Genomic DNA, 57,671 nt, shown 5'->3' with positions numbered 1-57,671 from the left:
GGTCGGTAAATGCCTAGCCGCACCTATCTGGCAAACCATCGTACTGGATGAAGCTCAACTCATCAAAAATCCGGCAACCAAGCGTTCCCAGCAAGCCATGGCTCTCCAGGGCCTGTTCAAGATCATCACCACTGGAACACCAATGGAAAACCATCTGGGCGAACTTTGGAATCTATTCCGATTCATCAATCCCGGCCTGCTCGGTTCTCTGGAAAGCTTCAACCGCCGCTTTGCGGGGCCTATCGAACGCAACCAGGATCGGGAAGCGCGCCAGCGGCTAAAACGCATGATTCAACCTTTTATCTTGCGGCGAACTAAGACACAAGTGCTGGATGAGCTGCCGCCACGCACCGAGATCGAGCTGCAAGTGGAACTGAGTGAGCAAGAAGCAGTATTTTACGAAGCCTTGCGCCGCAATCTGTTGAATGAGCTGAATGAAACTCAGGCAGCCGAGGAAGATAAACGCTTCAAAGTATTAGCAGCCATCACAAAGCTGCGTCGGGCTTGCTGCAATGTGCAGCTTGTTGCACCGGAGCTGGGCCTTTCAAGTAGCAAGCTGGCGTTGTTTGGCGAGGTTATGGATGAGCTTCTCGATAATCGCCATAAAGCCTTGGTGTTCAGCCAGTTCGTCGATCATCTCAACCTCATTCGCCGCTATCTGGACGAAAAAGGCATCGACTATCAATACCTGGACGGCCAAACCCAACCAGCGGAACGCAAGCAGCGGGTAGACGCCTTCCAGGCAGGACAGGGCGATGTCTTTCTCATCAGTCTTAAAGCCGGTGGCGTAGGACTCAATTTAACGGCTGCGGACTATGTCATCCACATGGATCCTTGGTGGAACCCGGCTGTCGAGGATCAAGCCTCCGACCGCGCCCACCGCATCGGTCAGCAACGCCCTGTCACCGTATACCGGCTGGTGACAAAAAACACCATCGAGCAGCAAATCGTGTCGCTGCACAAGCACAAGCGTGATCTTGCCGATAGCGTCCTGGAAGGTGGTGAAATCAGCGGCAAGATCAGCACGCAGGAATTGTTGAGCTTGATCCAACTTGGATAAGTTTGGTAGCTCAGGAGAAATGGCTGGAGTTCCTGCTTCTGAGTTTTCTCAAGAGGGACCAATCTGCCAGATACGTGTTTTCCGGAAGAACGATACTGTGAATCTAGGCCTGCTCCTGCGTCCACAGTGTGACAATTTTTATGAGTTATTTTTCGATTCGGTGGAATTAATACCATTTCCAAATCAAAAATGACACGAATGCAATTCACAAGCAGTATCAATAATACGGCAAGGTGAAGCCGACAAAGTCAGTTTTGATTTAGAAATAGAATAAAGCATCTGCAATTGTAAGACCGCTAAGAACAGACCATGGACAAATTTGGGTTGCATCACTCCACTATTAGTCGGATTGTTAAAAAAAGCATGAAAAAGTTAGATGTTATATAGCAAGACTTGGCCCCACTATTTGTTCACTCCACCTTGTTCCAAGGCTTCTTCACTAATATGGCTTCTGCTGACTTCCCTATGTGTCAGGATACCTTTCGCCTCAATTAAAACCTAGAAACTTGAAGGGTGAAGCGAGAGGGGAAGATGCAAAAGAGTTATTCGAAAGAATTTAAGGAATCAGTCATCAAGAAGATGATGCCACCCAATGCAGTATCTGTTCCACAATTGTGTCAGGAGACAGGCGTATCTGATGTTACGCTGTACAAATGGAGAAAAGAATACAGGAACAGGGGAATCGCAGTGCCGGGAGATAACAGTAAAGCAGATGACTGGACAGCAGAAGATAAGCTGGCGGTTGTAATAGAAGCAGCTGGTTTTAATAGCGCACAACTGAGTGAGTATTGCCGCAGTAGGGGACTATACCCAGAACAGGTTGATCAATGGAAAACGGCAGCACTGTCAGGGTATCAACGCCATGCCCAGGCTGAGAAAGAAAAGAATCGCTATCGTCAGGAAGAGCGGAAGCAGATAAAGCGTCTGGAAGCTGAACTCAGACGCAAGGAAAAGGCACTGGCAGAAACAGCCGCGCTGCTGGTGCTGCCAAAAAAGTGCGAAGCCATCTGGGGGGTGAGCGAGGAAGATTGATATCCGCGCAGGATCGTCAGATGGCCATAAAATTAATAACAGAGGCAGTAAATCAAGGTGTACGGCAACGATTGGCCTGTGAGGTTATCGGCATCAACAGCCGCACGCTACAATACTGGCATAGCATTGGCCTGACAGATCGTCGGCAAACAGTCAAGAAAACCCCCGCCAATAAACTCAGTGCCCAGGAAAGAAAGCATATTCTCGATGTTTGTAACAGTAAAGAATTCTGCAGCCAGACACCCAAACAGATTGTCCCTGCCTTAGCGGACAAAGCTATTTATCTGGCGTCAGAAAGCAGTTTCTATCGTATTTTACGTGATGCCGGTCAATTACATCACCGAGGTCGTACAGCCAATCCAGCCACGATAAAGAAGCCGACAGCTTATATTGCGGATGGGCCCAATCAAGTATGGTCATGGGATATTAGGATATTACTTATCTGGCCAGCACGCTTAAAGGCGTATTTTTTTACCTCTATCTGTTCATGGATATTTATAGCCGTAAAATTGTAGGCTGGGAAATCCATGAAAATGAATCATCGGAACAAGCTGCTGATGTCTTGCGAAAAACTCGGCTGACAGAGGTATTACCTGTAAAACATAAGGTGGTATTACAGCAAGACTAATGGCAGTCCGATGAAAGGAGCCACTATGCTGGCAACAATGCAGAAGCTGGGTGTTGTTCCATCATTCAGCCGCCCTTCGGTGAGTAACGATAATCCGTATTCAGAAGCATTGTTCAAAACTTTGAAATATGCACCGGCTTATCCATTCAAACTCTTTGAAAGTCTTGACGAGGCACGCCAATGGGTGTTGCATTTTGTTGACTGGTATAACAACTGTCATCGCCATAGCGGCATAAAATATGTGACGCCGGCACAGCGTCATCATGGTGATGATGTAACTATTCTTGAGCAGCGCAAACGCCTCTATGATGAAGCAAAAAAGAAACATCCGGAACGTTGGTCGGGAAAAACCAGAAACTGGTTGCACGAATCAACAGTCAGTCTTAATCCCGGTAATACGCAACCAGAAACTATGATGGAAAAAGTGGCCTAAATAATGTATTCAGGCGAAAAGTATGTTGACACCTACCGACTTCTCCCTAAACCTCGTTCGGTAGATCTCCCCGGATAAGGTGCTAAAACTTTCTGCCCGTGCCGCCAAGTTCTATCTCGTACGTCTTTCGGTAACGGTCGGATTTTGTGTTCCCTACACACTCATCGCCCGCACTCGGCCTCACTGCTTGTTCGTGTTCCTACGGTCGTGCTTTTGCTACGCGCTTCTTTCAGGATGACCTTGCGGTTTCCCCCTTGCATTTCACTACGGTTGTCGCTACTAACTCCGGTTATCTCCTCTCAGATAACAAGTTTTAGCCCATGCCGGGCACACTAGCCCCAATATTGCACGAAGGGAAGTGGCAATTCCCTTATAGTTCTTTATCATTCAGTTACCTATGCTGAATAAAGAAAGGAATTGCCAGTGACAAAGTGTACCCAGGAATCATTTAATTTTCCAGAGGTAAAAAAGCGTACTGTTGAAGTGAATTTCCAGGGTGGCGATATTACTTCAGATGGTGGCGTCATGTTATTGCGCCAGGTGGATAAACGCATTGGGTTGAGTAAAGCGGTTGCTCAAGTACTGGAAGACAACCGTCGGCAGGCAAGTTGCAGGCATGATAGTTTGACGCTATTGCGCCAACGGGTTTATGCGTTGGCATGTGGCTATGAAGACCTGAATGATCATCAGCAATTACGCCATGATTTGGCGATTCAATCAGCGGTTGAACGCGAAGAGGTATTAGCGAGCAGCTCTACCTTATGCCGCTGGGAGAACCGGGCGAATCGGCAAACGGCCTGGCATGTTCATCAAGTGATGATAGACCAGTTTGTGACTTCATTTAAATAAGCGCCTAAAGAACTGATGCTGGATTTTGATGCCACTGATGATGCGGTTCATGGCAAACAGGAAGGCCGCTTCTTTCATGGTTATTATGACCACTACTGCTTTTTGCCATTGTATGTGTTCTGCCAGGATCAACTGCTGGTAAGCTACCTGCGGCCAGGCAATATTGATGGGGCAAAACATGCCTGGGCCATTCTGTCATTGCTGGTAAAACGGTTCAGGCAGAGCTGGCCTGCAGTTCGTATCATTTTTCGAGGTGACAGTGGTTTCTGCCGCCGCAGAATGCTGGCATGGTGTGAGCGACATGAGGTGGGCTACCTCGTGGGTATCGCCCAGAACAAGCGACTGAATGAGATCACTGCGCAATGGCAGCAAGCGGCAGAGAAGCAATATGCCACATCAGGTGAGAAAGTACGCTGGTTTGACGAGTTTCAATATGCTGCAAAAAGCTGGCAGCGGACACGGCGCATCATCGTTAAAATCGAACATACTGAGAAAGGCAGTAATCCGCGTTATGTCGTCACCAATCTGACAGGCAAACCTCAGTCTCTCTATGATAAGCTCTATTGCGCACGCGGTGAAATGGAAAACCGCATCAAGGAACAACAGCTTGATTTATTTGCAGATCGCACCAGTTGCCACCGGTGGTGGTCAAATCAATTTCGTCTACTCCTGTCCTCCCTGGCTTACATCCTGCTGGAAACCATCCGGCGCCTTGCTCTGCAAGGCACTGAACTGGCTCAAGCCTATGTGAGCACATTGCGCCTTAAGCTGATCAAAATAGGTGCCGTTATGCTACGTAATACCCGCCGTATTCGCTTTTTACTGGCAAGTAGCTACCCTTATCAGAAACTATTCTTCCAAATGGCAGAAAGACTTACTTCTGGATAACTCATTTCCAGGATTATGAACTACCGTTTACCGCATAAAGTAGCTATGGGGTGGATGTGCTACGCCTCACAATAGAAAAAAATCTCTTTTCTGTCATAATTCCCCCAAAATACACAGAAAAACACATTCCATAGCAACAAATTCTGGATAGAAATCCGATTTATCCACTTGAAAAACGAATCTCCGGTAAATTCGCTCTTATTTTTGATGCTCGTGCAATATTCGGGCTAGGGTGCAATAAGTGCAACGCATTGCACCAGATGGTAAGGTAGCACATACGGCGCAATGCCCGATGGTTATTGCGCCTTACGCGGGTTGGTCAAATCAGATCGACTGGTCTGGCTTGGACTGCAAGGGAGCCCACCAGTCTCTCTCGTACCATCCTCTTGCACCATTTCGCAACAGAAACGAGCCAGGGGATATTCCGTCCGGTAAGATCATGTCAAGAAGCACGAAGATCACCCGCTCCAGCAGAATCGCTAAGTGCCACTCGGCAACCGCAACAACATCCAGCGATACGAAAGAGCTGCTCCCGTGTGCCAGTGCATGGCGGGCCTCTCTCAAGCCGCGCTTTTTGTTCGACCCTAGAACAGGCCAGAGGTCTGTGCAGTAATGATTCATCGCTGGGTACACGCGGAGGAATGCTTCGAACTTGTCTCGAACACTGGGCCGATTCACGACACCGATAAGCCCTCCCAGTCGCGCTGAGATTTCAGAAGCGTTCTCGCCACCTTCCACGACCACGGCTTCTTTCAGCTGTTCGAGATGCTGAATCACCGCGTGGGTTGTGACAGCAGGACTGTTTGGCGTTTGGTCACGCGTCCAAGCGGATTCGATCACCCTTTCCAGTGCGGAGAACATGAACAGAAAGCGATCTTTGGTTCTCGAGTTAGTATGGGGATTGACTGCCACTGAAAGGTGCCGCACCAGCGAGCGGGTTTTCGCATCGACTTTTCCATACGCGTGGGCCAAGCGCGTAGCGCACTCCACGAAGTCTTGAGGCCTAGCGACAAACTCGCCGCGATCCTCACGCGCGGACTGCGTCACATTCGGTTCAAGGAGATTGATCCAGGTGGAGATGGTCTGACCGTCGGTGTACATCCAGCCGTGCAGGATAACGGCTTGCCGAAACAGAACCGATAGAATCTCGAGCGAGTTCCTAAACTTCACAACCATTTGGTCGACGTCAATTGGATTGTTCGGTGGCAAACCTGCTACCGCACTAAAACCAGCAATCACCGTCGCACCTGGAATCTCTGCGTCTCGGTGGTAAATCGTTCCCCACTCCGCAACGAACCTCGTCGCGCCAAGGTCCGGTAGATCCAGCATGAAAAGATCCTCTGTGTGGGATCTGTCGCCGAAGGAAACACAGCTTGATTCCGATCGCAGGTAGGAAATGGGGCTAGATAGAAGCGAATCTCTCTCCTAGCGTTCATCGGAGGATGCCGGATTATCAGCCTTTCGACGTGGAGCAGCTCTATGGCTTCCAGTCCGAGGGTACTTTGCGAAGAAGTGGGGAAGCGGCGCCAATGAATTTCCTGCATACTGATCGTGAATGCACCCCTTTTTCCCAACAGCGTGCATGGATTAGCAGGTGGCTTTTTAGTGATGTGCTGGGCAGGCACTGCAACGTGGATCAGCGACTTTTGGCCACCTACGTTAGGCGGCTGGACTTCGCAATAGACAGGAAGCACAGCCCCGTCATCGCCTCTCAATTCGGCATCGAAATTGAACTTCATCATCCACATCCTCAGAACCAGTTTTGCAAACAAAAGGAGTCAGCTACAGAATCAAGAATTCTTGTTCTTGCGAACAACAGCCTCAATCGTCGTTGATTGCAATTAATAAAACTCTTCAATTTCTCGCTGGCTGTGTATCTATTTTATAAGCAACAATAATCACCCCGTGTTGCGGTTTTTGTATTACGCCGCAATTTCCGACAGAGGCTTTGCAATAAGCCGTTTGTACTGGTTTGATATATTTAAACCGCCTCTTTCTTTCCCAATTCTCTTCTGCTTATTTTTCTTGATTCGCAACCTATCCCCAATTCTGAGCAAGAAGTGTTGCCTTTTTTCATGAGGGCTATTCTGAACCCGTCGGCATTGTAACTACGATCCGTGAGTAGTCCTTTTGCTTTCGTCAAAGACGGCAACAGCATAGCCGGGTCCTTGCAACCGTTCATCTATCCTTCAGACAGCAGCAGATCATTTGGCTTGCCGTTGTCATCACACACGACATGAAATTTTGAGTTCAAGCAGTCTTTTGTACAGCCGATATAGTAGGGAGCACTCCCTTTTTTAGCAAGCTGGCTGCTGTGCAGTGCGCCTTGAGGTGCGTAGCGTTAATTATCAGCCGATCCGGTGCTTCAGCCTTATCCACCAGCTCTGCAAAGATATGGTTGAAGACAACCACCCAGCTCCAGCGCACAAAGCAGTTATACCACGTGTTGTACGGCCCGTACTCTTAGAGCTCATTCTCTCATTGCAGGCCATTCCTAATGACATAAATGGTCCCAATAATCACGCGCAGATCATCCCCACGTGCAGTGCCGCGGGGATAGTCAGAAATAAGGCCTTATGCTTTCTCACCTAAAGTGCATAAAAGAATTGCCGATAGCATTTATTAATTGAATAAATCATCAAAATACTTCAATTTGATTTTATAAATTCCAATGCGAGAGGGAGTAATCAATGGCCGGACTTAAGACGTTCAACGTCTCTAATTTTTCTTTTATCTACGCTCTTAACTAATAAAAGATTTTCAGCTTAGGAAATATTTATCGCAAAAAATAAAAAGCCAGCGTTTCTTTGAAAGTCGCTTTACGCATCAATTTCTACCAACCGAAAAACTGGAGCTTCACTTATGTCACAAGCTAATGCCTACGAACAATACATGCTACAACTCATCAATGCTGAACGGGCTAAGGTTGGCGCTCAACCGCTCGCTTTCGATGACAATCTAAATACAGCAGCAGAGCATCATAGTAGCTGGATGATTGATACAGACACATTTTCTCATACTGGCATGAATGGATCAGATCCAGGCGATCGCATGGAGGCAGCAAATTATGATTTTTCCGGCTCCTGGGCCTGGGGAGAAAATATTGCCTGGAGGAGCGCCCGCTCACCATCCGGTTTTGCAGACGAAGTAGAGCAAATGCACATTTCATTGATGAACTCACCAGGTCATAAAGCCAATATCTTAAATGACAATTTTCGTGAAATTGGGATTGGCCTGGAAGTCGGCCCATACAGTAGATTCGACGACGCTGCTTTTATTACCCAAGATTTTGCCAAAACATCAACCAATCCTTTTTTGGTGGGGGTCGCCTTCGATGATCTGGATGGTGATAAGTTCTATGATATCAATGAAGGATTAGGTAACCTCACCGTCACTGCCAAAAACAATACCACCGGCGCCATCACAACGACGCAGACAAGCCCCGCTGGTGGCTACCAATTGGAGCTTGCTGCCGGTAATTATACTGTCAGTTTTACTGGTAGTGAGATAACCGCAACGACCTATCAAGTTAGCATTAACAGCAAGAATGTGGAACAGGATCTGGTTGATCCAGTCTTGACTGGCGGCACTTCCACTCCTCAGCCTACGTTGGGTTCTCAACTCAATACAATCACTGGCACATCGAGTTCAGATGAACTGGAAGGAACATCTGGCGCTGATGCCATCTCAGGTTTGCGCGGTTCAGATCAACTTCATGGCCACGAGGGCAAAGATACCCTTGATGGCGGCAGCGGCAATGACATTCTATGGGGCGGAGCAGATGCTGACACCTTAACAGGTGGAACGGGCAGAGATATTTTTGTTTTTGATACGAAATTGGACGGTACTGTCGACAAAATTACGGACTTTATCCCAGGGAACGATATTATCTATTTGGAGAACAATGTTTTTACCAATCTGACCAGCGGAGACTTTCTCAACGCTAGAGCTTTCTACATCGGTACTCAAGCACACGATAGCACGGATCGAATTATTTATAACACACAAACTGGCGCTCTCAGCTATGACGCGGACGGTATTGGTGGTGCTAGCGCCCAGCAATTTGCCCAACTAACGGGTGGGCTTGCGCTGACTAATGAAGATTTTTATGTTGGCTGATTAAGTTGAACCTTTAAATAAAACTGTCGGAGGATACATACTTAAAGCGAAGCGGGTGCGATTTTGAATCAGATAGTTCAATACACGAGTGGAACTGCACCCGCTTTTTTGATGCTAAGATGAGATAACGCTGAGAGGCAGATGAAATCCAGCAGCAATTGTTTTTACTTATAATAAATACTGGTCAAAGAGCGAATGGTACACCCGCTAAATCTGGTCCAGATGGGTTTATTCATCTCATTGGCACTCATTCTTTGATCTCTGATCCCTGAGCTAAAAATTAACATGTGATACTCCTCCGTAAACAGACCGCAATCTAATAGAAACGAGATTGCGATCTGTGCTTTTCTAGAATAAGCTCAAACTCTGAATCATAGGCAGCTTGAGCTTGCCACGTAGCTTGTGAAACTCACGATTGCCAATTGGCCTCACTATTTCAACAAAATCAATCAGGCAGCGTCCCACCCTGCTTCAAGCTGGCCTCGATAAAATCATCCAAATCGCCATCCAGTACTGCTTGCGTATTGCCAATTTCAACGTTAGTCCGTAAATCCTTAATACGCGACTGATCCAGCACATAAGAACGAATCTGATGGCCCCATGCGATATCAGTTTTAGCGTCCTCAACAGCTTGCTTGGTCTCATTACGTTTGCGCAATTCCGCTTCATAGAGGCGTGATTTCAGCATGGCCATGGCATCGGCCCTATTCCGATGCTGAGAGCGACCACTTTGGCATTGCACTACGATATTGGTAGGAAGATGAGTGATCCGGACAGCCGAGTCGGTCTTATTGATGTGCTGGCCACCTGCCCCCGATGCTCGAAAAGTATCGACACGTAAATCTGCCGGATTGATGTCAATCTCGATACTATCATCGACTTCCGGATAGACGAATACACTGGCGAAAGAGGTATGGCGGCGGTTGCCTGAATCAAACGGCGATTTACGCACCAGGCGATGTACCCCTGTTTCGGTTCGTAAATAGCCATAGGCATAATCACCCGTTACCTTGAGCGTAGCACTTTTAATCCCTGCAACGTCACCCACAGACTCTTCAAGCACCTCTACCCCAAAGCCGCTGCGCTCACAATAGCGCAAATACATTCTTTCCAGCATGGCTGCCCAATCTTGGGCCTCTGTGCCCCCTGAACCAGATTGAATATCGACAAAACAATTGCTGGGATCCATAGGATTTGAGAACATACGGCGGAACTCCATATCCGCTACTTCCTTCTCAAGTTGTGCTACATCCAATAAGATGCTTTGCAAGGTTGCTTCGTCATTTTCTTCTTTCGCAATTTGCAGTAATTCATCGGCATCCTGTAATTGCCTGTTGATCGCCTCAAGTGTCAATACCACACCTTCCAGTGTCTTCTTCTCGCGCCCTAGCTCCTGAGCGCGCTGCGCATCGCTCCAGACTGCGGGATCTTCTGCCTGCCGCGTGACTTCAGTCAGACGTAACCTCTTATTATCGAAGTCAAAGATACCTCCGCAATGCTTTTTCTCGATCATTGAGACCCGTAAGTTGGTGAATCAGGCTATTAAGTTGTTCTGCTTCCATACGTTTACAATCCGAAATAAATAATCAAAGGAATATTGTAGCGTTTATTCGGTTAAATTGCCTGATTACGGTGAGCTCAGTTCCTGACGGGATTAAGCAGACTAGAATGATACTATTAATTTTTACTCTAGTATCTGGCGTAAATACTATTAATGTAGCCTCTATTAATTAACCTTCTACGGCTATCAATAATTTAGCTCTAACATATTTGGCCAAAGCAGAAGCGATTGCTATGATATTAAACTTAGTATTTCTCATTGTTATTATTAGTTGGAAAAGTGTGTGAAATCTGAAACAAAGCTAATCTAAATACGTTCAATCTGAGCTAAATGTTCTCTTGCTGGAATTAAAAGACCATTGAGCACCCTTAAAAATTTCATAAAGGTGGATGATGACGAGAATAGAATCAAGATTTACTCTATTTAAAACAGAAATAATTCCGGTTTATAAACTTTATGCAATCAAATTGATAGAATTGCGAACGACTATCAATTTACCGCTTGCAAGTATTACCGGGGTATTGATATTGCTGTTCGCCTTTTTATCCAGTGGCTGTTCTATTTTTACCAAACCTTCTACCTCATCCTTATCTCGAAGCAAGCAAAATGCACCGTACAATAAACCCTACAAAGTAGGAGGCAAGACATATTATCCAATATCCTCAGCAGTAGGCTATCGTGAGAAAGGGATTGCTTCATGGTATGGCAAGGAATCGGGTAATCGAACTGCAATGGGTACACGTTTTAATCCACAAGGCTTAACTGCTGCACATAGAACTCTTCCCCTGCCCACCAAAGTAAGAGTTACCAATCTCCGTAATGGACGTGCTGTAGATGTCATTGTTAATGATCGCGGCCCTTTCAAAAGAAACAGACTAATTGATCTATCACATGGTGCAGCTAAAAAGATTGGTCTACATGGTCTTACCGAAGTAAGGGTAGAATACCTCGAAAATATGGCCAGCAATCCATAATAGTCCACTGTCACGGATCCATCGTTCGGAATAGCTATCGCTATAATATTGATATTTTGTATGTGATTCCATTTTCAAATCAAACATGACGTGCAGGCGAGCCACCAACAGCATCAATCATAGGGCAAGGTAAAGCCAACAAAATCAGGTTTAATTTAGAAATGGAATGACTAAGACTAAATAAAATTTTCATCTAAATGAGAGACATAAAAGGTATTATTCCGTTTACAGGTACTATTCCCTTTAGGATATACACTACTATTTTCTACTAAGTATTCCCGGAAAGATTTAAATCGAGGTTATTAAGGAGGACTCTTGGAGCGCGGATTCTATACAATAATGGTGGCACAATTTTTTTCGTCATTAGCTGATAATGCATTATTGGTGGTAGCGATCGCGCTATTGACTGACTTACAAGCCCCTACCTTTCTTACCCCCATGCTCAAATTTGTATTTGTGCTGTTCTATGTCGTGCTGGCACCCTTTGTAGGTGCATTTGCTGACTCCATGGCGAAGGGTCGAGTCATGTTTATCAGCAACTCGATTAAAATCGTGGGCTGTACCCTTCTGTTCTTTGCGATAGACCAATATGTTGCGCTCAGTGCCTATGCCATAGTGGGGCTGGGTGCAGCAGCTTATTCTCCTGCAAAGTACGGCATATTGACTGAATTGCTGCCCCCGGAAAAATTGGTCATTGCCAATGGCTGGATTGAAGGATTAACTGTAGCTTCTATCGTACTTGGCACAGTGTTTGGCGGGCTTCTCATTACCCCAGCCATTTCGACTGCTTTACTATCGCTTGATTTTCCTTTTATGGATACAGGTATCGATACCCACATAGAAGTAGCGCTTCTGCTTGTTGCAGTGTGTTATACGATTGCAGCCACTTTTAATTTATACATACCCAATACAGGAGTCGATCATCGCATACTCAAAAAGAATCCTTCATTCCTGATTCACGAATTTGCACACTGTGTCAAATTGTTATGGACCGACAAGCTTGGGCAGATCTCGCTCGCTGTCACAACTTTGTTTTGGGGGGCAGGCGCGACTTTGCAGTTTATTGTTTTGAAATGGGCTGATATTGCACTGGGCTTTCCACTCAATCAAGCCGCGCAATTGCAAGGCGTAGTGGCAGTCGGCATTGCTCTCGGAGCGGTTTTAGCAGCTAAATTAGTTTCTTTGCGGGATTCAGTAAAAGTCATTCCACTCGGTATTGCCATGGGTATCGTCGTGATGACGATGATTACTGTGCGAGACTTATGGATTGCGGTGGTGTTACTTGTCTTGATCGGTGGTCTAGCAGGTTTTTTTGTGGTACCAATGAATGCCCTGCTACAGCATCGCGGATATATTTTGATGGGCGCCGGTCATTCCATCGCAGTCCAGAATTTCAATGAGAATTCCAGTATTCTGGTGATGATATTGCTGTATGCGCTGCTCATCCTACTGGATGTGCATATTTACGTTGTGATTGCGCTATTTGGTTTATTGGTGGCTATCGCTATGCTTCTCATCCGTAAATGGCACCTGTTCAATCAAAGCAAAGAGGACTCACTTCATCTAATTGGCATGCATAAAGTCCATTAATGATGATCGCACTATTCCATTTCCTCATCAGAAATAAGGTGAAGACGAGCTACAAACAGTATAAAAACTAATATAGCAAGGAGAAGCTGGCAATGCCAGGCTTGATTTGGCAATGGAATCAGTGGCTTCCTGAGAAAATCATTGCGCCAATAATGATTGCATAGTTGCTTTGGCGAAGCATAAATCTTCCCACGCCTTGGCTTTGTCCGAGAGCGAACGTAACAGATAAGCTGGATGATAAGTAACAATCAAAGGGATATCTGCATAGGAGTGTAGCATGCCACGCAGATTGCCAATATTTTCATTAGAATGCAATAAATTCTGGGCTGCCACCTTTCCCAACGCAACAATAAGTTTAGGTTTAATCAGAACGATTTGTCGTTCCAGATAGGGCCGACACTGTTCAGCCTCGTCAGGTTCAGGGGCTCTGTTATTAGGTGGTCGACATTTTACGATATTGGTAATATAAACTCCCTCGCCACGCCGTAATTGAATAGACCTCAACATATTGTCAAGCAATTTACCTGCTTGACCAACGAATGGCTCGCCTGTTTTATCCTCTCGCGCACCGGGTCCTTCTCCGATAAACAGCCAATTAGCCTGTTCGCCCCCCACCCCGAACACCGTTTGTGTTCTTGACTCACATAACCGACATGCTATGCAGCCAGCAACGGTAGCTTTGAGCTGCGCCCAATCCATCCTTGAAATTTGCGCTTCTCGATCATTAATTACTGCTTTTGCAGCATTGACTTTTGAGACAGACTGATCACTCGCCAAAGTCGAGGGCGCTGATTTTTCCAAAGCGCTGTCTGCCCTGCGATGCCAAATAGGGGTTAAACCAAGCTCGTGCAGTGTCTCCTTGCGTCGTCGACTCATAACTCCAGCCTCATCACCAGTGCATCTTCACGCCCACACATAGCAGGATAATATCCTTTACGTATCGCGATTTGTTTAAAACCTAGTCGTCGGTACAAATTGGCCGCAGCAATATTAGACTCACGCACATCCAACAAGACTGCTATAGCCCGCTGTTGTCTGGCAAGATCAATGAAATACTGTAGCATCTTGCAACCCAAGCCTTGATGCTGCCATTGAGCGGAAATGCCAATTGTTAGAATATGGGCCTCATCGGGACCTCTCATCATAATAGCATAGCCTATCAGCAAATCGTTGAGTTCTATCACGCGGCAGTGGTAGCCTGCTCTGATCGAATCAGCAAAATTCATTTCTGACCAGGGGAAAAGAAATATTTCACGTTCGATGAGAATGACGCGACGCACATCTTCCAAGCGCATTTCCCTGATCTGATAGGTTTGCTGCAAGGAATGGCTCATCGCTCATTTTCCTTCAAAGCCACCTTATTTCGTATATAAACAGGAGCAGCCTCTTCGGCAGCGATGCCCAACCCTTTCAACAATTTTGGCGCAGCGAGTCGCGCAATTTCCTGGGCATGGGGATAACATCCCGGCTCAATCCGATACAAACTATTGCTGTAAAGATGGCTTAGCAATTCATGATACTGATCGAAACCACTACCACACCCAACCCAGCAGCGCCCGCCCGGTAGCTGAGGTATATGCTGTGGCAAACAGAGAATAGGTGCTTGTATAATTGACCAGCCATCAACTGTTTGAGTATAAGCAGCATAATAAATTTCACCCATACGTGCATCCAGCGCTGCCATAACGTGGCTTGCCCCAATTCTTTGGGCCATAGCTTCCAACGTGCTAATCCCGATAACAGGCAGGTCTGTCGCAAAGGCCAATCCCTGCACTATGCCACATGCTATGCGCAAACCCGTAAATGATCCTGGACCGGCACCGAAAGCAAAGCCATCCAATTGTGTCAAAGCCAGCCCGGATTCGGCCAACATTGCTTGCAACATCGGCAGCAGTAACTCAGTATGCGTTTGCCCTGCCAATACTTCTTTGCACAGCACGTTACCATCCAGCCAGAGTGCGAGTGAGCAATATTCAGTAGAAGTATCGAGCGCTAGGATTTTCATTAGGTACTCAAAGATTCTTTATGAAGCATAATGTGATAACGGGATTCAGATTTCTTCCAGAGGCCAGCGATTAAGTGACAAATAAACCATGCCCTGATCAGTCTGTTTGGATTGCACTAATGCCCATTGATTGACGTGCCAGTCAACCGAAGCCGTCAAATCTGGCAAATTTCCGCATAACGCTTTTCTTACCAAAGTAATGTGTGGAATATAGCGGCGTTTTTCCAGCGAAAAACCCGCCTGAGACAATCTATTCTGTAAATCGTTTACTAATGCAGAAAGCTTAGCAGGACATTGGCTTGGACCAATATGGACAATGCGATTATGTTGCCAGTACTGAATTTCATCCATAGTCAAATGGAAACTTGATTGTTTGACTTGATTCGCTACTTGGCGCAGTGTTTCAAGTTGCTGACCAGTTACATTTCCAACAAATACTAAGGTAAGATGGATCAAAGGAAGATTGATGGCCCTCCCCCTACAAAGGCTGGCGAGCTGGCTGGCTAGCTTGCTCAGTCTTTCTTGAGCAGCGGCATCAGGCCAGACTGCAAAAAAAACTTTTATAGTCTCTTCGGGAGAAATATTAGTTTTAATCACAAATATCGTCAGTTTTTGTGATTAAACAAATGGCTTCGGCCACAATCCCCTCACCCCGACCTACAAAGCCAAGCTTCTCCGCAGTTTTTGCCTTGATATTAATGTCGCTGCTAGACATATTCAAATCTTGGGCAATGTTAGTTACCATCGCCAAGATATAGGGGGCCATTTTAGGTGCCTGAGCAATAATAGTGGCATCGATATTGATGACCCTGTAGCGCTTGCTGATCAGCAACCGATGCACCTCACGTAATAGCACGCGGCTGTCAATATCTTTGTAACGCGCATCCTTGTCGGAAAAATGCTGACCGATATCCCCTAATGCAGCTGCACCGATTAATGCATCACACAGCGCATGCAGCAGAACATCTGCGTCAGAATGCCCCATTAGTCCTTTCTCGTAAGGAATCGCTACCCCACCAATGATCAGATCGCGACCTTCTACCAGTGGATGCACATCAAAACCCTGACCAACTCTTATATTCTTCACTTTGTTTCCCTTTTTTGTAAGACAAGTTCGGCTAAGGCCAAATCTTGAGGATAAGTCACCTTGAAGTTATAAGCATCGCTCTGCACTAATCTGGGGCGAAGACCTGAAGCTTCGATCGCGCTGGCATCATCCGTTATAGCGGCACTATCCACTTTACTCAGTGCATCCATTAACAGGCCCAGGCGAAACATCTGCGGGGTTTGCGCCTGCCATAAGCTATTTCTGGATTCTGTCCCCATCACACATTGATTTGAATCGGCACGCTTTAAGGTATCTGCAACCGGAATCGCCAATAAGCCGCCAATCTCATCCAGTGCAAGTGCATCAATGAGTTGGTCAAGTTGAAAGATAGTCAGGCAAGGGCGGGCTGCATCATGTACAAGAATCCAATCATCCTTACCGATAGATCCGTCTGTTTGCATTGCCTTCAATCCATTCAATACACTATCAGCGCGCGTTGCCCCTCCGCAATATTTCACGGTCAATTTATCAGCAAAGGATGACCAATCGTAACGGCTCCATTCATGATCATCCGGGGCGAGAACAACAAATACTCTAAAAATATGCGAGGAAAGGCACAAGGTGTGTAGAGCATGATAAATCATTGGTTTCCCAGCCAATGATAAATACTGTTTTGGTAATTCATTATTCATGCGCGAGCCGGTGCCTGCAGCAGGAATTAGTGCGATAAATCTAGGCATGCTTGTTTTTTTCAACTGGTTTAATGGGAATAAGGTTAGACGATATTTAGGCTCCGTTTTTTCAGCTCAAAAATCAACCTTACTTTAATGCTGCGGATAGTTCATGGTATCTTATTATTTATTAAAGTATCTGTTCGTCATTATCTCATATCCTTTCTTATCTGACGTCTTTCAACACGCCATAATCCAGGCAGAGGAGCCTTGCGCATCAATAAAAGACGCACAATTTAAGACTGGAATGGCCTGAATTGCAAGAATTTCTGTTAACGCTTTATTCTGATAATAAAAGATGCTCCAGCGTTCTTGCCCGGCTCAATAGATAAGGCACCATCATATGCCTGAGCAATATCTCGCACAATAGCCAAGCCAATACCGTGACCTGGCATCGCTTGATCAGCCCTGACCCCACGTTCAGTGAGTCTGCCTATTTCTTCCTGCTTGACACCAGGACCATCGTCTTCTACTTTAAGCACGATATCATCGTGCACACACTGGGCCGATATGATGACTGTCCGCCGACACCATTTGAAAGCGTTATCAATTAAATTGCCAAGCAATTCCATCAAATCACCCTCATCCACCCTCAAACAAAACTCAGACCCAATTTCAATGACAATCTGCGGACATTTGTCGTAATGGGCACGATTGACTGTATTCACAATTTTCTCAACGACTGGACGTAATGCAATCAGCCTTGTTCCAGGCGAACTGCCAGCTGTCGCCGCACGACGTAATTGATATTGAATGATACTATCCATCCGGTTGATCTGTTCATCGAGAACAGTTTTCATATTCTCGGAAAGCTTTTCAGTTCTGATTGTACCCTGCAGGATAGTCAGCGGTGTTTTAAGACTGTGCGCTAGATCAGCTAGCGCATTGCGGTAACGCTGCTGATGTTTTCGTTCGTGTTGGATGAGCGAATTGATATTGTCGGTAAGGCGTTTTAATTCGACTGGATAGAGCCCTTGCACGCTTTCCTGCACGCCTGATTCAACGGCATTTAACTCAGATGAGACCTGTCGCATCGGTCGAAGCCCCCAATGCAATACCAGCATCTGCATAATCAATAATAAAAATCCCATCACTCCCAACCAACCCCACAAGTCTGTACGATAGCTGTCTATTTGCGCCTCAAGCGATGCACTCTCTATGATCACATGAAAAGTAAAGGGATAGTCACCTCCATCTGTTTCCCAGGCTACAGCAAAACTGTAGATAAAGTGAGGCTCATCATTAAGCATAATCTGCTCGAATTTTTTCTCACCTTCTAATAGAGGGGCTCGTGACGGTATGGGAATACTTAAAGTAGAAAACGATTTCCAGACAAGAGTATTGGTTTGATCGGTAATAAAGGCATAAACACCTGAATTGAGCTGCTCAAATTCAATCAGAGCTGGCAGTTCTTCTGGCATGGATAGACTACCCTTCTGGTCAACTTCAACCTCTCCCATCAGCAGAAAAAGCTTGCCAAGCATGCGGTCCTGTAGCGCCCTCTGGCCGCTATCATAAAAGGCACGATCCAGCGTCAACGCAGTACCTACAATAAAGATAAAAAGTACTAATGAGGCACTGAATAAAATCCGCTGATTGAGTGATCTCATAATGATGAGGATTTGATCGCAAAACGATAACCGCGTCCACGTAATGTTTCTATTGGGTTAAGTTTTCCATCAGGATCAAGTTTACGGCGCAAGCGTCCAATCATAACCTCCAACACATTACTATCATGATTATCATTGTGGGAATAAAGATAGTCAGTAAGTGTTTGTTTGGAAATGACCTCACCTTGATGGCGCATTAAATGCTCCAGCAAGCGATATTCAAAAGTAGTCAGATCAACCACGTCATTACCTAACTTGACCGTTTGTTCGGCTGTATCCAGTGTGACAGGCCCATACTTCAATGTTGTACTCGGAATGGCAGTTGCACGGCGTAGAAGCGCCTTGAGTCTGGCCTGCAACTCTTCCATTTGAAATGGCTTGGCAAGATAATCATCCGCCCCCATCTCCAAACCTTTAACCTTATCTTGCCAGCTATTACGCGCGGTAAGAATAAGTATGGGCAGTAAGCTGCCTCGCTTGCGTAAAGCAGCAATCACTTCAAGGCCAGATAAACCAGGTAAACCAATATCAACAATGGCTGCATCTAATGGATATTCACTTGCAATATACAAACCTTCCTCGCCGTTATCACAAGTATCGACCATATATCCATCTGCCTCTAGTTGCTGACTAATTTGCTTTTGCAGCTTGATTTCATCTTCAATAAGCAAGATTCGCATGATGTCAATCGAGTAGCTTAAATAATCAAATACTGTGTTAAACCTAAAAATCTGCAAACGTGATCATAGCTAGCTTTGATCATAGCTAGCTTATTTCACTCAATCACTCAGATAGGCAGAATTACATGGGAATTTTTCTATTCTAATGAGTAGCAATAACGGCGCCGCTATTAGCGTTTATAGTCACGATGCGTACAGTTCCTCTGTTACTTAAAATCTTGACACGATAACTATCAGGCACACGTTGAACAGATAGAAGACGCCCTGGAATATGCTGCTGTGCAATAGTAACGGCTTGCTGTTGGGAAATTTCCATGTGCTGATTGCTCGGTTGATAATAAAGAGAATCTTTCTGCGCAAGCGTAGCGGTAGGCATGATAAATAAAAAAAAAATAGCAATCACCAAGCAATATCGATAGGTCATCATTCTTCAATAGCTATAAGCCAGCCGGTAGCAGAATAATATTTTCTGCTACCGGCCATGATGTTTAATAGCCTAACATAAAACGGGCATTTCCCGTGTTACTGCCAAAGAAAAAGTTTCTCGGGGCGACACCGTAATAACCACCGTAAGCAGGCGGATAAGCGGGAGGATAGTAGGACTGGTTGTAATAAATATTTCGTGTATTGTAATGATTATGGTGATGGTGGCGATGATGATCATGATGATGATGGCGATAATGATCATGGTGGTGTCCTCTTCCAGCTTCAACCACCATGGGAATCACTAAAACAATACTTAGCAACATTCCAGATAATAATTTATCACTAAGTCTATTTTAGTTCTCGTTTTCATGTTACACCTCCTTAATTGTTTTTTTATTGATCAGAATTTCTTCTGTTGGTGATTACTTTATCGCGGGGATCATGAATACAAACTGAACAATTTATAAAGAGAAATAGGATGACAAATGCTGATACCTTAATTTGGCTTAAGTAATTGACATCAATCTTTACAAAGATGAAAAAATTCCCACTTGCTCTTTGAGGTTCATGCTTGTAATCTTTTGAGCGAAAAGCTTGAAATAGTCATTTAAATAAGATGTAATCAAGCAATGATGCAGAAATGTGCTGCATTAGCAGCTTCATCCAATAACCAGATCAGGCGGAGGGAGAAAATTGAGTAACTATCGCTTTATTGTGCGCAAGGCCGCAGTGCTGGGAGCAGGAGTCATGGGAGCGCAGATTGCAGCGCATTTGGTAAACGCTAATATTGAAACACTTTTATTTGAGCTGCCTACTGAATATGGTGATCCTAGTGCGCTTGCCACAAAAGCAATCGAAAAACTGAAAAAACTTGAGCCTGCTCCACTATCAGTAGCTTCCAAAGCAGCTTCTATTCAGCCGGCTAATTATGATCAGCACCTGGGATTGCTCACGGACTGTGATCTTGTTATTGAAGCGATCGCTGAACGTATGGATTGGAAAACCGATCTGTATACCAAGATTGCGCCTCATCTTGGTCCGCATACCATTTTTGCCAGCAATACATCCGGTCTATCGATCAATCAATTGGCGCAGGCTTTTCCTGAAGAATTACGTCATCACTTTTGTGGTATCCACTTTTTTAACCCCCCGCGTTATATGCATTTGGTCGAGATGATTCCTTGCAAGGAGAGCGATGCCGGAATACTTGATGATCTGGAAGCATTTTTAGTGACTTATCTGGGTAAGGGCGTCATTCGTGCGAAAGATACCCCTAACTTTATCGCTAACCGTGTAGGTGTATTTTCCATGTTGGCGATTATGCATCATGCAAAAGAATTTGGCTTAGGCTTTGATCTAGTTGACAAGTTGACGGGACCCCTCATTGGTCGCCCCAAGAGTGCTACTTTCCGTACTGCAGATATCGTAGGCCTGGATATTCTCGCCTATGTCATCAATACTATGCATAAAGCACTGAGCGATGATCCTTGGCATCGCTATTACGTCATCCCCAACTGGCTACAAACCTTGATCGATCAAGGCGCACTCGGCCAGAAATCAGGCAAAGGAGTTTATCGGAAAGTTAATAAAGAAATTCAGGTGCTTGATCTAGCTACCAATACTTATCATCTTTCCGAAAGCACATTAGATAGCGAGGTAGAATCGCTACTCAAGCAAAAGAATCCAGTTGAAAAATTTGCAGCTTTGCAACTCAGCGAGCATCCACAAGCTCAATTTTTGTGGGCAATCCATCGGGATCTGTTCCATTACTGCGCTTTTCATTTATCATCCATCGCAGATAATGCGCGCGATCTGGATCTCGCGATCCGCTGGGGGTTCGGTTGGAATCAGGGGCCATTTGAAATCTGGCAGACTGCCGGCTGGAACCAGATTACTGCCTGGATCAATGAAGATATTGCCGCTGGCAAAAGCATGAGCAACATTCCTCTTCCTGCCTGGGTACAAGAGGTAGGGCAACATGCGGCGCCAGAGGTCCATACCGCGCAAGGTTCCTACGCACCGGCACACCATGCGATGCAACCGCGATCTACATTGCCGGTATATCGCAGACAAGCATTTCCTGATCACTTGGCGGGTGAAGAAAGGGTATATGGTGAAACCATCTTTGAAACAGATGCAATACGAATGTGGCATACTGGAGATGAAATAGCGATTGTCAGCTTCAAGAGCAAGATGCATACGATCGATATCGAAGTACTCAATGGATTGCAGCGGGCAATTGAGGAAGCAGAGCGTCACTGGCGTGCACTCGTGATTTGGCAAACCGAACCTCCTTTCTCGGCAGGTGCTAATCTGCAAAAAGCGACAGAGAAGCCCAAACGTGAGGAACCTCCCTCCGCTTTTGATCAATTCGTGAAGAAAGTTAAGAAAACAGCTCAATCGACCATTCTGCAAGCTGCGCGAAGTCTGGATCTAGCAGATGCATTGATGGCTGGCAAACTCGCAGAAGTAGAAACGCTGATCACGCGCTTCCAGCAGCTATCCCAGCATCTGCGGTACTGCATGATTCCAACGGTGGCGGCTGTCGATGGACTTGCTTTAGGAGGGGGCTGTGAATTTGTGATGCATTGCGATCGAACTGTTGCCACCTTGGAAAGCTATATCGGTTTGGTTGAGGCAGGGGTGGGCTTGCTACCTGCCGGCGGGGGGTGCAAAGAGCTGGCATTGAGAGCAGCACGAAATGCAATAGATGATGATCCTTTTCCCCAACTAAAACAGTACTTCCAGACAGTTGCAATGGCACAACTTGGAAAAAGTGCCGAGGAAGCAAAAAAACTGGGTTATTTACTCCCGGCTGATCCGATCATCATGAATCGTTTTGAGCTTCTTTACGTAGCAAAAACCCAAGCACTTGCACTGGCAGAGTCAGGTTATCGCCCGCCTTTGATGCCACGCGGGATTCCAGTAGTGGGATCTACCGGGATTGCGACACTCAAAGGAACATTAGTCAATATGCTAGAGGGGCACTTTATTTCTGAGCACGATTACCTGATCGCCAGCAAAATTGCTTATGTCATGTGTGGAGGCGATTTGACGCCGGGCAGTCTGGTAGATGAAGAGTGGTTTCTCAAGCTGGAGAGAAAAGCATTCATTGAATTGCTGGCAACAGAGAAAACTCAAGCACGCATCGCGCACACCTTGAAAACAGGAAAACCACTTAGAAATTAGCCATCGTGATGAGATCCTTATTTAAAGATTGATGGAGAAAACCATGACCAAACAAACTCAGGATGCTTATATCGTCGCTGCTGTACGTACACCTGTTGGTAAAGCCCCACGCGGCATGTTTAAAAATGTTCGCCCCGATGACATGCTTGTTCATGTTCTCCAAGCAGTATTGAAACAATGTGAAGGACTTGATCCGGCTGCAATCGAAGATGTCATCGTCGGTTGCGCTATGCCGGAGGCAGAACAAGGAATCAATGTAGCACGTGTAGCATTGTTGCTGGCTGGGCTGCCCAATAGCGTGTCAGGCATGACAGTCAACCGCTTTTGTGCGTCCGGACTGCAGACAGTGGCATTGGCTGCAAACCGTATTCGCCTGGGGGAAGCAGATGTGATGATTGCGGGTGGTACTGAAAGCATGAGCATGATACCAATGATGGGCAATAAGGTTGCCCTGAATCCCGCTATGTTCCTGCACGATGAAAATGTAGCCATTGCCTATGGAATGGGCATCACTGGCGAGAAAGTAGCACAGCGATGGAAAATCTCTCGTGAGCAACAGGATGAGTTTGCGCTGACGAGCCACACACGAGCCTTAAAAGCCATCGAAACGGGCGAATTCAACCAGGAGATTGTCCCCTACCCGATCAAAGAAAAAAGACCGGATTTAACTTCACATGAAGTCGTAACTGTAGAATCTGTGAAAGACACTGATGAAGGACCTCGTGCCGATACCAGTTTAGAAGTGCTTGCGAAATTGAAACCGGTCTTTGCAGTCAACGGCTCGGTCACGGCAGGAAACAGTTCACAGATGTCTGATGGTGCAGGTGCGGTAGTACTCATGAGTGCTGCCGCATTACAACGCTTCAATTTAAAACCCATCGGAAGGTTTATTGGATACACAGTTGCAGGCGTTCCGCCTGAGATAATGGGAATTGGCCCAATCAAGGCGATTCCTAAGGTACTGAAACAAGTGGGTATGAAACTGGACGATCTTGATTGGATTGAGCTGAATGAAGCATTTGCTGCACAAAGTCTCGCTGTTATCGATGAGTTAGGGCTGGATCGCGCTAAAGTGAATCCTTTGGGAGGGGCTATCGCACTGGGTCATCCACTTGGTGCAACAGGCGCAATCCGTGTCGCGACACTGCTGCACGGCTTACGTCGGCACCATCTGAAATATGGCATGGTTACGATGTGCGTAGGTAGTGGAATGGGAGCAGCTGGGGTATTTGAAGCATTGTACTAGCCTGTGATGAGGTTATCGTTTCTTTGAGGCATTCCATTTCCAAATTAAACACGACACTCAAGCGAGCCGCAGACAGTATAAATAATCTGGCAAGGTGAAGCTGATAATGTCAGGTTTGGTTTAAAAATGGAATAAAGAATCGAGAGTAAATTTATTTTTTAATACGAGAACGTATTCATTTTTTGTAATTTTGCTTTTTTTTGAACGAATTCCACTTTATGGAAATATCCTCCCACAGCTTCCGCGACTCGTCTAAATTCAACAGCAGGAATATCTTGAGGAACTATAAATACCTGACTAGCACCTGATCTAAAATAAACCAGAACTCTCATAATATCTCTCCCTGTAGCTCGTTTTTGTTTAATTCAATATTTCTCTTTGAGGAGAAATCCCCGAGTTTTCTCCTCATGGCCAAGATAAATGATGGCTTTTACCGCATTAGCCAGGATTGAGTGAGCAACACGTTCAGGCACTACCTAAAAAGAATCTGATGACCTCAGGCATGGCGGTTAGTAGTTTACTCCAGTAGTTTACCCCATGATATCTCACAATAATTCTTTATCTCAAGACCGACCTAAGTTTCCTGTTTGTTTTATTAGAGAATCGACAACTGAACATGAAATAAAATCAATCATAGCCATAGGGCAATTTTACTCATCAGGTGAATAATTTTTTTCGCTATAATTTCGCTACAATAATCTGCTTACTTATCAATTCAATGATACACTGAGAGGTGAGATTGCTTGCTTTGCAAGTTGAGCTGTTAAGCTAGCACATTTCTGATTAGCCATACTATAATCAATAGATGTAAAAGATGTTCTCCTTGAGCGAATTCAACCTTGCCTTATCTCTATCAACCGTTCTTTACTCATAATATATCCTCATCTGGCCATCTTTTTGGCTTATAAAAACAGTGATAACTCGCAATCCAACTCAAATTGTTAAATATGAATGATGAAAGATTAAATTAAAATCGGCAGAGATTAAATACGTACAAACACGTAAGGATTAACCCTTATATGACATACTTTTTAGCTGAGATCAGACTTGAGAAACCAGCATTAGTATATGTTTGATTTCATTAGTCTATTTAAGGCTTTATCCAAAAGAGGGAACATTTATGGTATTTGTGAATCTTAAGGCGATAATAATATTAATATTGGCACCCGTCCTATGCAAGTCGGGAAAATAGCTCAAAAAATATTGATAAATAACAATTTATAATCAGATAGACGTACTCATCATAATGTCTTTTCAGTCATTATTTTATTAACTATAAAGAGTAGCCATTGCCCGTCATTAGGTCTGTTCGCACATTAAAATCAACTAAAAGATGAGTACTATCGTGATTAACTATTTACTCTGAATAAAATATCCCTTACATCATAATTTATATTTATTACAATGATTTCTTTACATCTTTCAAAAATTGAAAGCTATTGAAAACTTGGATTTAATGAAGAGTAACCAATAAACGCGTAATTCCATTTCTAAATTAAACCTGACTTTGTCGACTTCACCTTGCCGTATCATTGATACTGTCTGCAGCTCATCTTTGCGCCATTTGATTTAGAAATGGAATAATAGTCAAATTAACTACCGGGAAATAGGCTGGTAAAATATACAATTTTCCAGCTAGGCGCGAAAACAAAATTCATTATTCGGTATCAGGCTAACCGGCACAACAAAAAAAGCCCAAATTTTAGAGTAACGATTAAATACAAATTCCTAATCATCCCTATCTTTCTTTACACTTTATGGCTCAATATGTTTTAACCATGAATCGTTTAAGCAAGGTTGTTCCACCTAAGCGCACGATTCTTAAAGATGTTTCACTCAGTTTCTTTCCTGGTGCGAAAATAGGATTACTGGGCCTAAATGGCTCAGGTAAATCCACGTTATTAAAAATTATGGCTGGGGCAGACAAGGATTTTGAAGGTGAAATTACGCCAATGCCTCATCTCAAGATTGGGCATTTACCTCAAGAACCCCAACTTAATCCGGAACAGACTGTACGTGAAGCTGTTCAGGAAGGATTAGGTGATATATTCAGCGCTCAACAGAAATTAGAAGAAATTTATGCGGCTTATGCTGAACCAGATGCAGATTTTGATGCACTGGCTGCAGAGCAGACGCGGCTGGAAGCCATCATTGCAACAAGTGGGGGTGATACTGCCCAACAAATGGAAGTAGCCGCTGATGCGTTGCGTCTGCCTGAATGGGACGCTGTCATAAACACTCTTTCTGGTGGCGAGAAACGACGTGTAGCACTGTGCAGGCTGCTGTTATCGAAACCGGACATGTTATTGCTCGATGAACCTACCAACCACCTTGATGCTGAATCTGTGGAGTGGTTGGAACAATTCCTGGTGCGTTTTCCTGGTACGGTAGTCGCTGTAACGCACGATCGCTATTTTTTGGATAATGCCGCGGAATGGATACTGGAACTCGATCGTGGCCAGGGTATTCCCTGGAAAGGCAATTATTCAAGCTGGTTAGAGCAGAAAGAGATCCGCCTCAAACAGGAGGAATCTTCTGAATCTGCCCGGCAGAAAGCGCTCAAAAAGGAACTGGACTGGGTACGACAAAATCCTAAGGGACGGCAGGCGAAATCTAAAGCGCGGATTGCCCGTTTTGAAGAACTCAACTCCCAGGAATATCAAAAGCGCAACGAAACACAGGAAATCTTTATTCCGGTGTCCGACAGGCTAGGTAATGAAGTCATTGAATTCAATAATGTTTCCAAAGCATTTGGCGATCGGTTGCTGATTGATAATTTGAGCTTCAAAATACCCCCTGGCGCGATTGTCGGTATCATTGGCCCCAATGGCGCGGGTAAATCAACATTATTTCGCATGATTATCGGTCGTGAGCAACCTGATACGGGCGAAATCAATCTCGGCAACACGGTCAAAATCGCTTATGTTGATCAGTCGCGTGATATCCTCGATAGCAATAAGACTGTCTTTGAAGCCGTATCAGATGGGAACGATATCCTCACGGTCGGCAAATATGAAACGCCATCTCGTGCTTATATTGGCCGCTTCAATTTCAAAGGACCTGATCAGCAGAAAATGGTCGGACAGCTTTCAGGAGGGGAACGGGGACGTTTACACTTAGCCAAGACACTGATTTCTGGCGGCAACGTTCTGCTGCTTGATGAGCCATCGAATGATCTCGATGTAGAGACATTGCGCGCATTGGAAGATGCATTGCTGGAATTTGCAGGCTGCGTGCTGGTTATTTCGCACGATCGCTGGTTTCTGGATCGTATTGCGACGCATATTCTGGCGTTTGAAGGCAATTCTCAAGTTACCTTCTATGCCGGTAATTATCAGGAGTATGAAGCCGATAAACGCCAACGATTGGGTGAAGAAGGCGCAAAACCGAAACGGATCAGATATAAACCAATTACGCGCTAACAAAGCCTGAAATAGGTGCCCTTACTGGCTCTGGTTATCAAGTTATGTCCTCTGCACTCAAAATCTGGACGTTACTCACCGGAAGCATACGCTATGAGAAAACTATTTCAACGCGTAATCGTGGTCAGGGGCAATGGATTGAAGCACCTATTCTGGCTTATCTGATTGAGACATCCAATGGACGCATCCTATATGACGCAGGGTGCGACTACCGTAAATTGACCAACCCTGCTCTTCGCACCCGTTATTTTACTTCCCTGCCCTCTTCTATAGACACGCCTAGAATGCAAGCAGACCAGCGTGTTCCACGCTATCTTGAACGATTAGGTTTAACGTCTTCCGATATTGATTTAGTATTTATCAGCCATTTGCATTTCGATCATGTTGGTGGTTTGTGTGATCTGCCTGGATGTGAGGTTCACATCCATCGGGATGAGTTGACAGCAGCCAAGAGTGGATTAGATAGCGGAGTATTCGCAGATGAGCTGGTTAAATCGGATCAGTGGTATGTGCAAACAAGTGAATACGAAGTTGCGCCAGGAGTACAGGCTATTACTACGCCTGGTCATACTGCAGGGCACATGTCACTGCTCATCCAATTGCCCAAAGGCCGCCCCGTCATTCTTTGTGGTGATGCAGCCGATCTGAATGAGAATTTATCCGATGAGATTGCACCTGGCTGCTGCTGGCAGGATAACGTAGAGCAGGCACTGGCCAGTATCCGCAAACTTAAATCACTTGCTCTCATCGAGAACGCGCAGCTCTGGCCCAACCATGACCTTGCTTTTTTTAAAACCTTGCCTGAGTTTCCGCTATGGCGCGACTAATAAGTCTGCCCCCTCTCATCACCCGTTTGTCCGCTACTACTTTATAATTTTGCTCATGCTCAAATTGCTTTATTATTTCATTTCTAAATCAAAAATGATGCGAAGGCAAGCCGCAGACAGTATCAATGATACGGCAAGGAAAAGCCGACAAAGTCAGTTTTGATGTAAAAATGCAATAAATTGTTATCTTTAATTACCCTGCTATTTTTATAACTTTACTCAGGTGATCTTCACCTTTAGCAATCAATAAATGAATATGCGTAATAAAATCCCACGTGTTGGTTTCGTTTCGCTTGGTTGCCCCAAGGCAACTGTTGATTCCGAGCGCATCCTGACGCGTCTGCGGACAGAAGGCTATCTTATTTCACCCAACTATGAAGACTCAGATTTAGTCGTGGTCAATACTTGTGGCTTTATCGACAGTGCCATTGCTGAATCGCTCGACGCAATTGGTGAAGCGCTCACCGAAAACGGTAAAGTCATTGTCACTGGTTGCCTTGGCGCGAAAGGGGATGTGGTGAAGCAAGCCCATCCCAATGTACTGTCTGTTACAGGCCCGCAGGCAACTGATGAAGTCATGGAGGCCATTCATGCATATTTACCGAAATGGCACGATCCTTATGTTGATCTAGTACCCCCACAGGGGATAAGGCTGACACCTAAACATTATGCCTATGTAAAAATTTCCGAGGGCTGCAACCACCGCTGTACCTTTTGCATTATTCCCAGTATGCGTGGCAATCTGGTCAGCCGTCCAGTAGGCGATATCATGCAGGAAGCACAAAGCCTGGTGGATGCTGGTGTCAAGGAATTATTGGTTATTTCACAGGATACTAGCGCCTATGGGGTTGATCTGAAATACCGCAGTGGTTTCTGGAAAGGTAACTTTGTTAAATCGCGGATCACTGAACTTGCCCAAACTATGGGTGAATTGGGTGTATGGATACGCCTGCATTATGTCTATCCCTATCCTCATGTCGACGAGCTCATTCCGCTAATGACAGAGGGCAAGATCGTTCCCTACCTGGATATCCCCTTTCAACATGCAAATGCGCGTATTCTAAAGCTTATGAAACGCCCTGCGGATAGTGAGGATGTGCTTAGCCGTATTCAACAATGGCGCACGATCTGCCCTGATATCACGCTGCGCAGTACATTTATTGTGGGTTTCCCGGGGGAGACAGAACAAGAATTTGAAGAACTACTGGATTTTCTTAAGACAGCTCAACTGGATCGCGTCGGTGCGTTCATGTATTCTCCAGTTGACGGTGCAGTCGCTAATAGTTTGCCCAATCCTATTCCACCCGAATTACAGCAGGAACGTTTAGCACGTTTGATGGCGTTACAGGAAAAAATCAGCGCACAACGGCTTGCACAGAAAGTAGGCAAAACTATCCAAGTGCTGATTGATGAGGCTGATAAGCAAGGTGCGGTTGCCCGCAGCCATGCGGATGCACCGGAAATCGATGGGCTGGTTTATATAGAGAATGGCCAGTCATTAAAACAGGGGGACGTCGTAACCGTACACGTCACACATTCTGACGAACATGATCTTTGGGCGGAGATTATTTGATAGATCAGCATTAGCTGTTATTTTTGTTTAAGGAGGACAATTTGGAACTTATCCTATGGCGCCATGCGGAAGCAGAAGAGGGATTCCCTGATGCCGCACGCAAACTGACTGAGAAAGGAGTGCAGCAGGCTCGCAATATAGCTCAATGGCTTAAACCAAGATTACCCAAGAACACGCGCATTCTGGTCAGTCCCGCAAAACGAACTCAGCAAACGGCTTTGGCACTGAGCAATAATTTTGAAACAACGCCGGAAGTAGGAACCAGTACTACTGCTGATAGAGTACTCGCCGCGGCTAGCTGGCCTTACGAGGAAGGTACCATCCTGATAGTTGGCCATCAACCTACCTTGGGCAATGTTGCAGCTTCATTGATCTGCCCTGACCGTACCGGCTTTAGCATCAAAAAAGGAGCCATCTGGTGGTTTAGCTATAAACAAAATGCCGATACTGAAAATACTATCTTGCGTGCTGTTATCTCGCCCGATATAGTGCAAACATAACCATGCATTCTCTCGCTGGAATTAAGCCATGGCACACTTGATTCTTTTCAACAAGCCATACAGAGTAATTTGTCAATTTACACCCCAAGCTGGATATCAATCATTAAAAGATTTTATTCCGATACCTGATCTTTACCCAGCTGGACGACTAGATGCCGATAGTGAAGGATTAGTCATACTCACTGATGCTGGAGTATTACAGCATAAAATCAGTGATCCAAGATTCAAGCAAGCAAAGAAATATTGGGTACAAGTAGAGGGTATACCCGATCAATCAGATCTCCAACCATTACGCGAAGGAATAATATTAAAATGTTATAGAACTCGACCTGCAAAAGTACGTCTAATACAACAGCCATCTCATATTTGGTCACGAAATCCACCCATACGCTTTCGCAGAAATATTCCTACTTCCTGGTTAGAATTTATCCTTACCGAAGGCAAAAACAGGCAGGTACGTCATATGACAGCAGCGATCGGATTCCCTACCTTACGTTTAATTCGAACAACAATTGGTAAGTACACATTAGCAAACCTTCCTCCAGGTAAGTGGAAAATTATTAAATAATTTTATACTACGATATCTATTAAAAAATTTATAAAAAATTGCATAACTTCTGTAATAAATGATCACGAAATATCTTGACTAACCTTATACATCTCTTTAGATTTCATTATTGAACCATAGTCTGTTTTTCACGGAGGAATAAAAGTATTATTATGGACATAGACATCGTTTCAGCATTATCAGGACTAATAGATTTGCCGTGGTGGGGCTATATCGTGGTTACGCTAGTAATCACCCATATCACGATTGCAAGCATCACCATTTATCTTCATCGACATTCAGCTCACAGAGCGCTAGATTTACATCCTATCCCTAGCCATTTCTTTCGTTTCTGGCTATGGTTGACTACCGGTATGGTTACCAAAGAATGGACCGCTATTCATCGCAAGCACCACGCAAAATGTGAAACTTTAGATGATCCACACAGTCCCCAAATTTTTGGAATTAAAAAAGTATTGACCGAAGGGGCAGAGCTTTATCGGTTAGAAGGAAAAAACAAAGAAACCTTAGAAAGGTATGGGCACGGTACACCAGATGACTGGATAGAACGCAATGTTTATAGCAGATTTAGCGCAAGTGGCGTTGGATTAATGCTAATTATCAATTTCATTCTATTTGGCCCTATCGGTCTTACTATTTGGGCAATACAGATGATGTGGACACCTGTATTTGCTGCAGGAGTCATCAATGGCATTGGCCACTATTGGGGATATCGTAATTTCCAGGCAGAAGATGCCAGCCGTAATGTAGCTCCTTGGGGCATTCTGATTGGGGGAGAAGAATTACACAATAACCATCATGCCTACCCTACTTCAGCTAAACTATCCAATAAATGGTTTGAATTTGATATTGGCTGGCTATATATACGTATCCTGGAAATGATGGGATTAGCAACCGTCAAGAAAATTGCACCCAAGCTTAACATCAACAAAACTAAAACCCAGTGCGATTTCGATACCCTGCAAGCTGTAATCGCTCATCGTTATGAGGTACTGGCGAAATATACCCAATCTCTCCAAGCATTGTTTAAGAAGGAAGTAGAGCATTTACGAGAAGTCGCTTCCCATCATGGAATAGATGGGAACACACTTAAACGTTGGATATTGGCAGATGCGAAAACCTTGCAAGAAGAGGAACGTATTAAACTGAATCTGGTTTTAAGTAAAACCAAAAATCTTGATAAAGTTTATACCATGCGTGAAGAACTGGTAGCCATATGGCAACGCTCGACCGCTTCGAAAGATGAATTAGTTAAACAACTCGAAGATTGGTGTCATCGTGCGGAAGAAAGTGGAATTGAAGTCCTGGAAAAATTTTCACGTCGATTACGTTGCTATGCATAAATAAGCTATAACACCACGCTATAACTTCCGGGCAAAGGCTATAAGATTAACGCTTACCTTTTGCCCGATAATTCTTATAACTCAGTGGCAACCTCAGCATTTATTTATTATTTAGATCAAAATAACATCATACTGCTCTTGTGTATAAGACGCTTCCACCTGCAAACTAATAGGTTTCTCAATAAAGTCAGCAAGTTGTGCCAAACTTTGCGACTCCTCATCCAGAAATAAATCGATCACTTGCTGCGAAGCAAGGATACGAAATTCATTCGCTTCAAATTGTCGTGACTCACGTAACAGTTCACGCAAGATTTCATAACAGATCGTTTGTGCTGTCCGGATTTGCCCTCGTCCTTGGCAAATTGGACATGGTTCACATAAAATATGAGCAAGACTTTCACGCGTACGCTTCCTTGTCATCTCTACCAAACCTAAGGCAGAGAAACCATTGACCGTCATACGTGTCCTGTCCTTCATCAAAGCTTTGTTGAGTTCTGTCAATACTGCCTTTTTATGCTCTTCATCCTCCATATCGATAAAATCGATGATGATGATGCCTCCTAAATTTCGCAAACGGAGTTGCCTCGCTATAACTTGGGCTGCTTCCAGATTGGTTTTAAATATGGTGTCATTAAAATTACGCACACCAATGAAGCCACCCGTATTGACATCCATGGTAGTTAGCGCTTCGGTCTGATCAATAATGACATAGCCACCTGATTTGAGATCCACCCGCCGAGCAAGTGATCGTTCAATTTCATCTTCGACCCCATATAAATCGAAGAGGGGACGCTCTCCGGTATAATGATCGATTCTGCTTGCAACATTGCTTATATAGTTTTGAGCAAAAATGATCAGTTTCAAGTAAGTTTCGCAGGAATCTACCAGAATGCGGTAAGTATCATCATTAACAAAATCGCGCAACATGCGATGACTTAGATCTAAATCCTGATAAAGTAGCGCAGGAGCGCTAACTGTTAATGCTTTATTTTGAATATCATGCCAAAGCTTATGCAGGTACTCTATATCTGCATGCAGATCCGATTCGCTTGCCGCTTCAGCCATCGTTCGTATGATGTAGCCTCCCTTGGCATCAACTGGAAGAATATGTTGCAGTTTCTCACGTAATAATTCACGCTCGACATTATCTTCTATACGCTGAGAAACACCAATATGGGATTCTTGTGGTAAATAAACAAGCATTCGCCCAGCAATACTGATTTGGGTAGAAAGTCTTGCTCCCTTTGTACCAATGGCATCTTTAATCACTTGTACGAGAATATTGTTCCCCTCGTGCAGCAATCGCTCAATGGGTTTATCCCCTGTAGCGTTTGAACTTAATTCCTTGATATCTCCTATGTGGAGAAATGCTGCTCGTTCCATGCCAATGTCGATAAAAGCTGATTGCATACCTGGCAGGACACGGCTAACCCGGCCACTATAAATATTACCAACAATTCCCCGGCTGCTCGCTCGCTCTATATGTAACTCCTGTACAACCCCTTGCTCTATAACAGCAACACGTGTTTCCTGTGGGGTAACATTGACAAGAATTTCATTGCTCATTTAGAAGGATAGCACAATTTATTTTTCTAGCTCTCAGGGGAACACTTTTATTCCGGACTCTTCCAGTAATTGAGCTGTTTCAAACAATGGTAGTCCCATAACCCCACTATAGCTACCAAAAATCTCAACAATAAAGGCTGCTGCCATACCTTGAATTGCATAACCCCCTGCTTTATCAAAAGCCTCGCCGCCCGCAATACAGGCTTGAATTTCTCGTTTACCAATCTCACGAAAACGTACTGTAGTAATTGACAAACGATGCTTGATCGTCCCCTGCAAATTCAGAGCAATCGCAGTCAAGACCTGATGCGTTCTGCCTGAAAGTGCAGTCAACATCTCCTCAGCATGAGTAGCATCCTTCGGTTTTCCGAAAATACACCCATCCAATGCAACAATCGTATCAGCCGCCAAGACAGGAAATAATGGCAACTTGCGCTGTATCAAACGTATTCTCCCTGCTTCCGCCTTGGCATGGGTAATACGATAAACATAATCAGTTGGAGATTCATCCAGAAGGGGGGTTTCATCAATATCAACAGCTCGAGATACTGTTTCTCGCATGAGCAACACACTATGTCTTACCCCAATTTGTTTCAGCAGTTCCCTTCTACGGGGGCTGCGCGAAGCTAGATAGATATAATGTCCAGCAAACGTCATGATGTTTAAAATTTATAGAGTAAGTGTTTTTTAAATTTATTCTTTAATTTCTTTTTACACAGTAGACTCATTACAACTTTTATAAACCCTCTACCGCAGGCTACATACGATGATAAGGATGCTGTCTGATAATTGATAAAGCTCGATAAAGTTGCTCTGCCAATAATACACGAACTAGACCATGAGGAAATGTAAGTCTGGAAAGTGCCAGCATTTCATTAGCCATACTCTTGATATCACGATGCAATCCATCTGCACCTCCAATAATAAATACAACATCTCTACCATTTCTCATCCAATCAATCAGCGTCTCAGCTAACTGAATGGTAGTAAACTGTTTACCTCGCTCATCCATGACAACAATGTAACAAGCCGATGGTATGGCTGCCTGAATACGTTCGCTCTCAGCAAGTAACAACTGTTCATTTTGCTTACTGCCCCGTTTATCTGGTTTAATTTCGATCAGATGAATGGGTATTTCCCTTGGCATGCGCTGGGTATATTCCATAAAACCAGCCAGTACCCAATCGGGCATTTTATTTCCTACAGCCAAGATATAGAGTTTCATTAATTATCGCGTTCCTAAATCAATCCTGACTTTGTCGGCTTCATCTTGCCGTATTATTTTTACTGTCTGCGGCTCTTGCCTTCGTGTCATTGTTGATTTGGAAATGGAGTGAAATACGCTTGCTCTTTCCATATTACCTCAAAGCATTTTTTTCTTGACTGCATTGGATTCTGCCCATAATGATTCCAAATCGTAGTATTCACGGATAGTAGGCTGCATGATATGCACTACGATATCGCCTAAATCTACCAATAACCATTCTCCAGCTTGCTCGCCTTCGATGCTATAGACTTTACCTCCCGCAGCTTTCACTCTTTCCTGCACATGATGAGCTAACGCTTTGGTCTGGCGTGTTGAAGTTCCGCTAACAATGATCATATAGTCAAATAATGAGGTAATTCTTCCTGCTTCCAATACAAGAATATCTTGTGCTTTCAAATCTTCTAGTGCAGCAATGACTATATTTAGTAGCTCATCTGTTTTCATTTTCCCTCGTGTAAACATGGTGTGTGCCGATGTAATTCAGTACATTATCGGGAAGCAGATAACGTGCACTTTTTTCTGCTGCGATATAGGCTCGGATGGTGGTCGAAGAAATGTCCAATAATGTGGTCACTGCTGTAAAAACAAATCCAGATGATACACGCTTCAAGGCGTTGACATCATCTGTCCAGCGATCTGAGCATGCCTCCTGTAACTTTGGTGGTAAGCACGCGTGATGCTCAAAAGAAATATGACCTGGACGATTGACAATAACCAGATGACTTAATTCAAATAACTCACGCCAAAGATACCAATTTGGCAGTTTCAGAAATGCGTCTACTCCTATAATAAAACAAAATGCCACCTTTTTTCCTTTGAATTCCTCTCTTAATTCACGCAGCGATTCTACACTATAGCTTTCTCCAGAACGCCTGAGCTCTCGATCATCCAGAAAGAATTTTTTGTTATCATGAATAGCTTCATAAAGCATGATTTTACGGTGATGCTGCGAAGCAATAGGCTCATTGCGCAAGCGTGGATGCCCTGCAGGAACAAAACGAATTTCATCCAGTTGTAAAATTTCAATAAGCTCTTCTGCCACCCTTAAATGTCCAAAATGAACTGGATCAAATGTCCCTCCATAAATCCCAATCAGGGAAAATGTTTCATCAGACATTACTTAAGAAGAAATTCAGAGGAGGAGAGGTTAAGAAAAATGTGCTCTAGCTGAATAATGCTATCTCAGAAACTCTAAAATAAAGCAAGGCGCATATCCGCCAATATATTCGCTAAATGCGAAGTAAAACGTGCAGCCGATGCCCCATCGATGACCCTGTGATCATAAGATAGCGACAGAGGAAGAATCAAACGAGGAACGAACTCACCATTACGATAAATTGGCTTCAAGTTCGCCCTTGACACTCCCAGGATGGCAACTTCAGGGGCATTGATAATAGGCGTAAAGGCCGTGCCACCTATCCCGCCAAGACTAGAAATGGTAAAACTAGCCCCTTGCATGTCAGTCGGTTTTAATTTCCCTTCTCGCGCAACTGAAGAAAGTTTACCTAACTCATCAGCTATCGCAATTACACCTTTCTGATCAGCATCTCGAATAACAGGCACGACAAGACCATTGGGTGTATCTACCGCAAATCCTAAATGATAATAGCGTTTGAGTACCAGAGAGGATTCTTCATTATGCCTATCCAATGAGGAGTTAAATTCTGGGTATTTTTTTAATGCTGCAGTCACAGCTTTCATGAGAAAAGCAAGTATGGTTAATTTGATCCCATTCTCTTGCTGTTTTTCATTATATTCTTTTCTAAGCGATTCTAGATCAGTAATATCCGCCTCGTCGAACTGGGTTACGTGTGGAATCATGACCCAATTACGGTGTAGATTAGCAGCTGAGATTTGCTTAATGCGAGTTAACGGCTTCAATTCAATTGGTCCAAATTTCGCAAAATCGACCTGAGGCCAGGGTAATAAATCCAGTCCACCACCCAAACCTGATGTTGGTGATTTCATTAACTCTCGTTTGACAAAAGCCTGGATATCTTCCTTAAGTATGCGCTGTTTGGGACCGCTGCCAACTATCTTGCTTAAATCCACACCCAATTCCCTGGCAAAACGTCTAACTGATGGGCCAGCATGGGGCTTAGCCGCTGATGTAAGAGTGGACTGCCCCCCTTCCGTATACTGTGCAGGCAACTGTAATGGCTTGCTTGAGTAGATTTCTTGACCTGGAGCAGGCATTTCTACTGCGGTTTCAGGCTTAGTGCTCACAGTCTTGCGATCCGTTGCTGTTTCTTCAGAAATGGCTCCAGCTGAAATCGTTTTATTCTCTTCTTCAGAAATAGCTTCAGTAGCAGCCGCCTTATTTTCTTCTTCGGCCGAAACTTCCATGACAAGGATTTCTGAACCTTCAGATACCTTATCACCTACTTTGACAGTAATTTCCTTGACAGTACCGGAATAAGGGGAAGGAACTTCAATAGTGGCCTTATCTGATTCCAACGTGATAAGCGAATCCTCTGCCTTGAGTTTATCGCCAACATTGACAAGAACTTCTACGACCGGCACATCCTTAAAGTCGCCAATATCTGGAATCCTTACCTTTTTGATCTCACTCACGCCCTATCCTCAATCTACATTTAATCTATCAATGAGCAACAAAAGACCACCATGCTGTAGGCAATCAATATACCCGCCGTTTATTGCGTAACGGGATCTGGTTTATCCGGATTGATGCCGAACGCCTTGATTGCCTGAGCAACCTGTTCTGCTGGGACCTTACCTTCTTCTGACAGAACATTCAATGCTGCAACGGTAATGTAATAGCGATCCACTTCAAAAAAATGTCTGAGTTTCTCACGTGTGTCAGAACGCCCAAATCCATCTGTACCCAGCACACAATAGCGACCTGGTATAAATGCTCGTATCTGATCCGCATAAATCTTCATGTAATCAGTGGCAGCCACCACAGGCCCTTCACGATCTTTCAGGCAACTTTCTACATAGGACACTCTAGCAGATTCATTCGGGTGCAGCATATTCCAACGCGCAATACTCAACGCCTCACGTCGTAATTCAGTAAAGCTGGTGACACTCCAGATATCTGCAATCACTCCATAGTCCTTTTGTAAAATGTCTGCTGCCGCAATCACTTCGCGTAATATCGTCCCTGAACCAAGCAACTGGATACGTGCACCTTTATTATTCTTATCACCTTCACGCAGCAAATAAATTCCTTTCAATATTCCTTGCTCAACTCCTTTAGGAAGATCAGGCTGAGCGTAATTTTCATTCATCACAGTAATATAATAGAACACATCTTCCTGCTCTTGATACATACGCCGTAAGCCATCCTGGACGATCACCGCCAGTTCATAGCCATAAGTAGGATCATAGGATATGCAGTTGGGAATAGTAGAAGCAGCAAGGTGACTATGGCCGTCTTCATGTTGCAGACCTTCACCGTTCAATGTGGTTCGCCCAGCTGTTCCACCTAGCAGAAAACCACGACAGCGCATATCACCTGCAGCCCAAATAAGATCCCCCACACGCTGAAAGCCAAACATGGAATAAAAAATATAAAAAGGAATCATCTGCACATGATGGGTGCTGTAGGCTGTGGCTGCTGCAATCCAGGAAGACATAGCGCCAGCCTCATTGATGCCTTCCTGGAGAATCTGGCCATTCTTATCCTCTTTGTAAAACATAAGCTGATCAGCATCCTCGGGGATATAGAGCTGCCCTACTGATGACCAGATACCGAGTTGGCGGAACATTCCTTCCATACCAAACGTCCGTGACTCATCCGCGACAATAGGAACAATATGTTTACGGATATTTTTATCCTTGGTCAGAATATTAAGAATACGCACAAATGCCATCGTAGTAGAAGATTCTCTTCCTTCACCTCCCCCTTTCAATAGGGTCTCGAATGCTGACAAAGAGGGTATTTGCAAGGCTTCTGCCTTCCGTTGACGATGATGTAAAAACCCACCCAAGGCTTTACGTCGATCTTGCATATAAGTAAATTCCGGCGAATCCTTATCAAACTTAAGGTAGGGAATCTCATCGATCTTGTCATCCGGGACGGGCAAACCAAATCGATCACGAAATGCCTTGAGTGAGGTTGTGCCCATTTTCTTCTGCTGATGAGTGATGTTCTGTGCCTCGCCTGACTCACCCATTCCATACCCCTTGACAGTCTTGGCAAGGATCACGGTAGGCTGACCTTTATGTTTGACTGCAGCAGCATAGGCAGCATAAACCTTGTGCGGATCATGTCCGCCCCGATTTAGTCGCCAAATATCATCGTCTGACATATTAGCAACCATTTCGAGTAACTCAGGATATTTACCAAAAAAATGTTTTCTGACATAAGCCCCATCTCGGGCTTTGAAAGTCTGATACTCGCCGTCCACACATTCCATCATGCGTTGCTGGAGAAGCCCTTTGGTATCTTTTGCCAGAAGAGGATCCCAGTAAGAACCCCAAATGACTTTGATCACATTCCAGCCCGCCCCTCTAAACGTTGCTTCCAATTCCTGTATGATTTTGCCATTGCCCCTGACAGGGCCATCCAGGCGCTGAAGATTACAGTTCACTACAAAGATCAAGTTATCAAGCTTTTCGCGTGAAGCAAGTGAAATGGCGCCTAGCGACTCAGGCTCGTCCATTTCACCATCACCTGTGAAAGCCCAGACTTTACGCCCCTCGGTATCGGCTAATTGGCGACTGCCCAAGTATTTCATAAAGCGCGCCTGATAAATCGCCATGTGCGGCCCCAACCCCATTGATACGGTTGGGAATTTCCAGAAATCCGGCATCAGCCATGGATGTGGATAGGATGACAGTCCTTTACCCCCTATTTCCTGACGAAAATTATCAAGATACTCCTCAGTTAATACTCCCAGTAAAAATGCATAGGCATAAATTCCAGGCGACGAATGTCCCTGCACATAGACGAGATCAGCCCCCTTCTCCTTACTCGCTGCTCGCCAGAAATGATTGTAACCAACATCATATAGGGTGGCCGCTGAGGCGAAACTGGCGATATGTCCTCCCACATTGGTATTTCGATTGGCGCGAGCGACCATCGCCAGCGCATTCCAGCGTACATAAGAACGAATACGATGCTCTATGGCGTGATCACCCGGCGAACGCTCCTCTTTACCCACCGGAATGGTGTTGATATAAGCCGTATTAGCACTATAAGGAAGATATGCGCCAGAACGCCGCGCTTTTTCAACTAATTTTTCCAATAAGTAATGTGCTCGCTCTGCTCCTTCATTGGTAAGAACAGATTCCAATGCCTCCAGCCATTCCTGTGTTTCCTGTGGATCAATATCTTGTGAATTCATATTGAATTGCAGCTCCGTCTTTCAGTTTGGTAATAATATACTGGTCAATTTTAGACAAAAATCACATAGCCGCCCTAGCGCGCTCAGCCGCTTCAATGGTATTACTCATTAACATGGTAATCGTCATCGGTCCAACTCCTCCAGGAACAGGTGTAATATAGCCAGCTTTTTCCTTTATCGACATAAAATCCACATCTCCGCATAGTGTCCCATCCTCCACGCGGTTAATCCCAACATCAATTATAGTTGCGCCCGACTTAACCATTTCAGCCGTAATCATACGTGGTCTCCCGGTAGCCACGACTAAAATATCTGCGTTGCGAGTGTGTTCAGACAAGTTTCTTGTTTTAGAACTACAAATGGTGACGGTAGCTCCTTTCGCCAGAAGCATTAATGACATTGGCTTACCCACAATATTACTGCGCCCTACAACCACAGCATGCCGCCCTTCGATTAATACTTCGTGCTCTTTTAACATCATCATGACACCATAAGGGGTACAAGGAAAAAATAAAGCATTGCCCGTTACGAGTGCACCGACGTTACAAGGATGGAATCCATCCACATCTTTCTCAATCGCGATAGCAGCAATGATTCGATGACTTTCAAAATGTTGTGGCAAAGGTAGCTGCACTAAAATGCCGTGAATCTCAGGATTTGCATTTAATGCATGGATCTGCTGGAGCACGGTTTCTTGAGACGTTTTACCAGGAAAATTGTACACCTCAGAGCGAATTCCTGATTCTCTACAGGCTTTGGCCTTGTTACGCACATAAATACCAGAAGCTGGATCATCGCCTACTAGAATAACAGCCAAGCCCGGCTGTATACCCTCTTTTGCAAGATTCTCAGCACGTATTTTTAATTCTGCACGGATTTTACGCGCTATAGTATTGCCATCAATGATATCAGCACTCATTACTTTGCAAGAAATAGGCTAAATTAAATAATTGCACAAAAAAGATCTTTTCAGGTTCCAACTATCATTACCACATGTATGTATCACAGCAACATCCACCTTTAAACTGCATTTATTATGCGGCAGGAGGTATGTCTGGGTGTTTTCTTTTCTTGAATTTAATACGATAAATCAGTAGTCCAATTACAGATACTGAAGCTACAAAAAGAAAGGCTGTCAGCAAACCAAAAGCTAAAATAAAAATATCACTGCTTTCAGGCAAAAAAATGGTGACAAACCATACTCCAGCAAAGCCCGCCAATAATCCACCAAATAATATGATTTTTTTTCCAAGATCATAATGCCGCCATACAGAACCAGAAACTCCAATCTCATCAACATAATGATCAAAAACCTCCGCCAGACTCTCATCTCCAGGCGACGATTCATGACCAATTGCTATCGCCAAAGCATCATCCCCATCTTCCAGTTTAGATATTTTCTTGAGAAAATCTACTTGTTTTTGTGCTCGCTTAGGTTTGATACCATCCTTAATCATCATTGAGCATAGCGTTGAGAATGCTTTCTCACGAGCTATTTCTGTAGAATCATGCTTTTCATAGAACTGCCACATCACGCCAACCAGATAAAGCTGAATGGTCATCTCCTTGAATTGAGGAGCAAAATCATATCTTTTACTTTTGATATGCGCGATCTGTTCATCCAGCACTACTTTCACATGCTGAATGCAATCATCTAGTGTTACTGCTTCTTGATTGACTATTGAATCATTCATGCTTATAACCTTTATTTTTTCCGAGCAAAATTTACAACCCAATACATTATAACCTGCTAGCGAACACTAAACCCAGAAAATACGAGACAAGCAAATTATGGGCGCCTCTAAAAATTCAAAAAATTCTAAACAAGACAAGGCGAGAACAAAAAATGTTGACGCAGCCTATAACTGATAGGTAAGAAAACATTTTTTTGTAAACCACGAAGTATGGTGACGAGGCGGGGTAAACAGGCTATCCGCGAAGCGGATGCTCGCAAATATGAATTTTAGAGGCACCTTTAAATATAATAGTGACTGTGCCTAGGGCATCAACCACTTATACGATAGACTTAGCTTATCTCTTCCTCGTTATAATAGCGCCTTATTAAATTGATTTTCTTATTATGACAGTATCAACTCAATGTAATTATAAAACCCATCTTTCCCAATTACTGCTTCTGGCTACCCAAAAGATTCTTCCTCAAAATTATGAAATTAATATTGAATTAGCACGCCCCAAGCAAGCTAATCATGGCGATTATTCCAGTAATCTGGCAATGCAATTAAGCAGGTATTTGCACAAAAACCCACGTGAAATCGCAACAGCACTTATTGGTGCATTACCTGATTCACCTTATTTAGAAAAAGCTGAAATTGCCGGCAATGGATTTATCAATCTCTTCTTGAAAATTTCAGCAAAACAGCAGTTTTTATCCGGTGTGTTATTACAGGGCGATAAATTTGGCCATAATAATTCAGGAAAAGGGGAAAAAATTCAAATTGAGTTTGTTTCTGCCAATCCTACTGGACCTCTACATGTTGGGCATGGCCGTGGTGCAGCCTATGGTGCCAGCTTGGCAAATATTATGGTGGCTAATGGTTATTCTGTCACTCGAGAGTATTATGTGAATGATGCGGGTAGACAGATGGATATATTAGCACTCTCAACCTGGCTACGTTACCTTGAGCTCTGCGGGTATACCTTCCCTTTCCCGGAAAATGCTTATCAGGGCAAATATGTGGCTGACATGGCCAAGCTAATTCATGAGGCGCATGATAATTGCTATGTACACCAAGCTAATTCGATTCTGCAGGAACTCACCCAAATTGAAACAAGACTTGATGCTGATGAGCATTTAGACAAGTTGATTGCTATCGCAAAACAGACGTTAGGAGAAGATTACGTTTATATTCACAATTTTGTGCTGACTGAACAATTGGGTGATTGTCGCAATGATTTAATGGAGTTTGGCGTGGAGTTTGATACCTGGTTTTCAGAACAGTCGCTGTTTGATAGCGGCATGGTAGCACGTGCCATTCAATTACTTGATGAAAAACATACTTTGTATAAGCAAGACGGGGCTACTTGGTTTCGCTCTACTTATTTTGGGGATGAAAAAGATCGGGTAGTACAACGCGAAAATGGGCAATACACTTATTTTGCTTCCGATATAGCCTATCATCTTAACAAATTTGAACGCCATTTTGCCCATATCATCAATGTGTGGGGAGCAGATCATCATGGTTATATCGCACGAGTAAAAGGCGCAATCGAAGCATTGGCGCTTGATCCCGACAAACTTGAGATTGCTTTGGTTCAATTTGCTGTGCTCTATCGGAATGGAAAAAAAGTGTCTATGTCTACCCGTTCTGGAGAATTTGTTTCACTACGGGAATTACGCCAAGAAGTAGGCAATGATGCGGCGCGATTCTTTTATGTATTACGTAAAAGCGATCAACATTTAGACTTTGACTTGGATCTTGCAAAATCACAATCCGCTGATAATCCAGTATATTACGTTCAATATGCTCATGCACGCATCAATAGTGTACTCACTCAATGGGGGGAAAATGAAACCACACTCTCGACTGTGGATACCGATTTGTTGACGAGCCAGCCGGAGCTGATGCTTATACAAAAATTGATCGATTACCCGGATATAGTCGAAGCAGCAGGAAGGGAACACGCTCCTCACCTGATTGCCTTTTATCTTAAGGAATTAGCTAGCGAATTTCATAGTTATTATAATTCGACTCGTTTTCTCGTGTTAGAAGAATCAGTTAAATTGGCGAGACTAGCATTAATTGCAGCGATTAAGCAGGTTCTGGCAAATGGGTTGAAATTATTAGGTGTAACCGCTCCCAGCAAAATGTAATAGAAATCATATATAGTATAGGAATTTTCATGAGCAGAGACTACAAATCCAAGGGTATGGCAACCGCAAAAAGTAGTGGTTCACTTATTCTAGGACTCTTTATCGGATATGCACTTGGCATAGCAAGCGCAATAGGCGTATGGACACTCATCAATCAAGCTCCAAGCCCGTTCCTAACTGAAGAAAAATCAGCCAAAACTAAGCCTCAGGAAAGTATTGCTAAAAATTCACAAAATAGTAGTACTCACAAGGAAACTGAGCAGGTCAATGCAAACAAGCCTCGTTTTGATTTCTATAATATACTTCCAGGTATAGATGAGTCTTCAGCCGAAGAACCCTTCAATCAAGGGAAGCGGCAATCACTACCTGCCGTAACAAATGACGCGAGTTCGGCAAGTGATTATTTCCTACAGATTGGTTCGTACAAGAATCCAGGTGATGCGGAAAGAATGAAAGCAGAACTGGCATTACTCGGCGTCATTGCTTCTGTTCAAACAGCAGAATCTTCTGATAAAGGCACACGATATAGAGTACGTATAGGTCCTTATGCAAAAATCACCGAGATTGATCAAATACGAAGCTCATTACATGAAAATGGAATAGAAGCCAGCTTTGTCAGAGTTCCTAAGAAAACGCCATAACCATCATGATTCAGTAAATTTTATGACTCGATAATCGTTAGCTAAACAATTTATAGAAGAGCACAATAAAATATGAATAAATTATTTAAATTTTTTATAGTCTTCATTACTCTTAATTTCTCAGGGATATTGCTTGCGCAGGCAGAAATCATTGAAGGGCGCGATTATATTGTTCTCGCAACTCCTCAGCCAACCGAAGATCAACGAAGCATTGAGGTCATTGAGTTTTTCTGGTACGGCTGCCCACATTGCTATGAATTACATCCACATATCGATAATTGGCGCAAGAATGCGCCCAAGGATGTAATATTCCGATATGTTCCCGCCATTTTCCGTGCTAATTGGACGCCTGCAGCCAAAACTTTCTATGCAATGGAAGCGTTAGGTATTACAAGAGAACTTCACGATAAGGTGTACAAAGCGATTCATCGTGACAAAATTGATTTATCAAAGGAAGCTGTACTATTTGATTGGATTGAGAAACAAGGAATTGAGCGCGCAAAATTTATCAATGCCTATAATTCATTTTCCGTTCAAAACCAGGTTGCCAAGGTTTCACAAATGATAAGGCAATATAAATTAACCGGTGTACCAGCTTTAGTAGTAGAAGGAAAATATATCACGAGTGGAAAAATGAGCGGCACACCGCGCGACACGATTCAGGTATTGAATGAATTAATCGATAAAGTGCGGAAAGAGCGAGCCTTGAATTAAACCTGAAAGCATCTCGTTTACTATTTTATTGAAAAACTGAATCCATGTGACTTATATATGTTTTTTGAAATTTTCTCACTCACCAGAATATTAAGGCCGCTATAAGACACATCCTATATTGCACCAGGTACAAATGCGGTCTTGCTCTTTGCTATTCCCTTTCACAAAACAAACATGACATGAAGGTAAGCCGCAGACAGTATCCATAATCCAGCAAGATGAAGCCGACAAAGTCAGTTTTGATTTAGAAATAGAATTATAGGAAGTAATCCTACCGGCCTCATCATATCTTAATTTACATTTAGATCACTCCCCGCTCTATCCTGCCCAACTGATTCTTAGAAGTTAAATTATCCCACACATCATTATAGAATGGTTACCTACTGAGCTTTTAAAATAATAAAAAACACCTAATTCTTCGCTCGACCGAGTTTCACAACTTCTTGAATATGCCTCAACCCTCGCATGATTTGAGCAAGATGCTGACGATTTCTCGCCTGTAGAATGAATTGCATCGTGGTGTAATCTTTATCACTTTCCATAGTGACATCATCGATATTCGAATCTGCTCTGGCAATTTCTGCAGCAATTCGAGCAAGCACACCACGTTGATTGACCGCTGTCATGTTAATGCCTACTTCAAAAGTTCTGGCGATCTCTTTGCCCCACGCCACATCCAATACATTCTCAGATTTTTTCTGAATTCTCATCACAACAGGGCAATCATGCACATGAATCACTAATCCCTGATCTTTTTTAATCAGCCCAACGATTGTATCCCCAGGAAGGGGATAACAGCATCGAGCAAACTGTACTGTCATACCTTCCGTGCCAAGAATCACAACGGGATGACTGGCACTAGTCACTTCAGATATGGATTCTCCAGGTACGACTAAACGTTTAGCAATAACAGCCGACAGTTGTTTTCCTAAAGTGATATCGGCAAGAAAGGCTTTTTTTGACTTGGCACCGCTGTCCTTGACAAGTCTTTCCCATTGTATGTCAGTGATAGCATCAGGGTTGATACCAAATGAGGATAAAGCCTGATTGAGTAAACGCTCACCTAACCTTACTGACTCTTCATATTGAATGTTTCTAAGAAAATAACGAATACTTGAACGCGCCCTTGCGGTAGCAACATAAGAAAGCCAAGCAGGATTAGGATTAGCATAGGGTGCAGTTATAATCTCAACACGATCACCATTCATTAATTCAGTGCGCAAGGGTATATTTTCCCCGTTAATTTTAGCTGCAACACAGCAATTACCTACATCGGTATGTATCGCATAAGCAAAATCCACTGCGGTAGAGCCTCTTGGTAACTCAAGTATTTTTCCTTGTGGCGTAAACACATAGACTTCACCAGGAAACAGATCGACCTTGAGGTGCTCCAGAAATTCAATTGAATCGGAGGAATCGCTTAATGTTTCCAGCAAGCTTTTTAACCATTGATTGGTTTTTAGATGCAGCTCATTTACCTCTGCACCATTGCTTTTATAGAGCCAATGGGAAGCTACACCCATTTCAGCAATCCGATGCATCTCATAGGTTCGAATTTGTATTTCTATTGGCAATCCATAAGGCCCCAGCAAAGTATTATGCAGCGATTGATAGCCGTTAAGCTTAGGAATCGCAATATAATCCTTAAATTTACCAGGAATGGGTTTATATAAACTATGTAAGGCGCCTAATGCTACATAACATGAAGCAATATCTTTTACCAATACACGAAAACCATAAATATCCAGTACTTCCGAGAAGCTCAGATGCTTCTCGCTCATTTTTTTATAGATGCTATAAAGATGCTTCTCCCTTCCAGTTACGATTGCATCTAACCCTGCATCTTTAAGCCGGTTTTTTATCGCATCCAGGATTTTGCCCACTATTTCGCGACGATTGCCACGGGCTGCTTTAGTGGCTTTTACCAGCACTTTGTAACGATTAGGGTAAAAATAACGAAAGCCAAGTTCCAGCAATTCCTGGTAAATGCTATTCAGACCCAACCGATGAGCAATAGGAGCATATATCTCCAAAGTTTCCCGTGCGATGCGACGCTGCTTGTCAGGACGCAAAACTTCCAGCGTACGCATATTGTGTAAGCGGTCAGCCAGTTTAATAAGGATAACCCTTACATCCTGCGCCATAGCTAATAACATCTTGCGGAAATTTTCAGCTTGAGCATCAGCTTTGGTCTGGAATTCAATCTTCTTTAATTTTGAGACACCATCTACCAGCTCTGCAACTGATAGGCCGAATCTTTCACCGATTTCTTCCTTGGAGATAGCCGTATCTTCAACCACATCATGTAATAATGCAGCAGCAAGCGTAATGACATCTAGATGGAGTTCACTGAGGATATGAGCAACCGCCACAGGATGAGAAATATAAGGCTCCCCAGTTATACGGAATTGCCCAGAATGGGCCCCTTGACTAAAAAAATACGAACCCTTGAGTAAAGCTAGTTCTTCAGGCTTAAAATATTTCGATACCTCAAAAAATAATGACTCAGCTTCAGGCATTATTACATGAGAGTTCGACAATGAAAGCTCTGACATATAAGCATTTCCCAATTTTTTGTGGTAGCTAATTCAACTTTATTTACAAATAGTAGGATAAATTCTGTGTTTGCAACGACAATGCTAGAACGATAAATATTCCTGATCGATTCGATGGAGATAATAATCAGCATAATATATCCAGAATGTCACTGAATTTATAGCGAATGCTGTATTATGCAAGATCGGGGAAATGAAATAAAATACTTAATAAATAATTTGGTAATGCTACCGTTCTATCGCCAGGGAATCTCTTACTTCCAATATAGTAGATTACTTCAATTTTTTCTGTTACAGCTTAATCTTGTTACCGTTATTATCTTTTAACGTATAGTATTAAGAATTTCAAGCCCTACCTTCCCTTTAGCCAATTCACGTAGTGCAATGACAGTAGGTTTATCTCGAGCAGCATCGACCATCGGAGTCGAACCAATTGCTATCTGCCTTGCTCGTGCAGTCGCAGCCATTGTCATATCAAAGCGATTGGGAATCATTTTTAAACAGTCATCAACAGTGATACGAGCCATCATTCATTCCTTTTTTATTTAAAAAATTTACTCAATCAATATTATTCAGGCAAATTGTGCTAATAGCGCATGCTGCTTGACCAGCTGATGCATCATTCTGAGGCGTTCTGCCCGAACAATACAACAAATATCTTTGAGTGCTTCATCCAATTCATTATTGACCACAGCATAATCAAATTTGTTCACTTGACCTACTTCTTCCCGGACTGCTTTTAGACGTCGCGCAATAGCTACTGGATCATCTTGTCCACGCTGTTGCAGGCGAGCTTTTAACGATTCTAGAGAAGGAGGCAAAATAAAAATGCTGACTGCTTCAGGAAAAATTTGTCGTACCTGTTGCGCGCCCTGACAATCAATCTCCATCAAAACATCTTGACCTGACGCGATGGTTTCCTTAACCCAATGATGTGAGGTGCCATATAAATTTCCATAAACTTCTGCACTTTCAAGGAACTCCCCTCGCTTCAACATTTGATTAAAAATATCCCGATCAATAAAAAAGTAATCTTGCCCATTTATCTCATTAGGACGGGGTTGGCGAGTGGTGTGTGAAATCGATAGGCTCAAACCCATACGAGCCTGAAGTAATGCTTTAATCAAGCTGGTCTTACCAGTCCCTGAAGGAGCACTGATGATAAATAAGCTACTCATATCATGATTATATTGAATTTCCCCTACATTTTGACAAAAAAATTTCCATTAAAACTATTTTAATGCACGCCATGTTTTTTAAATAACGCTGGTGATATTCTTCCGCAGGATAAAACTCAGGAGCAGGTAAAATTTCAGTTATGCTCGGATCGCGCCACTACCCGCACTGCCCGCTTTGTTACAATTTATCTCGCAAAGTTATCACAACGCCTTTCTCTCCTGGAGCATATAAGAAAATATAGCCGATCGATATTAAGAACCTATATCAGGTTCTTGACGATTAAGCATAGCAGGATCAAGGCAACACCAGAAAGTATCCAGTAAATTTTCGAAAGAAGTTAATTAATCTTAAAAACCTTCCAGGATGAGAGGAAGCATTTTATTAGGGCAGAAAAATAATAGGTCGATGTGCCTTGAACGCGCATCGACCTTCCCTCCAAGATTCGTATTACTTAAGCGTCAAAATGAATTCTGCTAGCTTTTTAGCGTTTTCATCGCTTACATTGGCGTTAGGTGGCATTGGAATGGTCCCCCATACTCCATTACTACCATTTTTAATTTTTCCTGCCAAGTAATCAGCTGCATCAGCTTGACCTGCATATTTCGCAGCAATATCTTTAAGTGCCGGGCCAACCAATTTGGTATCAACATTATGGCAGTTTAGGCAACCACTGCTTTTTGCCAATTCAGCATCTGCTTGTACATTGCCAATCCATAATGCAGCAGATGCTGCCATTACTCCTAACAACACTTTTCTCATCTTATTTTTTCCTTATTTGAATTATAAAGGGAGTACCATTTTACCCTTAACTTTGCAGACTTGCAGCAATTCCTGTAAGTTTTTGATTTCGGGCAGGCATGTCTCACCTTGACAAACCCAGGCGTTGACACTTTGATCTACAGGCAAGGGTTTGTTCAAACTTTGCGGTAACCCAGCCAGCTCCATCGGTAATGCCAGTACAATGGTAGCTGGCGCATGCAACGATAGTGCACGATGCCATTCACTGAGGAGAGCGCCTTTTCCACGCAAGATAACAATTTGTGGTGGTGCCAGCCATTCTTTCAATGCAAGCAATAAATTACAGTAAGCACCGGGATGCCGCTGTATTTCAGGATAAAACAATTTAAGTGCATGTTCAGCTGATTGCAAATAACGATATTCCCCGAGCAGATAACCAAGTCGCTGAAGCGATATCGCTGCCACACCATTGCCAGATGGAATGGCATTGTCCTGACCTGCCTTGGGTCGATGAATGAGTTTTTCATGATCGCGACTCGTAAAAAAGAATCCACCTAACTGCTTATCTTCGAACTGATCCAGTAATACCTCTGCCAATGCTCTAGCCAACTCCAGATCAGACTGACGAAATTCCGCTTGCATGAGCTCCAGCAGACCATCTAGCAAAAAGGCGTAATCATCGAGATAGGCATTGTGGCGCGCCTTGCCATCCTTGAAGGTGGCGAGTAACCGATTATTTTTCCAGAGGGTGGTGCCGATAAAATCTACCGTCAACATGGCGGATTTTATCCATTCGCTCTGCTCAAAAATCCTGCCTGCTCGCGCCATGCCCTTTATCATCAAACCATTCCAGCTAGTCAGAATTTTTTCATCACGACTCGGGTGGACACGTTGCTCCCGTTTACTGAAAAGTTTGCGCCGTGCCGATTCAACCCATTGTTGCACTTTCTCTTGACTGACTCCCCTATCGTTGGCTATAGCTGCAATGGCTTGCATGATTTCGAGATGCCAATATTTATTTTCAAAATTGGGAGGGCGCGAAAGACCAAAGTAAGGGGCGATGACAGCATATTCATCAGCTGTCAAGACAAGCTCGATTTCATCTTTATCCCAGACATAAAATTTCCCTTCTTCATGTTCCGAATCTGCATCCAAGCTCGCGAAATAGCCTTCTTCCTTGGGCCCGGATTGCATCTCACGCATCACCCAGGCAACTGTCTCATGGGCAATTCGTTTGAACAAAGAATGATGGGTTGCAAGCCAGGCGTCGGCATAGAGCTGTAACAAGAGTCCATTGTCATACAGCATCTTTTCAAAATGGGGAATACGCCAGTACTGATCGGTACTATAACGATAAAATCCTCCTCCTAATTGATCGTAAATACCTCCATTAGCCATTTTCTCCAAAGTATCAACGGCGATATGCCAGGCTTGCTTATCCTCTTCAGAAAAATACCGCTGCAGGCAGAATTTCAACTCTGCAGGATGAAAAAATTTTGGCGCAGCACCAAAGCCCCCATGCGCTCGATCAAAGTTTTCTAGAAGCTGGGCGCTTGCCTGTTCGATAAGATAGTAAGAAGATGCAGAAATATCGGTGGTTGTTGCAGGTAAAGTCTCAGCAAGGATTGCCAGTAGCGCGCCATTTTGCTGTTCAATATCTTCTCTGCGCGTATGATATAGCTCAGCAATTCTGGGCAGTAACTCAAGAAAACCAGGCAGGTTATAACGAGACTCTTTAGGAAAATAAGTGCCTCCAAAAAAAGGCTTCTGCTCTGGCGTAAGAAACATCGTCAATGGCCAGCCACCATGGCGATGGTTAAGGATGTAATGCGCCGTCTGATATATTTGGTCGAGATCAGGACGCTCCTCACGATCTACTTTAATATTAATAAAGTATTTATTCATCGCTGCAGCCACTTCGTGATCCTCGAATGACTCTCGGGCCATCACATGACACCAATGGCAGGCGGAATAACCGATAGAAAGTAGAATGGGTTTATCTTGAGTACGCGCCAGTGCGAGCGCCTCCTCGCCCCATGGGTACCACTCTACCGGGTTATCTGCATGTTGTAACAGATAAGGGCTAGTTTCACCTGTCAGATGGTTGGACATCGCATTGGTCAATAAATGATTGAATCATGCATTCTTAGGATGAGTCATACCAATCCTCGTTGAGAAGCTATAAATAAATTTATTACGCACTCCAATCGCGGTGTTGGGCGGAGCCCGCCTTGCCTATCTTTATTTAATAGGTCACCCTGCTGAAAATTTGATTGATCGAAACGCACTTCGTTCCTTCTCTCGTCACTATGTTCCTTCCATCTTGCGTCTGGAGTGTCTGCTGCAATTTTTGGCGAAAACTGCGTTTCCGCACTATCTGAGTCATTCCGCTAATCGGTAATCGCTCCGCGGCTGGCAGTCGATACCAGTTTGGCAAATTTTGCCAGGACACCGCGCTGGTAACGCGGCTCAGGCGGTTGCCATGCTGCACGGCGCCGTGCGAGCTCATCTTCAGAAACATTAAGCTGCAACAGGCGCTGGTTCGCATCAATCGTAATGGAGTCTCCCTCCTGCACCAGCGCAATGGTTCCCCCCACAAAGGCTTCCGGTGCCACATGGCCCACCACCATACCGTAGGTTCCGCCGGAGAATCTTCCGTCGGTGATCAGCCCAACTGAATCCCCTAACCCTTCCCCGATCAATGCCGACGTGGGCGACAACATTTCGCGCATGCCCGGCCCGCCCTTCGGGCCTTCATAGCGGATTACCACGACATCTCCAGGCCGGATTTCCTGCGCAAGGATGGCATTCATGCAAGCTTCCTCAGACTCGAACACACGCGCAGGTCCCGTAATTTTTGGGTTTTTTACGCCGGTAATTTTGGCGACTGATCCTTCCGGCGACAAATTTCCCTTGAGAATGGCCAGATGACCTTGTGCATACATAGGATTTTCCCATTGCCTGATGACATCCTGATCCGTGCGTGGTTTCTCCGGCACATCGCGTAATACTTCGGCTATTGTTTCACCACTGATCGTCATGCAGTCACCATGCAGCAAGCCATGTACCAGTAACATCTTCATAACTTGAGGAATCCCCCCGGCATGATGTAAATCGGTGGTTACATAGCGCCCCGAAGGTTTCAAATCACACAATACGGGCACTCTTGCGCGTATTGTTTCGAAATCATCAATGCTCAGATCTACGTCAGCAGCATGCGCTATCGCCAACAGATGAAGCACCGCATTAGTCGATCCGCCTACTGCCATCACCACGGAAATCGCATTTTCCATGGATTGACGTGTGATCAGATCGCGTGGGCATATTTGCTTTTTGATGGCGTTGACCAGAACCTCTGCCGAACGTGCAGCACTGAGTCGTTTTTCTTCATCTTCCGCCGCCATAGTAGAGGAATAGGGCAAACTCATTCCCATAACTTCGATGGCCGACGACATGGTATTGGCAGTATACATCCCACCACACGCGCCTGCACCGGGACAGGCATGCCGTTCCACTTCCAGTAATTCCTTCTCATCTATTTTATGGGCAGTAAACTGCCCGACGGCTTCGAACGCGCTCACAATGGTCAGATCACGCCCTTGGTAATGACCCGGTTTGATGGTGCCGCCATAGACAAAAATAGCCGGCACATTCATTCGCGCCAGCGCAATCATGGCACCCGGCATGTTTTTATCGCAGCCCCCGATCGCAATCACGCCATCCATGCTTTCTCCCTGCACCGCCGTCTCGATGGAATCAGCGATTACTTCGCGTGATACCAGCGAATATTTCATGCCTTCGGTTCCCATGGAAATACCATCGGAAATGGTAATCGTGCCAAACATTTGCGGCATTGCCCCGGCCTTTCTCAAGGCACGCTCAGCGCTGAGAGCCAATTCATTGAGCCCCATATTGCAGGGCGTAATCGTCGAAAATCCATTGGCAACACCAACGATGGGTTTATCAAAGTCGCCATCAGCAAAACCCACTGCACGCAACATGGCGCGATTGGGTGAACGTTTTGCTCCTTGAGTGATGGCTTGACTGCGTTTATTGTCTGGCATGATTTCTCCTGAAAAACCAAAAATGCGATCTAATTGATTAAGCAGTTGCACACTGCTGCGGCAGGCTTACTTACCGTATAATGCATATTTTACCGTAAATCAGCTCGTAACCTATGCTTATCCATCCTCAGTTCGATCCGGTCGCAATCTCCGTTGGTCCGCTTTCCATTCACTGGTACGGCCTAATGTATCTGATAGGTTTCTTTCTGTTCATTGTGCTGGGTCGTTATCGCATCAAGCACAATCCACAATTTGTTTTTACCCCTACCCTACTCGATGATGCGCTCTTCTATGGCGTGCTGGGGGTCATTCTGGGAGGGAGGCTCGGACACGTTCTGTTCTACCAATTCAGTTATTACTTACAGCATCCCCTGGAAATATTTGCAATCTGGCAAGGCGGCATGTCATTCCATGGCGGCTTCATCGGTGTCATCTTGGCGATGGCGCTGCTGGCACATAAGCACAAATTACCTTGGCTGGCAGTAACTGATTTTATTGCACCGCTGGTGCCGCTTGGGTTGGGAGCAGGCCGCATCGGCAACTTTATCAATGGTGAATTATGGGGACGCCCCACAGACGTTCCCTGGGGCATGATTTTCCCCCATGTCGACAATCTGCCGCGTCATCCTTCTCAACTGTATGAATTTGCTTTGGAAGGGATCGCATTGTTCATTTTACTCTGGATTTATTCCAGCAAGCCACGACCAGTGGGTGCTATCTCCGGCATGTTTTTGATTGGGTATGGTGTATTTCGCTCGTTTGCAGAATTTTTCCGCGAACCGGATGATGGCTTCATGGGAATATTAACCTTGGGTGTCAGTATGGGACAATGGCTGTCATTGCCGATGATTGCTGCAGGTATTGGAATGCTGTTCTGGGCATATCGATTATCGAATAAGCCAGTGCCAAAAACCAGAAGTCGTCGTTAGCAAGCCAACAAAAGTAAGATTCCTTGCACCAAATGTCGTGATCTATTCATCATATTTGTGGATCTAACAAAGTTTGCTATGCTGAAAACTAAATCGACGCAATTTTATAAAATATAAGGAGAAAGTATGCAACTTGTGGTGTTAGATTTCGTTTTTTACGTAATAGATTGCATCATTTCGGAGTTCTAATTCTAATTAGGCGACAGATTCCCATGCGAGTGTCTGGTCCCGATAGTCGAGATTTCTAAGAGTGAAGTAGCGCTTGGGGTTATGGCCATATTCCTTCGGCAGGTAAGCAGCCAACTCCGCATAACCGAAAATGATCCAAAAGCGCACGCAATCCTAACGTAGAATTCGGTCTGGGATGCTGTGTTACTTAGCGCCCTGTTCGATTGCGAGGCCGCGTGTAACTTCCAAAGCCGCTTACCCGCTGAACAATTCGGCCAAGAGTCCGCACTGGAAATTACCAATTACCATCTTCGCGGCCTCACAGGTGCGCCACGCGCACTAAACGACAAAGAAGCATCATGGGTTGAGGCCAGTTTTGCAAAGGCAAGAGATCTTCTTGAGCGAGATGAATTCCGAAATGCCGTGCACTGTATGGCGACTTACCGCTGGCACTCGCATCCTAGAGCCCGCTTAGCTTTGCTATGGTCGGGGATCGAGGGGCTATTCAAAATCGAAAGCGAAATTGTTTTCCGCCTGAGCCTCTATATCGCCAGATACCTTGAACCAGAGAGCAATGCAAAAAGAAAAGAGTTGTTTGCGGCGGTTAAGAAACTATACAAACATCGGTCGGCTGCTGTTCACGGCTCGCCGATGAAGAATACAGCGCAGGATGATGTTGAAACGTCTTCCAAACTGCTGAACCAGCTAATATTAGCTTGCATAGCCAAAGGAGACACGCCTTGTATCGAAGAGCTGGCGCCCTAGCTACCAAATCGCCTAACAACGGCATCAACGCAGACAGTGAACCGAACATTTGGGGTCAGATACTGAGGAATCCCCACGAATTTACCAGTTTTCGCCATGAGCACTCACTACCTGGTTTAAGATGATTACTGCTGTTTTCAATTCTTTCAATTGAAACTTAAAACGCTGATCGTTGGCTACTCTCATACCAAGGTAGATAGTTGAGAGGACATGGCGATCTTTAATAGTATTGGCCTGATAATGCAGATGTCGGTTGCTATGCCGCGCAGTCATTCCCAGCAACCAGAGTACGAAGGTAGCCATCATGGCCACCAGTAGCAGGATCTGCAATCGGTTGGCCGAGCGCGTAAGATTGAGTTCGAAGCCAATACCGAAGCGCACGCTCTTCACATCCCGGAATGATTCCTCGATCTGCATGCGTGTGCGATAGAGCTTCACAATTTGCTTTGCCAGTGTTGAAGTGGCTGGCAGAGAGGTTGCCAGCAACCATGGTTCACGCTCGCGCTTGGCACATTGTTCGCTATGTTTTGAGCGTGCTCGCTTACCGTGGCAAGTGATTTTGCTGCGACCCTTAGGTTTTCCTTTATAAAGCACAAAGTGACAGCGAAGAGGTGAACTGCGTGCCAGCTCCATCTGCCCCAGATACGTGGGAATGGATGTTGCCTGCTCGTATAACACTTTACAATTAATCCAAGGCTCATCTGCGTTTGAGCGCATTAAGGTATCATGACGAATACGACCTACCCAATCCCACTCAAGTTGCTCGATTTCCCGGAACCAGGGATTACGAAAGCCCGCATCAGTCACCACAATGGGACGACAGTCCTCCGGAAGCATCGACTTGAGTTGCTTGAGGAAAAGGCGGTGTGTCTTTGGTTTTTCCTTATCCTCAAGGCAATGCACTTCCTTATAGAGTGTCAGTGCACGCCCATCCACCACCACTGAAGCACGTAACAAAAAATGGCGCTGGTAGGAATCCAGATCTGACCAATCGACCACAATGACTGGTCGTTGCGCGAAACTGACGATCAGGCGCGCAAAGGAAGTATAAACTTTACGAAATTCACAATAAAGGTGAGTATTGCCAATTAGTCGGTCTGCTCGCTTGATACAATGCTTTTCTTTAGCATCACTGTCAATGGCGCGTCCAAGACCTGTTACTGATAAGCGTCTACTCTCTATGGCCGCCAGCACAGCAACCGATAAAACATTACGGCGAGCAGCGTGCATCCAGGCGCAGAGGTTAGCAAGGAGTTTGTCAGATACTTTCTTGGCATGCATGGTAGGGTTTCTTTGTTGATATCGATATCATAATCAGATCTACCAACACCATGCATGTTCCTCATTTATTAATAAAATCCTTTAGTAATTTATTGAGTCTAATAACTTATTTATAGGGATTCCTCAGGGTCAGATACCGTCTTACAATGCGATATCCCACTTTTTTATATACCCATCGCACATGAAATTTCGGCACTCAGGTGCTGCCAATGATGTGGAAATTATCAGTTAATAATGTGCGTAATTCTGCTTCGTAATGATCCGTTGCTGTAAAAAAAGCTTGGCAAGCACTTTTGAAAAGTGAAAAAGTTTCATAGTAGCGACCATACAGGATTTTCTTCTTGAAAAATTTCCAATA

49 protein-coding genes and 2 pseudogenes (1 of these 51 running past the window's edge) are annotated in these 57,671 nt (G+C 44.4%); 20 read left to right on the top strand and 31 right to left on the bottom strand.

The annotated features are described in order from the left end of the window. From BM283_RS09500 to BM283_RS09490, 3 genes and pseudogenes are all read left to right on the top strand, one after another. Positions 1-1,060 carry the 3' portion of a DEAD/DEAH box helicase gene (locus tag BM283_RS09500; protein ID WP_090692407.1) on the top strand. It extends 3,158 nt beyond the left edge of the window, so 1,060 of the gene's 4,218 nt are visible here — the last part of the coding sequence; the start codon falls outside the window, past its left edge; it ends in the stop codon at positions 1,058-1,060. 531 nt (positions 1,061-1,591) lie between these two features. After that, positions 1,592-3,153: pseudogene (locus BM283_RS09495) on the top strand (IS3 family transposase). 423 nt (positions 3,154-3,576) lie between these two features. Next, a pseudogene (locus tag BM283_RS09490) lies at positions 3,577-4,890 on the top strand (IS1380 family transposase). 324 nt (positions 4,891-5,214) lie between these two features. On the opposite strand, the gene BM283_RS09485 reads toward BM283_RS09490, so the two are convergent. Next, positions 5,215-6,219 (bottom strand): hypothetical protein, encoded by a 1,005-nt coding sequence (locus tag BM283_RS09485; protein ID WP_090692406.1) that lies wholly within the window; start codon positions 6,217-6,219, stop codon positions 5,215-5,217. Between the two features lie 113 nt (positions 6,220-6,332). Between BM283_RS09485 and BM283_RS09480 the strand changes: the two genes are divergently transcribed. Then, positions 6,333-6,725: a hypothetical protein gene (locus BM283_RS09480; protein ID WP_090692403.1), complete on the top strand. Its 393-nt coding sequence runs from the start codon at positions 6,333-6,335 to the stop codon at positions 6,723-6,725. 415 nt (positions 6,726-7,140) lie between these two features. Here the strand turns inward: BM283_RS09480 and BM283_RS18800 are convergent, their stop codons facing one another. After that, on the bottom strand, positions 7,141-7,317 hold the full coding sequence (locus BM283_RS18800; protein ID WP_175492086.1) for a hypothetical protein: 177 nt from the start codon (positions 7,315-7,317) through the stop codon (positions 7,141-7,143). Positions 7,318-7,752: 435 nt separating this feature from the next. Here BM283_RS18800 and BM283_RS09470 point away from each other — a divergent pair, with 435 nt between their 5' ends. Then, positions 7,753-9,009: a CAP domain-containing protein gene (locus BM283_RS09470; protein ID WP_090692398.1), complete on the top strand. Its 1,257-nt coding sequence runs from the start codon at positions 7,753-7,755 to the stop codon at positions 9,007-9,009. Between the two features lie 445 nt (positions 9,010-9,454). Here the strand turns inward: BM283_RS09470 and prfB are convergent. Next, a protein-coding gene (gene prfB / locus BM283_RS09465; RefSeq protein WP_139225234.1) for a peptide chain release factor 2 occupies positions 9,455-10,571 on the bottom strand; the annotation gives its coding sequence in 2 pieces (ribosomal slippage) (positions 9,455-10,489 and positions 10,491-10,571; 1,116 coding nt in all). Between the two features lie 466 nt (positions 10,572-11,037). Here prfB and BM283_RS09460 point away from each other — a divergent pair. Both BM283_RS09460 and lplT read left to right on the top strand, forming a co-directional pair. Next, positions 11,038-11,544 (top strand): septal ring lytic transglycosylase RlpA family protein, encoded by a 507-nt coding sequence (locus BM283_RS09460; RefSeq protein WP_254776307.1) that lies wholly within the window; start codon positions 11,038-11,040, stop codon positions 11,542-11,544. Positions 11,545-11,859: 315 nt separating this feature from the next. Then, the gene (gene lplT, locus BM283_RS09455; RefSeq protein WP_090692394.1) at positions 11,860-13,134 is read left to right on the top strand and encodes a lysophospholipid transporter LplT; all 1,275 of its coding nucleotides are present in this window, start codon (positions 11,860-11,862) and stop codon (positions 13,132-13,134) included. Between the two features lie 138 nt (positions 13,135-13,272). Here the strand turns inward: lplT and BM283_RS09450 are convergent, their stop codons facing one another. From BM283_RS09450 to BM283_RS09405, 10 genes are all read right to left on the bottom strand, one after another. Next, positions 13,273-14,010, bottom strand: coding sequence for a uracil-DNA glycosylase (locus tag BM283_RS09450; protein WP_090692392.1), 738 nt, complete (start codon positions 14,008-14,010; stop codon positions 13,273-13,275). Next, positions 14,007-14,468, bottom strand: a complete 462-nt coding sequence (gene rimI, locus BM283_RS09445; RefSeq protein WP_090692390.1) for a ribosomal protein S18-alanine N-acetyltransferase — start codon at positions 14,466-14,468, stop codon at positions 14,007-14,009. Before rimI ends, BM283_RS09450 begins: the two co-directional genes overlap by 4 nt. Next, entirely contained in the window at positions 14,465-15,139 is a 675-nt protein-coding gene (tsaB, locus tag BM283_RS09440; protein ID WP_090692388.1) for a tRNA (adenosine(37)-N6)-threonylcarbamoyltransferase complex dimerization subunit type 1 TsaB, read from the bottom strand. Before tsaB ends, rimI begins: the two co-directional genes overlap by 4 nt. Positions 15,140-15,184: 45 nt before the next feature. Then, on the bottom strand, positions 15,185-15,736 hold the full coding sequence (gene thpR, locus BM283_RS09435) for an RNA 2',3'-cyclic phosphodiesterase (RefSeq protein WP_175492085.1): 552 nt from the start codon (positions 15,734-15,736) through the stop codon (positions 15,185-15,187). Beyond that, positions 15,729-16,226: a 2-C-methyl-D-erythritol 2,4-cyclodiphosphate synthase gene (gene ispF / locus BM283_RS09430; protein ID WP_090692384.1), complete on the bottom strand. Its 498-nt coding sequence runs from the start codon at positions 16,224-16,226 to the stop codon at positions 15,729-15,731. Before ispF ends, thpR begins: the two co-directional genes overlap by 8 nt. Then, on the bottom strand, positions 16,223-16,927 hold the full coding sequence (gene ispD / locus BM283_RS09425) for a 2-C-methyl-D-erythritol 4-phosphate cytidylyltransferase (protein ID WP_090692382.1): 705 nt from the start codon (positions 16,925-16,927) through the stop codon (positions 16,223-16,225). The genes ispF and ispD overlap by 4 nt, the downstream gene beginning before the upstream one ends. A 263-nt stretch (positions 16,928-17,190) precedes the next feature. Further along, positions 17,191-18,528: an ATP-binding protein gene (locus BM283_RS09420; RefSeq protein ID WP_090692380.1), complete on the bottom strand. Its 1,338-nt coding sequence runs from the start codon at positions 18,526-18,528 to the stop codon at positions 17,191-17,193. Continuing rightward, positions 18,525-19,208, bottom strand: coding sequence for a response regulator transcription factor (locus BM283_RS09415; RefSeq protein ID WP_046851841.1), 684 nt, complete (start codon positions 19,206-19,208; stop codon positions 18,525-18,527). Before BM283_RS09415 ends, BM283_RS09420 begins: the two co-directional genes overlap by 4 nt. A 142-nt stretch (positions 19,209-19,350) precedes the next feature. Then, on the bottom strand, positions 19,351-19,635 hold the full coding sequence (locus tag BM283_RS09410; protein WP_090692377.1) for a PepSY domain-containing protein: 285 nt from the start codon (positions 19,633-19,635) through the stop codon (positions 19,351-19,353). A 61-nt stretch (positions 19,636-19,696) separates the two neighbouring features. After that, positions 19,697-19,957: a hypothetical protein gene (locus BM283_RS09405; protein WP_139225233.1), complete on the bottom strand. Its 261-nt coding sequence runs from the start codon at positions 19,955-19,957 to the stop codon at positions 19,697-19,699. A 370-nt stretch (positions 19,958-20,327) separates the two neighbouring features. Between BM283_RS09405 and BM283_RS09400 the strand changes: the two genes are divergently transcribed. Together BM283_RS09400 and BM283_RS09395 are read left to right on the top strand one after the other, a co-directional pair. Further along, positions 20,328-22,823 carry a 3-hydroxyacyl-CoA dehydrogenase/enoyl-CoA hydratase family protein gene (locus BM283_RS09400; RefSeq protein WP_090692373.1) on the top strand — a complete coding sequence of 832 codons (2,496 nt, stop codon included), beginning with the start codon at positions 20,328-20,330 and terminating at the stop codon, positions 22,821-22,823. Positions 22,824-22,866: 43 nt separating this feature from the next. Next, the gene (locus BM283_RS09395; protein ID WP_090692372.1) at positions 22,867-24,069 is read left to right on the top strand and encodes an acetyl-CoA C-acyltransferase; all 1,203 of its coding nucleotides are present in this window, start codon (positions 22,867-22,869) and stop codon (positions 24,067-24,069) included. A gap of 158 nt (positions 24,070-24,227) precedes the next feature. Here BM283_RS09395 and BM283_RS18795 read toward each other — a convergent pair whose 3' ends face one another. After that, complete coding sequence (locus BM283_RS18795; RefSeq protein ID WP_170828928.1) at positions 24,228-24,401, bottom strand: hypothetical protein; 174 nt, start codon at positions 24,399-24,401, stop codon at positions 24,228-24,230. 1,425 nt (positions 24,402-25,826) lie between these two features. On the opposite strand from BM283_RS18795, the gene ettA reads away from it, so the two are divergent. The 6 genes from ettA to BM283_RS09365 all read left to right on the top strand — a co-directional run bounded on the left by ettA (position 25,827) and on the right by BM283_RS09365 (position 32,302). Beyond that, complete coding sequence (gene ettA / locus BM283_RS09390; protein WP_090692369.1) at positions 25,827-27,491, top strand: energy-dependent translational throttle protein EttA; 1,665 nt, start codon at positions 25,827-25,829, stop codon at positions 27,489-27,491. Positions 27,492-27,535: 44 nt separating this feature from the next. Then, positions 27,536-28,318 (top strand): N-acyl homoserine lactonase family protein, encoded by a 783-nt coding sequence (locus tag BM283_RS09385; protein ID WP_090692367.1) that lies wholly within the window; start codon positions 27,536-27,538, stop codon positions 28,316-28,318. Positions 28,319-28,574: 256 nt separating this feature from the next. Continuing rightward, a complete protein-coding gene (gene rimO, locus BM283_RS09380; protein WP_090692414.1) occupies positions 28,575-29,891 on the top strand; it encodes a 30S ribosomal protein S12 methylthiotransferase RimO in 1,317 nt (438 codons plus the stop codon). A 41-nt stretch (positions 29,892-29,932) separates the two neighbouring features. After that, positions 29,933-30,391, top strand: a complete 459-nt coding sequence (locus BM283_RS09375) for a SixA phosphatase family protein (protein ID WP_090692365.1) — start codon at positions 29,933-29,935, stop codon at positions 30,389-30,391. Between the two features lie 28 nt (positions 30,392-30,419). Continuing rightward, positions 30,420-30,959, top strand: coding sequence for a pseudouridine synthase (locus BM283_RS09370; RefSeq protein WP_090692362.1), 540 nt, complete (start codon positions 30,420-30,422; stop codon positions 30,957-30,959). A 152-nt stretch (positions 30,960-31,111) separates the two neighbouring features. Continuing rightward, positions 31,112-32,302, top strand: coding sequence for a DesA family fatty acid desaturase (locus BM283_RS09365; protein ID WP_090692361.1), 1,191 nt, complete (start codon positions 31,112-31,114; stop codon positions 32,300-32,302). Between the two features lie 111 nt (positions 32,303-32,413). Here the strand turns inward: BM283_RS09365 and rng are convergent, their stop codons facing one another. The 9 genes from rng to BM283_RS09320 all read right to left on the bottom strand — a co-directional run bounded on the left by rng (position 32,414) and on the right by BM283_RS09320 (position 42,183). Further along, entirely contained in the window at positions 32,414-33,868 is a 1,455-nt protein-coding gene (gene rng / locus BM283_RS09360; RefSeq protein ID WP_090692360.1) for a ribonuclease G, read from the bottom strand. A gap of 33 nt (positions 33,869-33,901) precedes the next feature. After that, complete coding sequence (locus tag BM283_RS09355; protein ID WP_175492084.1) at positions 33,902-34,525, bottom strand: Maf family protein; 624 nt, start codon at positions 34,523-34,525, stop codon at positions 33,902-33,904. A 100-nt stretch (positions 34,526-34,625) separates the two neighbouring features. Next, on the bottom strand, positions 34,626-35,093 hold the full coding sequence (gene rlmH / locus BM283_RS09350; protein WP_090692356.1) for a 23S rRNA (pseudouridine(1915)-N(3))-methyltransferase RlmH: 468 nt from the start codon (positions 35,091-35,093) through the stop codon (positions 34,626-34,628). A 138-nt stretch (positions 35,094-35,231) separates the two neighbouring features. Next, the gene (gene rsfS, locus BM283_RS09345) at positions 35,232-35,579 is read right to left on the bottom strand and encodes a ribosome silencing factor (RefSeq protein WP_090692353.1); all 348 of its coding nucleotides are present in this window, start codon (positions 35,577-35,579) and stop codon (positions 35,232-35,234) included. After that, positions 35,566-36,252: a nicotinate-nucleotide adenylyltransferase gene (gene nadD, locus BM283_RS09340; RefSeq protein WP_090692352.1), complete on the bottom strand. Its 687-nt coding sequence runs from the start codon at positions 36,250-36,252 to the stop codon at positions 35,566-35,568. The genes rsfS and nadD overlap by 14 nt, the downstream gene beginning before the upstream one ends. A gap of 74 nt (positions 36,253-36,326) precedes the next feature. After that, positions 36,327-37,709, bottom strand: coding sequence for a dihydrolipoyllysine-residue acetyltransferase (aceF, locus tag BM283_RS09335; protein ID WP_090692349.1), 1,383 nt, complete (start codon positions 37,707-37,709; stop codon positions 36,327-36,329). Between the two features lie 80 nt (positions 37,710-37,789). After that, entirely contained in the window at positions 37,790-40,447 is a 2,658-nt protein-coding gene (aceE, locus tag BM283_RS09330) for a pyruvate dehydrogenase (acetyl-transferring), homodimeric type (protein ID WP_090692346.1), read from the bottom strand. 61 nt (positions 40,448-40,508) lie between these two features. Further along, a complete protein-coding gene (gene folD, locus BM283_RS09325; RefSeq protein WP_090692344.1) occupies positions 40,509-41,366 on the bottom strand; it encodes a bifunctional methylenetetrahydrofolate dehydrogenase/methenyltetrahydrofolate cyclohydrolase FolD in 858 nt (285 codons plus the stop codon). Positions 41,367-41,481: 115 nt separating this feature from the next. Then, positions 41,482-42,183, bottom strand: coding sequence for a hypothetical protein (locus BM283_RS09320; RefSeq protein ID WP_254776306.1), 702 nt, complete (start codon positions 42,181-42,183; stop codon positions 41,482-41,484). A 344-nt stretch (positions 42,184-42,527) separates the two neighbouring features. Here BM283_RS09320 and argS point away from each other — a divergent pair, with 344 nt between their 5' ends. From argS to BM283_RS09305, 3 genes are all read left to right on the top strand, one after another. Continuing rightward, complete coding sequence (gene argS / locus BM283_RS09315; RefSeq protein ID WP_090692340.1) at positions 42,528-44,279, top strand: arginine--tRNA ligase; 1,752 nt, start codon at positions 42,528-42,530, stop codon at positions 44,277-44,279. Between the two features lie 29 nt (positions 44,280-44,308). Beyond that, the gene (locus BM283_RS09310; RefSeq protein WP_090692338.1) at positions 44,309-44,920 is read left to right on the top strand and encodes an SPOR domain-containing protein; all 612 of its coding nucleotides are present in this window, start codon (positions 44,309-44,311) and stop codon (positions 44,918-44,920) included. 72 nt (positions 44,921-44,992) lie between these two features. After that, positions 44,993-45,634, top strand: a complete 642-nt coding sequence (locus BM283_RS09305; protein WP_090692336.1) for a thiol:disulfide interchange protein DsbA/DsbL — start codon at positions 44,993-44,995, stop codon at positions 45,632-45,634. 410 nt (positions 45,635-46,044) lie between these two features. Here BM283_RS09305 and BM283_RS09300 read toward each other — a convergent pair whose 3' ends face one another. From BM283_RS09300 to ilvD, 7 genes are all read right to left on the bottom strand, one after another. Then, positions 46,045-48,189 carry a RelA/SpoT family protein gene (locus BM283_RS09300; protein WP_254776305.1) on the bottom strand — a complete coding sequence of 715 codons (2,145 nt, stop codon included), beginning with the start codon at positions 48,187-48,189 and terminating at the stop codon, positions 46,045-46,047. Positions 48,190-48,512: 323 nt separating this feature from the next. Then, complete coding sequence (gene rpoZ, locus BM283_RS09295) at positions 48,513-48,716, bottom strand: DNA-directed RNA polymerase subunit omega (protein ID WP_046850860.1); 204 nt, start codon at positions 48,714-48,716, stop codon at positions 48,513-48,515. A gap of 45 nt (positions 48,717-48,761) precedes the next feature. Next, entirely contained in the window at positions 48,762-49,367 is a 606-nt protein-coding gene (gene gmk / locus BM283_RS09290) for a guanylate kinase (RefSeq protein WP_090692332.1), read from the bottom strand. 7 nt (positions 49,368-49,374) lie between these two features. Beyond that, entirely contained in the window at positions 49,375-49,509 is a 135-nt protein-coding gene (locus BM283_RS20555) for a peptide-methionine (S)-S-oxide reductase (RefSeq protein WP_139225236.1), read from the bottom strand. A gap of 306 nt (positions 49,510-49,815) precedes the next feature. Beyond that, the gene (locus tag BM283_RS09285) at positions 49,816-50,127 is read right to left on the bottom strand and encodes a c-type cytochrome (protein WP_090692330.1); all 312 of its coding nucleotides are present in this window, start codon (positions 50,125-50,127) and stop codon (positions 49,816-49,818) included. Between the two features lie 21 nt (positions 50,128-50,148). Further along, entirely contained in the window at positions 50,149-52,218 is a 2,070-nt protein-coding gene (locus tag BM283_RS09280; protein ID WP_090692327.1) for a thioredoxin domain-containing protein, read from the bottom strand. Between the two features lie 278 nt (positions 52,219-52,496). Further along, positions 52,497-54,170 (bottom strand): dihydroxy-acid dehydratase, encoded by a 1,674-nt coding sequence (gene ilvD / locus BM283_RS09275; RefSeq protein ID WP_090692412.1) that lies wholly within the window; start codon positions 54,168-54,170, stop codon positions 52,497-52,499. A 113-nt stretch (positions 54,171-54,283) separates the two neighbouring features. Between ilvD and lgt the strand changes: the two genes are divergently transcribed. Continuing rightward, the gene (gene lgt / locus BM283_RS09270) at positions 54,284-55,099 is read left to right on the top strand and encodes a prolipoprotein diacylglyceryl transferase (protein ID WP_090692325.1); all 816 of its coding nucleotides are present in this window, start codon (positions 54,284-54,286) and stop codon (positions 55,097-55,099) included. 369 nt (positions 55,100-55,468) lie between these two features. Then, entirely contained in the window at positions 55,469-56,032 is a 564-nt protein-coding gene (locus tag BM283_RS09265; protein ID WP_090692323.1) for a HEPN domain-containing protein, read from the top strand. A gap of 81 nt (positions 56,033-56,113) precedes the next feature. On the opposite strand, the gene BM283_RS09260 is transcribed toward BM283_RS09265, so the two are convergent. Then, complete coding sequence (locus tag BM283_RS09260; RefSeq protein ID WP_090692321.1) at positions 56,114-57,313, bottom strand: IS4 family transposase; 1,200 nt, start codon at positions 57,311-57,313, stop codon at positions 56,114-56,116. Positions 57,314-57,671 lie beyond the last annotated feature (358 nt).

Source organism: Nitrosomonas sp. Nm34, from assembly GCF_900113925.1.
In the GTDB taxonomy this organism is placed as follows: Bacteria; Pseudomonadota; Gammaproteobacteria; order Burkholderiales; family Nitrosomonadaceae; genus Nitrosomonas.
The sequence above is the reverse complement of the archived record's forward strand: the minus strand, read 5'-3'. Positions and strand labels throughout refer to the sequence as shown.

Bases quoted from the DNA above. Each gene is read 5' to 3' on its own strand.
- gmk (WP_090692332.1), bottom strand. From the start codon at position 49,367: ATGAGTAGCTTATTTATCATCAGTGCTCCTTCAGGGACTGGTAAGACC.
- aceE (WP_090692346.1), bottom strand. From the start codon at position 40,447: ATGAATTCACAAGATATTGATCCACAGGAAACACAGGAATGGCTGGAG.
- rlmH (WP_090692356.1), bottom strand. From the start codon at position 35,093: ATGAAACTCTATATCTTGGCTGTAGGAAATAAAATGCCCGATTGGGTA.
- nadD (WP_090692352.1), bottom strand. From the start codon at position 36,252: ATGTCTGATGAAACATTTTCCCTGATTGGGATTTATGGAGGGACATTT.
- BM283_RS09485 (WP_090692406.1), bottom strand. From the start codon at position 6,219: ATGCTGGATCTACCGGACCTTGGCGCGACGAGGTTCGTTGCGGAGTGG.
- BM283_RS09385 (WP_090692367.1), top strand. From the start codon at position 27,536: ATGTCCTCTGCACTCAAAATCTGGACGTTACTCACCGGAAGCATACGC.
- lgt (WP_090692325.1), top strand. From the start codon at position 54,284: ATGCTTATCCATCCTCAGTTCGATCCGGTCGCAATCTCCGTTGGTCCG.
- folD (WP_090692344.1), bottom strand. From the start codon at position 41,366: ATGAGTGCTGATATCATTGATGGCAATACTATAGCGCGTAAAATCCGT.
- rimI (WP_090692390.1), bottom strand. From the start codon at position 14,468: ATGAGCCATTCCTTGCAGCAAACCTATCAGATCAGGGAAATGCGCTTG.
- BM283_RS09310 (WP_090692338.1), top strand. From the start codon at position 44,309: ATGAGCAGAGACTACAAATCCAAGGGTATGGCAACCGCAAAAAGTAGT.
- rimO (WP_090692414.1), top strand. From the start codon at position 28,575: ATGCGTAATAAAATCCCACGTGTTGGTTTCGTTTCGCTTGGTTGCCCC.
- BM283_RS09405 (WP_139225233.1), bottom strand. From the start codon at position 19,957: ATGTTGCTAAGTATTGTTTTAGTGATTCCCATGGTGGTTGAAGCTGGA.
- BM283_RS09395 (WP_090692372.1), top strand. From the start codon at position 22,867: ATGACCAAACAAACTCAGGATGCTTATATCGTCGCTGCTGTACGTACA.
- BM283_RS09420 (WP_090692380.1), bottom strand. From the start codon at position 18,528: ATGAGATCACTCAATCAGCGGATTTTATTCAGTGCCTCATTAGTACTT.
- rpoZ (WP_046850860.1), bottom strand. From the start codon at position 48,716: ATGGCTCGTATCACTGTTGATGACTGTTTAAAAATGATTCCCAATCGC.
- BM283_RS09355 (WP_175492084.1), bottom strand. From the start codon at position 34,525: ATGACGTTTGCTGGACATTATATCTATCTAGCTTCGCGCAGCCCCCGT.
- BM283_RS09305 (WP_090692336.1), top strand. From the start codon at position 44,993: ATGAATAAATTATTTAAATTTTTTATAGTCTTCATTACTCTTAATTTC.
- BM283_RS09285 (WP_090692330.1), bottom strand. From the start codon at position 50,127: ATGAGAAAAGTGTTGTTAGGAGTAATGGCAGCATCTGCTGCATTATGG.
- BM283_RS09410 (WP_090692377.1), bottom strand. From the start codon at position 19,635: ATGATGACCTATCGATATTGCTTGGTGATTGCTATTTTTTTTTTATTT.
- ilvD (WP_090692412.1), bottom strand. From the start codon at position 54,170: ATGCCAGACAATAAACGCAGTCAAGCCATCACTCAAGGAGCAAAACGT.
- BM283_RS09480 (WP_090692403.1), top strand. From the start codon at position 6,333: ATGCCGGATTATCAGCCTTTCGACGTGGAGCAGCTCTATGGCTTCCAG.
- BM283_RS18795 (WP_170828928.1), bottom strand. From the start codon at position 24,401: ATGAGAGTTCTGGTTTATTTTAGATCAGGTGCTAGTCAGGTATTTATA.
- BM283_RS09300 (WP_254776305.1), bottom strand. From the start codon at position 48,189: ATGTCAGAGCTTTCATTGTCGAACTCTCATGTAATAATGCCTGAAGCT.
- argS (WP_090692340.1), top strand. From the start codon at position 42,528: ATGACAGTATCAACTCAATGTAATTATAAAACCCATCTTTCCCAATTA.
- BM283_RS09365 (WP_090692361.1), top strand. From the start codon at position 31,112: ATGGACATAGACATCGTTTCAGCATTATCAGGACTAATAGATTTGCCG.
- BM283_RS09260 (WP_090692321.1), bottom strand. From the start codon at position 57,313: ATGCATGCCAAGAAAGTATCTGACAAACTCCTTGCTAACCTCTGCGCC.
- ettA (WP_090692369.1), top strand. From the start codon at position 25,827: ATGGCTCAATATGTTTTAACCATGAATCGTTTAAGCAAGGTTGTTCCA.
- tsaB (WP_090692388.1), bottom strand. From the start codon at position 15,139: ATGAAAATCCTAGCGCTCGATACTTCTACTGAATATTGCTCACTCGCA.
- BM283_RS09450 (WP_090692392.1), bottom strand. From the start codon at position 14,010: ATGAGTCGACGACGCAAGGAGACACTGCACGAGCTTGGTTTAACCCCT.
- BM283_RS09415 (WP_046851841.1), bottom strand. From the start codon at position 19,208: ATGCGAATCTTGCTTATTGAAGATGAAATCAAGCTGCAAAAGCAAATT.
- ispD (WP_090692382.1), bottom strand. From the start codon at position 16,927: ATGCCTAGATTTATCGCACTAATTCCTGCTGCAGGCACCGGCTCGCGC.
- rsfS (WP_090692353.1), bottom strand. From the start codon at position 35,579: ATGAAAACAGATGAGCTACTAAATATAGTCATTGCTGCACTAGAAGAT.
- BM283_RS09280 (WP_090692327.1), bottom strand. From the start codon at position 52,218: ATGTCCAACCATCTGACAGGTGAAACTAGCCCTTATCTGTTACAACAT.
- rng (WP_090692360.1), bottom strand. From the start codon at position 33,868: ATGAGCAATGAAATTCTTGTCAATGTTACCCCACAGGAAACACGTGTT.
- BM283_RS09470 (WP_090692398.1), top strand. From the start codon at position 7,753: ATGTCACAAGCTAATGCCTACGAACAATACATGCTACAACTCATCAAT.
- BM283_RS09370 (WP_090692362.1), top strand. From the start codon at position 30,420: ATGGCACACTTGATTCTTTTCAACAAGCCATACAGAGTAATTTGTCAA.